This is a genomic window from Variovorax sp. CF313 (assembly GCF_000282635.1).
Taxonomy (GTDB): domain Bacteria; phylum Pseudomonadota; class Gammaproteobacteria; order Burkholderiales; family Burkholderiaceae_C; genus Variovorax.
This window is the reverse complement of the sequence record NZ_AKIW01000007.1, coordinates 56,826-112,823: the sequence shown is the minus strand read 5'-3', so window position 1 is coordinate 112,823 and position 55,998 is coordinate 56,826. Positions and strand designations below refer to the sequence as shown.

The window sequence follows — 55,998 nt, the reverse complement described above, 5'->3', positions numbered from 1 at the left end:
GCTGGTCGAACTGCTGGTGGCGCTGGTCATCGGCCTGGTCGTGGTGCTCGCCGTGACCAGCGTCGTCACGGTCGGCGAGACGCACAAGCGCAGCACCACCTCAACCAACGACATGAACCAGAGCGGCTCCTATGCCACCTACATGATCGACCGCGTACTGCGAAGCGCCGGCTCCGGCTTCGCGCAAACCGGAACGCGCGGGCTGTTCGGTTGCCGGCTGAGCGCAGCGCGCAGCATCGGCGGCACCGCCACCACCATCCTGCCGCGAACCGCGTCCGCGTTTCCCGCGCCGTTCGACACGCTGCTCGGCGGCTCAGGGGCCGCCGCGGCTGGCAATCTGCGGCTGGCGCCGTTCCTGATTTCCAAGGGCGCCAACTCCGGCGACTCGGACACCCTCGTGGTCATGGGCGGCAACGCAGCGGCGGGCGACGTGCCGCGCCGCATCCGCTCCGGTTTCCCGGGCAACAACAACCTGCGACTGGACAACACCATCGGCCTTGCCAACGGCGACATCGGACTGGTGAGCCTCGAAGGCACGACCGACTGCCTGATCGAGCAGGTGAACGTGACGGACGCGACGGCATTCGCCGCGGCGGGCAACGAAGTCCTGCCCATGGGCGGGCGCTACTTCACCTCGACCGGCGCCACCAAGTCGCTTGCCACGCTCGCGGCGGACGGCACAGCGCTCTTCACGCCACTCGGCAATGTGGGCGCCAACAACCTGCAGTTCCAGCTGATCGGCGTGAACGCCAATCGCACGCTCGTCGCCTATGACCTGCTGCGAGCGGCCGGCACCGGCAGCGACGAGGGCACCGACGCCTCGGCCATGCAGGCGCTGGCCGACGGCGTCGTCGCCATGTACGCGGTGTACGGCGTCGACACCGACAGCAATGGCACCGTCGACACATGGATCGATCCTGCCACCGCGGGCTACACCATCGGCACCCTCATGCTCGCGCCCGACACCATGCGCCACATCGTGGCGGCGCGCGTTGCGCTGGTCATGCGAGGCAGCCTGTTCGAGAAGGAACCCGTCACCCCGGCCAGCCTGACCATCTTCGGCGATCTCGCCGCGGCGAGCCAGCGCACCCTGACCATCGCGACCTCCGACCGGAATTTCCGCTACCGCGTCATCGACACCACCATCCCGCTTCGCAACATGCTGTTGCTGCCTTTCCCATGAAAACACTTTCCAAGATGCACGGCCCGGCGCGCGAGCGCGGCGTGGTGCTGCTGTTCTGCCTGATCATCCTCGTGGTGCTGCTCGCCGGTGGCGTGGCCATCATGCGGTCGACGGGCAACTCGCTCTTTGGAGCCGGCAACCTCGCTTTCAAGCGCGATCTGGTCAACCAGGGCGAACTCGCCATCGCGAAGGCGATGACGGAGTTCCAGACCGGCGGTGCGCTCGTCCAAACGACTGCGACCGCCGCCAATCTGCCGACGGCGAACTACAGCGCGGTCCAGCTGCAGGCCAATGAACACGGCATCCCGCAGGTTCTGCTGAAGAAGACCACGCTGACCGGGCCCGACGTGGCCGGCAACACCTTCACGCCGACCGGCAGCGCCATCACGGGCAGCGGCGGCGTCACCGTGCGCTACGTGATCGACCGCATGTGCAACACCACTGGCGCTTTCTCGACCATCGGCAAGAGCGGCTGCGTCTATACCCCGTCGAGCACCGAAACGCTGGGCGGCGACCAGAGCCAGCTGAGCACGCCCGGCCCGTCCATTCCCAGTCCGCCCATCTACCGGATCTCCGTTCGCGCCGACGGTCCGCGCGACACGCAGGTATTCCTGCAAGCCTCCTTCACCAAGCCCGAATAGGGCACAGGCGAATCATGAAAACAAGAATTCATTCGTCCGTTCGCGCATTGCGCCGCGCGGGCGTCGCCACCGGCCTCGGGCTGGTGCTCTGCAGCACCTTGATCGCCTCGGCGGCCAACCTCGCCAACCAGCCGGTGTTCTCGACCTCGGAGGTTCCGGGCAACCTGGCGCTGGCGCTGTCGGTGGAGTGGCCCACGGCATCGCGCACGGCCCACGTCGGCGACTACTCCAGCGACACCAATTACCTGGGCTACTTCGATCCGGGCAAGTGCTACCTTTACCAGGTCGACACCACCGCCAACGGCGTCAGCACCACCGACAAGGGCGACTCCAGCTACTTCTACCCGGCCGGTGCCGCCACCAACCGCACCTGCACCGGCGCCAACGACGACAAGTGGAGCGGCAACTTCCTGAACTGGGCCTCCACCCCCACCATCGACCCCTTCCGCTGGGCCATGACGGGCGGGCGGCGCGTGGTCGACACGGCCACCACCACCATCCTCGAGAAAGCCTGGCACGGCAATCGCGGCCTGTTCCCCGATCGTACGGTTCCAGCCAGTGCCATTGCAGGCGCCACGCCGTTCAACAGCGCCACCGCGCTGACAACGAGCATCACCAACCGCGGCTTCAAGATGAACATGACCGCCACGGGCGGCAACCGCACGATGACGGCGCAGTATTTCAACAACGTCAACCTCAGCAACCCGGTGATTGCCACCGTCACCGCGGACACTGCCGACCACGACTGGGGCACCGGCGCTCCGGTAGCCGGCATCAATGCCGACAACTTCTCGGCGAGATTCACGGGCACGTATACGGCACCCGAGGCCGGAAACTACACGTTCCGCATCATCAGCGACGACGGCGTTCGGCTCTGGGTCAAGACCGGCAACGGCAACTTCGGCAACAACGACCTGCGCATCGACAACTGGACCAATCACGCACCGACCACCAACGACTCGGCGACCATCGCTCTCACCGCGGGCCAGCAATTTCGCGTGCAGATCGAATATTACGAGAATACCGGTGGCGCAGTAATGCAGTTCCAGTGGCGCACCCCCTCGTCGAACAACACCTTCACGCGATTCACCCAGACCGGGCCAGCCGACGGCGATTTCACGATGCGCGTGAAGGTGTGCGACCCTTCGGCCGCAGCCGGTGGACTCGAAGCCAACTGCAAAGCCTACGGCGCCAACTACAAACCCGAAGGCCTGATCCAGAAGTACGCCAACAAGATGCGCTTCAGCGCCTTCGGCTACCTGAACGACAGCAGTGACCAGCGAGACGGCGGCGTGCTGCGTGCCCAGCAGAAATTCGTCGGGCCGAATGCACCGACACCTGGTCAGGCACCCGCGGCCAACGCGAGCAAGGAGTGGAGCGAGGTCGATGGCACCTTCATCCGCAACCCTGACGCCGCCGATGCGGCCGCGACCACGACGGCGACCGGCGTGGCCGTCTCGGACAGCGGCGTGATGAACTACCTGAACAAGTTCGGCCAGATCCTTCCGGGCGACTACAAGAGCTACGATCCGGTCAGCGAGCTTTACTACGCGGTCATGCGGTATTACAGGAACCTCGGCAACGTCGCGGCCTGGAGCTCGATGGGGACTGCCGATGCCCCCACGAAGACCAGCTGGGTCGACGGTTTCCCCGTGATCACCAACTGGGCCGATCCGATCCAGTATTCGTGCCAGCGCAACTTCGTGCTGGGCATCGGCGACATCTACACCCACGTCGACAAGAACGTGGCCGGCAACACCACCTACCGCACCCGCGAGCCCGCCATGCCTGATGAGGTGGCGGCCGACAACACCGTCAACGCGGTCACGGCCACCAACCGCGTCGGCGCGCTGCAGGGCCTGGGCGACCTCGGCAACACCAACGACTACAGCGGCCGCAACAACTCCGCCTACATCGCGGGCCTGGCCTTCGACGCCAACACCAAGGACATCCGTCCCGACGTGGCGGGGCAGGCCAACACCATCGGCAAGCAGACCGTCAGCACCTACTGGGTGGACGTGCTGGAGCAGCCCTTCCAATACAACAACCAGTTCTACCTCGCTGCCAAGTTCGGCGGACTGGACCAGAAGAAGCTGCCGGCCAACTTCGATCCCTACACCTTCGCTGGCACCATTCCGCTGGACTGGTGGTCGACCAGCGGCGAGACGCTGACCGACGCGCGCGCCGCCAACCTGACGCAGCCGCGTCCGGACAATTACTTTGCCGCAGGCCGACCCGACACCATGGTGAGCGGCCTGACGCAAGCCTTCGAGCGTATCGTGAATGCCATCCAGGCGTACACCACTTCGTTCTCGCTCTCGGCCCTGCAGGTTGCGGCCACCGGCTCGGCTTCGTATGCCTCCCAATACGACGCCCAGGACTGGACCGGCGTCGTGAGCGCAAGCAGCATCAGCTTTGCCGCCGACGGCACGCCCTCGCTCACGGCGGCATGGAGCAGTACCGACAAGCTCGCGGCACAGTTCGCCGGCACGGGCTGGGACACCAACCGCCGCATCGTCACATGGAGCGGCACGGCCGGCGTGCCATTCCGCATCGGCAGCCTCACCACCGGCACGGGCAGCCAGGCGGCCGCGCTCGACACGCTCTATGTCTCCGGCGACGACAGCGCCAACTACCTGAACTACCTGCGCGGTGATCGCAGCCAGGAAAAGACGGCGTCCGACGGGACCAAGCCTTACCGGCTTCGCAGCAAGCTACTGGGCGACATCGTCAACTCGAAGGTGAAGCCCGTCGGCCCGCCCGCATCGAGCTACTCCGACGCGGTGAACCCCGGCTACGCAGCCTTCAAGACTGCCAAGGCCGCGCGCCCCACGATGGTCTACGCCGCCGCGAATGACGGCATGCTGCACGCATTCCGCGGCGAACTCACCGGCACCAACGCCGGCCTCGAACAGTTCGCCTATGTGCCGAGCGCCCTCTTCAACGGACCCAGCTCCCCTGCCACGCCTGCCGCAGATGGCCTGGCCCAGCTGGGCAACCCGAACTACCTGCACAAGTACTACGTCGATGCGACGCCCGAGGTGGTCGATGTCGACTTCGCCCGCGCCGGCGGCACCTTCGCGGCCACCGGGTCGAACTGGCATTCGCTGCTGGTGGGCGGCCTCGGCAAGGGCGGCAAGAGCTTCTACGCCATCGACGTGACCGATCCGGCCGCGATGACCGATGAAACCATCGTGGCGGGCAAGGTGCTGTGGGAGTTCACGGATGCGGACATGGGCTTCAGCTACGGCGCGCCCCTGGTCCTGAAGACCAAGCGCTACGGCTGGGTGGTGGTGCTGACCTCGGGCTACCACAACGACAACAGCAGCCACAACGGCTATCTCTACTTCGTGCATCCGCAAACCGGCGCGCTGCTGCAGAAGGTGAGCACCGGCGCGACAGCCAACGGCATGACCCACGCCACGGCCTTCATTTCCGACCTGACCGACGGCACGGCCGACGCAATCTACGTCGGCGACCTCAACGGCCAGCTCTGGCGCTTCGACGTGACCGCCCCCGCAGGCTCGACCGCGGCCTACCCGGCACCGGCCAAGATCGCCCTCTTCACCGATGGCGCCACGACCCCGAACGCCCAGCCCATCACTTCGCGCCCCCTGGTGCAGATCCAGCCCTCGACCCGCAAGCGCTACGTGATGGTGGGCACCGGACAGCTGCTCGATTCGAGCGACATCAACTCCGCCGCGGCGCAGAGCTTCTATGCCGTCATCGACGGAACCGCCACCGCCTTCAAGCCGGCCGACAGCACGATGCCCGTGACGCGCAGTTCGCTCACCGCGGTCACCGATCTCGTGAGCGGCACCGTCGTACCCACCAGTTCGCCCGGGTGGTACCTCGACCTGGGCACGGAAGGCCGCATCGGCCTGCGCCTGGTGGCGAGCCCGACCTCTTTCAACGGCATCGTGGCGTTCTCTTCGCTGCTCACCAGCGGCGATGCGTGCAGCCCCTCAGGCCAGAGCCGGGTCTACGCCATCGACTTCAACACGGGCCGTACAGTGCTGGCGAGCGGCGTCGCGTACGCGCAGTACAGCACCGCGATCACCGATCTCAAGTTCGTGGGCGTCGACGGCAAGGTGCGCCTGATCTCCGGCGACGTGCGCGGCGACCTGCGCAACGTTGGCTTCACGCCGCCGGCCGGTACCACGCTGCGGCTGCTGAACTGGCGGGAAGTGCCGACGGCGGATTGAGTGCTGCAGCCGAGTCGCTTCGGCTGCCGATAGAAGGGAGCGTTGCCAGTCGCGCACAAACAGGGCGCTCGTGATGGGCGCTCGCTGCTTCACCGGCAGTCTTTATGAGACACATCGGTGGTCGAGCAGTGGGAGCAAGTCAAGACCCTCACCCGGGAGACTGGCGGCAAGCCAGAAGATGGCAGCCTGGTGCGCCAACATGCGGAAGGTTTATTGACCGTTTACTTTGGTATCGTCACTCACTTAGAAGCTAGCACCCTCATCAGATTGGAAGCACGTGACAGTAGCCGTTTTAATGTCCACCTACAACGGCGAGCAGTTTTTGGAAGAACAAGTCCGCTCCATTCTTAAGCAGCTTCCCGACGATGGGACCCTACTTATCAGGGATGACGGTTCCACGGATCAAACTGTTGCCAGGGTCGTCGCCTTCAAGGACGACCGGATCAGATTGGTGCAAGGCAAGAACGTAGGATTCGCATCAAGTTTTTTATGTCTGCTGAAGATGATTCCCGCGTCGTCGACTTCCGTTTTTTTTTCCGATCAGGATGATGTCTGGGAGCCGAAGAAGATTGCCACTGGCTGCACGGCGCTAGCTGGCAGAGAAGAAATCCCAAGACTTTACTGTTCGGGTCTCCTCCTTGTTTCTGAACATCTTGAATCCTTGGGGCGCTCTCCCCTCTGGCCACGCAAACCAAGTTTTGACAACGCTCTGGTCGAAAATATTGCGACCGGGTGCACCGTCGCTCTCAATCGAGCCGCGGTCACACTGATTCTGCGAACCAACCGCCCGGAGCAAATTCGCTATCACGATTGGTGGTGCTATCTCGTCGTAGCAGCCTTCGGAGAGGTCTTGTACGACCCCATTCCGCAAATCCGATATCGGCAGCACAGGCAAAATGCGTTGGGCATGTCGTCGGGGGGAGCCAGGTACCTGAGAATCATGCAAGCAATCAGGCGCCAGAGTTGGTTAGGCATCATGCAAGCTCATCTACGCGAGTTTGCTTCCAGCTTTGGAAGTGATATCTCGGCCTCTCAGAAGAGATCCCTTGATCGCATGACAATCAGGGGGGCGCGAGATGCATTTCGCGTAATTTTCTCGATAGAGCGCCGAAGACAGTTCCTGAGAGACGAACTGCTGTTCAGATTGCTCGTGGCTTTCGAACTAGTCGCTCGCCGCGATTTTCCGTTCGCTTCGCGCCGTTAGGTCCTCGCTCAATATCTCGGATGATGAACATAGGGTCCACCGCATAACCTTCGCACGCTCCAAGCATGAAAAGCTTTCGTGGCAAGCACACTGATTCTGACCACCGCAAAGGTTGCAAGGAGCTGGCGGGAAGTGTGGGCGATTGCAGCCAACTGTGTGAGCGTGGCCATATCCAATCGTACGCCCCTACCGCGTAGCGCAAACACAACCCTGTATGCCACATAGTTCGCCGCACTTCTTCGAGCGACACTTCTGTCAATGAATGGCAGTGCCGCAAACAAGGCCTCGCGATAAAGATCCTGCACTTGCCCTCCCTGGAGCCGCTGTATTGAGCCGGGCAAGCCCGCGCGATAACACACCAGAGGCTGAGCGATGAATCCGATCGGCGCCCGGCGCGCAAGCGCGAGCAAGATGCCATAGTCAATGAAAGGCGGGATGAGGCCGCAAACTGTTGAGAGCGCTGCGCGCCGATAGAGTAGCGAGCTGTGGTTGAGAAAGTTTCCTGCCCCAGTCAAGTAATCCAGGTCAACTGCCCGCGACTCGACATTAGTGAATATCCCGCACTCTTCCTCCTGCTTGTTCACGACGCGGGCGTTGGTACACACCGCTTCATTGTCCGGATGCTGATCGAGGAACTTAATCTGTACACGGAGCTTGCTAGGCTCCCAATAGTCATCGCCATCGAGATGCGCGATGTAGTCGCCAGAAGCTTTAGAGAGGATTGAAAGGTAGTTGAAGGCGGGGCCGATATTCGATTCATGGCGAACGATAATCAACGACGTACCGTATCGACATTGCAGGCCTTCGAGTACAGCGCCCGTCGTATCGCTTGAGCAATCGTCACCAACGATCACTTCCACCTTCAGCGAGCCGTCATTCACAGCATCTTGAGCGAATATGCTTTGAATGCAGCGCTCAAGATATTGAGCTTGATTGAACGTCGCCACACAGACCGTGACGATCGGCAATCGTTCATCTTGACTCATGACTTTAGTTCTTGAGTAGTTTTTGAAAAAGCAGGAATGGTTCTGCTGGATTTACGCCGTATCGCGCAGCGTCTATTTCCGGAAGAAGTACCTGATGGGTCTTAACCCGACTGACTAGGCCTTGAGACGTGAATACAGCTTCGATGTCGCGGCCGTACATGCGCACATGGTCTTCCTGCCCATAGGCATGCAGACGCGCGCTCTTGCCCTGGATACCAGAATCCTCGAAAGTTCGAGTAAGCGTCGATGCAAAGGGCGTTTGGAGAATCGCAAAACCACCATTAGCGAGCACTCGATATATCTCCGCTAAGGACTGCTGCGCGTCATCCACATGCTCCATTACATGATTGGCTATCACGAAGTCAAAGCTTTGATCCTCTGCAGCAATCCGGGTGAGGTCCAGCTGGACAATGCCCGCGCGAATTGGAAACTTGTCGGCCTGGATATATAGGGCCGGTCGATGCGCTACGATTAACTCCGCGACATGTTTCTCCGGTGCAAAATGCAAGACTCTCGCACCGGCAATGCGCGCAGTCAGCCCGGCAGCGCGAAGATAGAGTGTCAAGTGTCGATCTCGATCACTCGCCCCACAATGGGGACACTCGAAGTGATCGACGTCGCTTCCGACCACGTTGAGGGTACGAGCAAGAGGCGGCAAGAACATACTTCCTCCGCGATACGGAACAAAGCGCAACACGCCACGCTCGCAAATGCAGCAGTAGCGAGACACCGGAAACGGCAGGAAATTGAGGCCCAGAAAGAACGCTCGCCAGAATTTGAGCAGCATTTTTTTTGAAGATAGTGTCAGGAAGCTGGATCGGTTAGCTTCCGGGTCTGCGAGAGCTGCGTCCAGTACCGATGACAAGCCCAGAGCATACAAAGAGCAATCCCCTGAAGAACAATCCAAACTGTTGCAAGCTCGCCGAAGCGTAAAAGCAGCGAACTGGAGTCTGGAAACAGGCACTTCAGTGCATACGCCGCAATACCGAGCGGCAAAGCGAACAGGGCGACTGTCCGCGCCCAGGGCCACCAGCCTCCTTCGAGGTGCCTGCGATGAACAACCTGCGGCCAGATCAGAAAGAACAGCCCAAAGCTTCCACACCACAAGGCTATAGCACCACTAGCACCCGAGCGCAGCGAACCGATGACGAGTGCTACGGCTATACACGCCGCGAGGGCCAGCGACGCAGCAACGTGTCTTCGCAATTCGCCCGCTGCATTAAGCAGGCCATATGGCATCGACGAGAGTGCAAGAAACGAAGCCCCAGCTGCGTATAGTGGAATCAGAGAAGCTGCGTTAACTCCGACAGCATCCAATCGCCCAGCGAACCATACCATCAGCAGTTCTTCAGAGAAGGCGACACAGACCAGGGCCGTGGGAAAAAGGAGGCAGCACGTAGCAGCAGTCAACGATAGATAGAGGTCTGTTTGCTCGCGCCTGGACTCACGACCATGAAGTCGGACCAAAGCAGGATAAGAAAGTTGTAATAGTGGAATCGCAAGTGTCAACAAACCAGCAGGGATCGCCGCCGCGATTCCCACCGCCCCGTATTCGCGCAACGAAAGTGTTTGCGAAAGCACCAACTTATCCAGTTGCGTGATTGAGATCCAGATCGCCGAGGCTGCAGTAATTTGTGCCGCGATGGGCCACAAGGCATGCAGGACCCTCGCCGACTCGCTGCAGCTATTACCGAACTGCAGATTCAGTTTCCATCGGCACAAGAGTACCAGCGTCAGCATCTCTACGGCCGATAGGACTGCTTGGCAAGTCAACCAGACAAAAACTCCTCCACCAGCCCATTTAAGAACAACTAGTGCGCCGGCCAATCGCGCCGTAGCAGAGAAGACATTCAACACAGCCAATCCTGCGAACTGTTCTGCGCCCCCCAGCGCGGCACGGTAAAGCTCGCTGCCCCAGCGTAAGGAGAGCGCCAGAGTAACGGCCAATATCGAGAGACTCGCAACGCCGGTATTGACGAAAATTCCCTCGCCCCCGCGCCCTGCGATCCACTTACCAACCCCAAGGATTGCAGTACCGAGTAGCACCATCCCAAGCAGCATCGGAAGCTGCAACGACGCTAGCATCGAACCGATCTTGTCGGGCCGATGCTCCCTGCGCGATATGGCAACTTCGCGAGACAAGGCAAGTGGGAAGCCGAAATCTGCGATCTGGATCCAACCCTGCGCAGCAAAGAACATCATCATGAGCGCGAACTGCTCCGCGCCAAGCTGAGTCAGATAGAGCGGCAGCAGCAGGATCAGCAAGCCCGCACCATATAACTGCGAGCCGTGGGCATAGTACTTATCCCTTGGTCTGCTCATTCCTTATCTTGAAGAAACACCCTGTACTGGCGCTCCTTCTCGATTAAGCCTCGCTGTCGATCACGCACAAGACGAGCGGGCACGCCGGCGAATACACCAAACGCTTCGTACTTTCCATTGGCGAGGCTCAATGCTCCTAATGCGGCCCCTTCACCGAAATGCGTGCCAGGCAACACGACACTGCCGCTTCCGAGGACGACGTGCTTGCCAAGGTGGACGGGCGCCGATCGCACGCCAGTGAACTCTTTCGCGACCGTAGGGTTGGTCAAGGCGGCGCCGGAGTAATCGTCGGAGCTCGAATAGATAGAAACTCGTGAGGAAAGACCCGAGAAGTCATCAAGTCGGATTTCCGACTTTCCTGCAAGGAGGCAAAACGCCGCGATGTGCACGTTGGAGCCAATTGTTATGCCTCCATTGCCTGCGGAGAGAATTGCGAAGTCGTCTATCCGAGACCGACTGCCAATCGCGATTTGACTGCAGTTGAAATAGGACGCCTTAGCTGAAAGCATCGCGTCGGATGCCACAAAGGCGAATCCCATTCGTTCTATTTCTTGCTCGGTTAGCCACGTCACCTACCATCCCCCTTTATCGCAGCGATTACTCGATCTTGATCGATACTCGAAAGCTCTGGGTAGAGCGGCAAACAAAGAACCTGATCGGCCTTGCGCGTCGCGATAGGAAGGTTTGAGTTCGCGGCGGAGGGAAGTCCGCGATACATCGGGAACGTCGTAATCAAAGGATAAAAGTACCGCCTGGCAAAGACAGCCGAGCTCTTCAGATGCTCATAGAGCTCGTCTCTTCCACACCAGAAGTCGCTCTCGATCAGGACGGGAAAATACGCATAGTTAGCCGTGATCGCTGGATCATCCTCCAACAATCTAAGACCCGGAATGGTCGAGAGTTCCTCGCGGTACCGCGCAGACACGCGTTGGCGAGACAAAATTGCATTGCCAATCTCGGCGAGTTGAAGGATACCAATCGCCGATTGCAGTTCGTTCATCTTTCCATTGATGCCCGGAGCGACCACCGTGACCTCGTCAACAAATCCGAAATTCTTGAGGTGATCGATGCGCTCCTTGGACTTCCGATCAGGACAGATGATCGCGCCTCCTTCGAAGGTGTTCATTACCTTGGTGGCGTGAAAACTCACTATCGAAAGGTCACCATGCCGCAATAGCGATCCACCCGCGTCGCACACACCGAATGCATGAGCGGCGTCATAGATCAGTTTGAGTCCATAGGTGTCGGCTATTTTTTGAAGAGCTTCTACGTTGCAGGGGCGCCCGTAGCAATGGACAGCGAGAATCGCCGTCGTTTGCGGAGTGATAGCGGCCTCGATCTTTACAGGGTCTATGTTGAGCGACTCTTCATCGATGTCGACGAAGATGGGGCGTATGCCGTTCCATAACAATGAATGCGCGGTAGCGACGAACGAGTAGGGCGTCGTGATGACCTCACCGGTGATGCGCAAGGCTTGAAGTGCTGTCACCAAAGCGATGGTCGCATTGGTAAATAGCGATACATGCTGCACTCCGAGATGCTCAGCAAGGGCCTCTTCAAACCGTTGGTGGTACTTGCCGCCATTAGTCAACACGCGGCTTGACCAGATATCTTCAAGCAGGGGCTGCAGGTCCTTGAGGGACGGCAACTGCGGCCGTGTTACGTAGAGAGGGGTCATCGGCTCCCCTTGGAACGCTGTGCTCTGTCCACCGTCTGAGGGGAATCATCCGAGACATGTCTCACGGCGACGCCCGTATGCATAACCCCTTGCCGCAGGTCGAAAGCGCTTCGGAGTGCTGCAAAGAAAATTGCGGCCAACAATGATTGCGTGCCCATCAGCAGCAGCGCTATGCCAGGAATGACCTGGCGCATCGCGGTTTCGGGATCCAGCGCGCCGAAGCCGGTGCGTCCCCACTGCCACGTTAGGCTCGCGCACATTGCCAGTCCAAACAACGTCGCCAGTGCGCCCCCTATCGACAGCCATCCTCCGCTGGCCGCGCGCAGCGCCCATCGCTCCCGTGGGTGCGGCGTGTTTAGCCGCGCGCAATGGCGCGCAAGTACGGCGCCCATGGCAAACAACATGGTCTGGTAGCCGAGCACCATGCCGGCGCCGGCGAACAATTGGGTATGAATGCCTACTGGCCAGCGCCCCAAGTTGCCCGGGTGGGACTGCGCAAGCAGCAACTGCGCGAGACTCAACAAGGCCAACACCACGCCCGGATACAGAAACAACCACCGCGGCGTAAACAGAAGCAGGAAGCGAAAGTGGCGCCAGCCGTCACGCCAAGTGCGCAAATGTGGAGGACGGTCTCGCCCGTCCGGAGAAAGGACGGTCGGCACTTCCGCAACGCGCAACCCATGCAAAGATGCTTTGACGACCATCTCACTGGCGAACTCCATGCCCTCGCAACACAGCCCCAGTTGGAGGACGGCTTGGCGCTCGAAGCCACGCAAGCCGCAGTGAAAGTCACCAATCTTGGACTTGAAAAAAAGCCGTCCCATAAAGCTCAGCACCGGGTTGCCCAGGTAGCGGTGCAATGGAGGCATTGCGCTGGGCAGGATGCCACCGCGGAAGCGGTTTCCCATCACGAGTTGGCTCCCTTGGCGCAGTTCGGCGACAAAGGGGGCAAGCGCACTGAAGTCGTAACTGTCGTCGGCATCGCCCATGATGACGTATCGGCCTTGTGCCGCCGCGACACCTGCAATTAGCGCTGCACCATAGCCACGCACTGGCACATCGACGACGCGAGCCCCGCAAGCAGCGGCGAGATCGCGCGAACCATCGGCGGAGCCGTTGTCGGCCACTAGTACCTCCCCGCTAATACCCGCTTGCACGAGGAAAGTCTTGGCCTTCGCGATGCAGGCCGGGAGTGTCCGCGCTTCATTGAGGCACGGCATGAGGATAGTTAACTCGATCGCCGAACCCTTCTCCGATACGGGAAGTTGCACCGAACCGACGAAGGAAGCATTTGTCGGATTGAGAACTGCGCTACTCATGATCGAACTCCGAACCTGGCATGTGGCATCCTAAGGAATGGCTTGCGCAAACAGCTGTTGACTTGCGCTGTGCTTCAAGCTTGGTCATCGAGCCTCGCGGCTAGTTTGCACCAGCTCAACATACGCTCTTCCACCTTTACGCCAGCAGTTGAGCTTTAGTGGCGCCGAAAGCCAGTCGTCAATCCGCCCGATCACGACCCGATCGCCGCCGCCGCGGATGAGGTCTTCGAACCGGATCAAACCGCCGTCGCTAACCCAAAGCGCCAAGTCGCCGCTGTAGGCACGACGCCAGATGTTGCCACTGCGAATGCTGCTGCCCCTTCGATGCTGGTCGAACAGCTCAGGACACGCACCTTCTACGTTGTCAAGCACTTGATCAGCAATACGCTTGCTGACGAGTTCCCCGGGGCTCAAGCGACCACCGGGCAACACTCGGCACGCATAGAGCTGGACTTCGTCGCGAGATCCGGCGCGCGGGCCGGCGTGCTCGATCACATCAGGATTGCCCTTGTATTTGATGTACTCGCAGTCTTTGGGATCAACCTCCAAGCCGAAGCGCCTGAGCGGGTAGTCGATGTTGGCCGGACTAAGCAAAGCCGGCTTGCCGTCTGAGTCGACCTCATTTACCAGCTTGAGCATGCGGAGCCGCGACAAATTGGCATCTATGAGCGCGCGCGCGCGACTCCCGACGAACCCGTCAGGCTCGATCCCGCTGCTCACCCCCAAGAATGCTGAGCCTGGCGCTAGCCAGGACAGCAGGAAGGATTGAGACTGCAGATCAAGAGGGAGGTAGAGCTGCGGCTCCCGTTGCAACCGCAGCGGTACGCTCACTTGGAGCCATTGCCCGCCCCAAGCTTGGGGAGCCCAACGAAGGTCTCTCGTCTGCCACAGAAAAACAGCCTGTACGCCAAGCATGACGGTCAGGGCATAGATCAGTATCCGTTGCGGCGCGGGCGCCAGAAATCGATACAGCCCGACAACAAGAAGTACGCCCGCAATGCTCGCCATGGGCAAGAAGTAGCGACTGTTTCCGCTGATGCTCAACCAGGACACCCAACTCGCTGCAAACGAGATGGCCAAGCATACATAGATACGATCTGACTGGCTGCCGGTTGCCGTATAACCGCTCTTCCAACTGCGGCGTACGGCCCAGGCCACGACACTAAGCATTGCCAACACCGTCAAACCAGCGTAGCGCAGATCGGGCGCTGCGGGTTCGGTATGAATGAGGCGTCGCGCGCTAAGCATGTCGAACGGCCGCGCGAGTGCTTCTGTGAACGAGGATGGCAGAAAGCGCAGATCCCGCATTCCGGCGATAAATTGCCCAAGCAATTGCCAAGGCGAACTCGCGGAATGGCTTTTAGGCGCCGTGACATCCGATGCGCGAAACAGACCATCGAGCATCGGAAAGAAGGGATTGCCGAAGGCCCGGTCCAGCTGCATGGCCCAGGGCGCAGTTACGGCCATCATGGCGATGACTGCGCAAAGAGCGAATGTCAGCAGCGCCCGCACGCGTTGGCGCGGCGTTGATACGCATCCCACAACCATGGGAATTGCAGGGAGGAGCGCAAAAGTCGCGTTCGAAAGTTTTAGCGCAGAAGCGACGCCCAGCAGCGCGCCGCCTAACGCGACCAGTTGGAGGCGGCCTCCAAAGAACGCTCTGGCCAGAGCAACGTAGCCGCCTAACGCAAACGCACCGGTAGTGAGGTCATTGAATGATGACCCCAACTCCTGCAAAAAAACCGGGTTGAGCAGTGCCAACGCCACCGCTGCCCACACTACGATGCCTGGACTGCTGCCAGTCTGGCCTCTGCACACAATCCGCGCCAATTCCCAGGTCATCCATAGCATCACGCTTTGCAAAATGGCAAAGGAGACGCCGATCATGATCGATGGCCACCCCGCATGCACCATCAGGTACAGCGGCACGTGAGAGTAGGGGTTCAGATAGGTCAGCGTGCCAGCCGGGAACAAGTCAACCATCAGGCGCTCGTTGAAGACGCTATAGCCCGCATACACGTGGTAATGCAGCGCGTCCCAAGGCACATCTTTGCCGGCGAGCAGAGTCCAAGCGATCGCCATAGCACTGCAGATTGCATAGGCCAGCAAACGCTCTCCCCATACACCGTTGCGGCCCGCCTCGACATAATGGCCGCCTCGGCCGAGCGCGCGTGAACTCTCAGTCATGGTTTTACTGTGGAGCCCCGTCTGCCTTGCGGCACAAGATAAAAAGCCGCCCGAAGGCGGCTCGTGATGAGATGGCGAAGGTCACACGCCAGGACATTCCTTCGGGGCCAGCTTGTTTGCCACGGTCGTTGCGCAGGCCCAGGTTCCGGTCGTGCCGCCAGTGCCAGCGGTGTCTGCAGCGCGGGTCCAGGTGATGGACTGCCCATTCACCTGCGCGTTGCCGATCAGCGTGCAAACAAGTGTGCCGCCCGAATTGGCCGGGGCCGCTGTGCCGGTGAAACCGGTTACCGTGATCGCGCAGCGCTTGGTGGTAGCGGTGAGGCCCAGATCTGCAACCGACGTCGGCGGCGTGCCCGAAGCGATGCGGTCTTCCACGTTCACCTTGCCAGGGGTGATTTCAGCCAAGCCGCCGGCAACTTGGGACTTCGCGACGTAGTCTTGATAAGCCGGCAGAGCCACAGCAGCCAAAATACCAATGATCGCCACAACGATCATCAATTCGATAAGGGTGAAACCCTTTTGCACGTTACGTGCGATGGAACGACGGTTCATTCACTAACTCCAGGTTGGTTGGTTGTTACGCCCGGGAACCTGCCCGGAGCGAGGTACCTTCCGCAGCATCTGTGCCACCCGTTCGCAGGGCCCTCAACTGACCGAACCCGTCACCTTCGCTCACTTCAGCGTTACACCATGTGACACAACTTGCTTCGAGATGCTACCGAGGTGACAAATTTGTCATGCCCCACGCCCTAGCAGTCAGAAAGTCAGCACCCCATCCGCCTTCAACCAGCGAATATCCCGCTGCGCCAACCCCGCCACCTGCTCGACCGCCAGCGCCTCGATCTGGCTCATGATCTCGTCCGTCTCCGCCGGCTTGGTGTGCGTGATGTAGATCGGGTATTGCTTCCCCGGCTCGATGTGCGTCAGCTCATCGGCCAGCACCGCAGGCGACAGATGCAGGCTGCGCTCGGCCAGCGCCTGTTCTCGGCTGCTGAAGGCCGTTTCAATCACCAGCATCGCCACGTCGATCGCATTCACGCGCTCCCAGAACGGCGCGTTGCGCTCTGTGTCGCCGCTGAAGACCCAGTGGGCGCCGCCTTCGGCCCGCCGCACGGCAAAGCCGCAGGCCGGCACCGTATGAACCGCCGGCAGCACCTCGACGAGCTTGGGCTCGCGGCTCCCCAGGTGCAGCATCTGCCCCACCGCGATGTCGTGAAAGCTCACGAAGGGCGCCTCGGCGCTGGGAATGCTCTCGAAATTCGGCCAGATGACGTTGTTGAACACGTGCGTGCGCAGCGCCTCGATGGTGGCGCGCAGCGCATGCACGCGCAGGGGCCGGATGCGGCGGCTGCCGACGGCGTCGAGCATCAGCGGCAGGGCGGCGATGTGGTCGAGGTGGCTGTGCGTGAGCACGACGTCGTCGATGCGGGCCATCTCATCGAGCGTAAGGTCGCCGACACCGGTGCCCGCATCGACGAGCAGGTCCGTGTCGACCAGGAACGAGGTGGTGCGGCAGTCTTTGGCGATGGCGCCCGAGCAACCCAGCACACGAACCTGCATTGTGAGAGACCCCTCGTATGTGTCTGCCGTCATTTGGTTTCGAACCGGGTTGCACCGTCCCAATCAGGGTCCTGCGGGCGCAACGCCATTGAGGCTAAACGCTGGGCGTAGAGCTGGTAAAGGACTTTTTTTGCGTCCGCGGCGAGCAGGGGAGCCAGCAAGTTTCGGCCCACCGCCCAGTCCTGCCGGCGGTAAGCCGCGAGCACTTCGCTCCAGCGGTCGAGCAACTGCTGAGTCTCTTTCGCCGCTTCGGGCGTGTGCGCGGCCAGGGGCGTAAAAACGGCAACGGCCTGTGCCTTGCCTTTGACGAGCACGCTGTCGAGCTCTTGCCAGATGTAGCCGGGCGCCAGCTCGCGGGTGGCGCCGCTGGCGACGATTTCCATTCCGTAGTGCCCACTCAGGCCCTCGAGGCGGGATGCGAGGTTGACCGCATCGCCGACCACGGTATAGCTGCGGCGCGCGGTGGAGCCCATGTCGCCCACGCTCATCACGCCGCTGTTGATGCCGATGCCCACGCTGATCTCGGGGCGGCCGCTGGCGCGGTGGATGCGGTTGATGTCGTGCACGGCATCGGCCATGTCGAGCGCGGCGCGCACGGCGAGGGTGGCGTGGTCGGGCGTGTCGATGGGCGCGCCCCAGAAGGCCATGACGCAGTCGCCCATGTACTTGTCGACGGTGCCGCGGTGGGCGCTGATGACGTTGGTGAGCCGGCTGAAGACGGTGTTGAGAAAGGCCTGCAGCTCGGCCGGGGCCATTTGCTCCGACAGGCGGGTGAAGTCGCGCATGTCGCAGAACATGACGGTCATGGGCTTGCTCTCGGCGCGCATGCTGTAGCGGTCGGGGTGCGCCATCATTTCGTTGACGAGCTGGGGCGGCACGTAGGTGCCGAAAAGCCGTACCAGGCCGCGCCGCGCGCGCGATTCGACGAGGTAGCCCCAGCTCATGTTGAGCGCGAAGGCAAGCGCCGTCATGGCCAGGGCCGACGCCAGCGGCAGCACGAGGCCGTGGCTCGCGTACAGCCAGGTGTTGAGGCCGATCAGCACGGCGATCGCCCCCGCGGCCAGCAACACGGCGCGCGGCGCCGGCAGCAGCGACAGCCCGAAGGCCAGCACGAGCCCCGTCACGGCGACCATCAGCGTCTCGTAGCCCGAGGCGTAGTCGGGCACGCTGAGCAGCCGATGGTCGAGCAGGCCGGAGACGATGTTGGCATGCACTTCCACGCCCGGAAATGCGGCCTCGACCGGCGTGGCGCGCAGGTCTTGCAGGCCTGGGGCGGTGGCGCCCACGAGCACGATCTTGCCCTTCAGTTCGCCCGGCCCGAGCCGGCCCTCGAGCACGTCGGCGGCGGACACATAGCGGAACGACCCGCCGTCGGCACCGCCGGGGCCGCGGAACGGCACCTGCATGCTGCCCGTTGCGTCGACCGGTATGCGCAGGGGACCCACTCGCAGCGATTCGAGCTGCGGCTTGGCGCCGCCGGGCGCAAAGGCGGGCTGCACGGGCGGCAATCCGTTTGCGAGGCGGTAGACCGCGAGCGCGAGCGATTCGTAGTAGCCCGGCTGCGCCTTGTCGCCCTCGTAGCGGGCGATGAGCGGCACGCTGCGAATGACGCCGTCGCCGGTGGCGCCAACCAGCGTATTCAGGAATCCCGCAATGGGCGCGGCCTGCGCCAGCGCCGGCAGGCTGGCTCCGAAGCCATTCCAGTTGGTGGCGTAAATGCCGCGCGGGGGGAACGCCCCCTCCGGCAACGAGGGGGCAGGAGGCAGCTGTCCCTTGGCGCTCGGCGTCTCGGTCCGCGTGAAGTAGTAGCCCAGCGCGACGCGCTGGCCTTCGAGCGCCGCAGCGAGCGTGGCATCGTGATCGAGCGAGGGTGCAAGCCGCTCGACCTCGGCGGCCAGGCCCGGCATGCCGCCCAGCGGCCCGCTGGCGATTTCCCGCAGCCTGTCGAGGCCGGAGCTGCGGTCCGGTTCGAGGAACATGACGTCGAAACCGAGCACGGCCGCCTGCTGGCGGGCCATCAGTTCCGTGGTGAGACGGGCGATCTTGTCGCGCGCCCAGGGCCACTGCCCCTGGCGTGCCAGGCTGGCGTCGTCGACGTCGACGATCACGACGCGCGCATCGAACGTGCCCGGCATGGTGGCACGCAGGCGGATGTCGTAGATCAGCCGATCAAGGCGTTCGAGTGCGCTCAGCTGCCACGCGCCGGTGGCATGCGCCAGCGCCAACAGCACCGGCAGCAACGTGATGGCGATACGCGGCCAGTGCCGTCGAAGCCCTCTCACGGCGCTGCACTCGTATGGGCTTTGCCGCAACAGGCCGGAAGAAAAAGCGGCTCAGATGCGCACGAACTGCATGCGTGTGGCACCGCCGAGCTCGAGCACGTCGTGCTCCTGCAGCGCGACCGCCTCGGCCCCCAGTTGCTGGCCGTTGAGCATGACGCGTCCTTCGACACCCGCGGCCACGTAGCCCGTGCGCCGGCGCGTGACCACCGCCACCGCGACACCGGGCTTGCCGATGGTGGTGACGACCTTCTGCAGCGCGACGTCCTGCCCCTCGTTGGCGCCGGAGAGCACGCGCAGCACCGGAACGCCGAGTTCGACCAGCGCGCCCGATTCCGTGGGTGCCGACGACAGGGGCATGTTCCCCGACAGGAACTCGGCCGATGCGGTGCGGACCGAGCTGGCGCTGACGGCCAGGTTGCTGCGCGCGCGGAAATGGATGCGGCAGCCGCCGACCTCGACGACATCGTTGTCCTTGAGCGCCTGCTTCTGGATGGCGAGCGCATTGACGTAGGTGCCGTTGGTGCTGTTGAGATCTTCAATTTCGACTTCGCCACCGCTCATGTGCAGCACGGCGTGTTCGCCGCTGACCGCCAGATTGTCGATCACGATGTCGTTGTAGGCACGGCGTCCCAGTGTCGTGCGCTCCTTGGCAAGCGCCACTTGCCCGATGACAACGCCATCGACCGAAATGATCATCCTCGGCATTGCCGCCCCCCGGTATCCAAAGCTTGAAAGACGACAAGCGCATCGGCGTGATGCCGCCGGAGCCTGCTACCTGGCCGTGCGAGGCGCCTATGCAACGCTCGCGCTGGCCAGGACAACAGAGATGTTGTCCCGTCCGCCATTCTCGTTGGCAATTTCAACCAAAAGTGATGCTTTTTTCTGAAGCCCGACATCGTGTCCTAGAAGCGTGAAAAGCTGCTCGTCCGAAACCATCTCGCTGAGCCCGTCGGAGCAGAGCATATAGAGATCGCCCGGTCTTGCGCTGTGTTCGTGCATTTCCAGCAAGACCTGGGCCTCCACGCCCACGGCGCGGGTCACCAGGTTGCGCGTGGGCGAATTCAGGGCTTCCTCGGCGGTGATGGCGCCGGCGTCGAGCTGCTGCTGGCGCAGCGAGTGATCACGCGTGAGCAGTTCCAGCTTGTTGTTGCGCACGCGGTAGCACCGCGAGTCGCCGATGTGGCCAACCACCACGCGCTGCGGCCGGAATGCCGCCAGCACCAGGGTCGTTCCCATGCCCTGCAGTTCGGGGTTGGTCGTGCCGGCATGCAGGATCGAGCCGTTGGCCTCGTCCGTGGCTGCCTGCAGCGCCCGCCGGACCACGCGGGCAGGCGCCTGCATCCCGGCCTGGGCGAACCAGCGGCCGAAGCTGGCGTGCATCAGGGAGACGGCCATCGCGCTGGCCACTTCGCCGCCCTTGTAGCCGCCCATGCCGTCGGCCAGCAAGGCCAGCCCGAGGGCGGGGTCCACGTGCACGGCGTCCTCGTTATGGGCGCGCGTTCGCCCGACGTCGGTCAGGGAGGCGAATTCCCAGGTCAGCGCGGGGCGAGTGGAGAACATGGAAACGCCGACACTCGCCATGGTTTGTCAGTACTGACTTCTTGAAAACTCAATGAGCAGCGGCACGTGCGCGCCGTTGCAGCAAGCGGCCGCCAGCCACGACGAACACCGCACCGGCAGCAGCAGCCGCGTAGTGCAACCAGGGATTGGCCGCCAGCGTGTCGCGCAGGATCGCGTCTTGCACGATGGTTTCGCCGCCGACCCAGCCGATCAGCGCAGCACCCAGCATGACGATGATCGGGAAGCGTTCCATGAGCTTGATCATGAGCGTGCTGCCGAAAATCACCAAGGGAATGCTGATCGCCAGGCCGAGGACCAGCAGCACCATGCTGCCCTGCGCGGCGGCCGCGACGGCAATCACGTTGTCCAGGCTCATCACCAGGTCGGCCAGCAGGATGGTGCGCACCGCGGCCATCATGCTGCCGTATTCCTTGGACTCGCCCTCGCCCTCGTCTTCCTCGCTCAGCAGCTGCAGGCCGATCCACAGCAGCAGCAGGCCGCCGATGATCTGCAGGTAAGGCAGGGCGAGCAGCTTGGCTGCCACCACCGTGAGCACGATACGCAGCACCACGGCCGCGCCCGAGCCGAAGAGCACGGCCTTTTTCTGCTGCGCCGGCGGCAACGACCGCGCCGCCATGGCGATCACCACCGCGTTGTCCCCCGACAGGATGATGTTGATCCAGACGATCTTGAGCAGACCCAGCCAGAAATCGGTGCTTTGAAGAATTTCCATGTCTCTGATCCCACTGTGTTTTATTGAAAAAAGCGCCCGCAATCGAGTGCGGGCGCTTTTCTGTTTCTGCGTGGTCCTCTCATGACCCGGCTCTGCGGCCGGTGTCGCGGGGCCGTCTCTTAGAGCTGCGCCTTGAGCAGCTTGGCCAGTTCCGAGAAGTTGCGCGTCACGGTGAAGCCGCATTCTTCCATGATGGCCAGCTTGGCATCGGCCGTGTCGGCACCGCCCGAGATCAGCGCGCCGGCGTGGCCCATGCGCTTGCCGGGAGGGGCGGTGACACCGGCGATGAAGCCCACGACCGGCTTCTTCATGTGCTCCTTGCACCAGCGGGCTGCGTCAGCTTCGTCGGGGCCGCCGATTTCGCCGATCATGATGACCGCGTCGGTGTCCGGATCGTCGTTGAAGGCCTTCATCACGTCGATGTGCTTCAGGCCGTTGATCGGGTCGCCGCCGATGCCGACTGCCGACGATTGGCCCAGGCCGATTTCGGTCAGTTGAGCCACGGCTTCGTACGTCAGCGTGCCCGAACGGGAGACCACGCCGATGCGGCCCTTGCGGTGGATGTGGCCGGGCATGATGCCGATCTTGATTTCGTCGGGCGTGATGAGGCCGGGGCAGTTCGGGCCCAGCAGCAGCGTCTTCTTGCCGCCGGCCGCTTCCTTGGCCTTCATCTTGTTGCGCACTTCGAGCATGTCGCGAACCGGGATGCCTTCGGTGATGCAGATCGCCAGGTCCAGGTCGGCCTCGACGGCTTCCCAGATGGCGGCCGCGGCGCCTGCCGGCGGCACGTAGATCACCGACACGGTGGCGCCGGTCTGCGAAGCAGCTTCCTTCACCGAACCGAAGATCGGAATGTTGAAGATCGACTCGCCGGCCTTCTTCGGGTTCACGCCCGCCACGAAGGCGTTCTTGCCGTTCGCGTATTCCTGGCACTTTTCGGTGTGGAACTGGCCGGTCTTGCCGGTGATGCCTTGCGTGATGACTTTGGTGTCTTTGTTGATGTAGATCGACATGACTTGTTCCTTAGGCCTTCTTGACTGCTGCCACGACCTTCTGGGCCGCTTCCGCCATGGTGTCGGCGCTGATGATCGGCAGGCCTGAATCGGCCAGCAGCTTCTTGCCTTCGACTTCGTTGGTGCCCTTCATGCGAACGACCAGCGGCACTTGCAGGTTCACGGCCTTGCAGGCCGCGATCACGCCGGTGGCGATGGTGTCGCACTTCATGATGCCGCCGAAGATGTTCACGAGGATGGCTTCCACGTTCTTGTTCTTCAGCATGATCTTGAAGGCTTCGGTGACCTTCTCGGGGGTGGCGCCGCCGCCCACGTCCAGGAAGTTGGCCGGCTCGCCGCCGAACAGCTTGATGGTGTCCATGGTGGCCATGGCCAGGCCGGCACCGTTCACCAGGCAGCCGATGTTGCCGTCGAGGCTGATGTAGGCGAGGTCGAACTTCGAGGCTTCCACTTCGGCCGCGTCTTCTTCGTCGAGGTCGCGCAGGGCCACGATTTCGGGGTGGCGGAACAGCGCATTGCTGTCGAAGTTGAACTTGGCGTCCAGCGCCATGACCTTGCCCTTGCTGTCACGGTTGAGCGGGTTGATCTCGACCAGCGAGGCGTCCGTCTCCATGTAGCAGGTGTAGAGCTTCTTGAGGATGTCGACCGTCTGGGCGGTCGAATCGGCGGGCATGCCGATGCCGTCGGCGATCTGCTTGGCCTGTTCGTCGGTCAGGCCCTTTTCGGGGTCTGCGAACACGGTGATGATCTTCTCGGGCGAGGAGTGGGCCACTTCCTCGATGTCCATGCCGCCTTCGCTCGAAGCGATGAAGGCCACCTTCTGGGTGGCGCGGTCGGTCACGGCCGAGACGTAGTATTCCTTGTTGATGTCGGCGCCGTCTTCGATGTAGAGGCGGCGGACCTTCTGGCCTTCGGGGCCGGTCTGGTGCGTCTTGAGCTGCATGCCGAGGATTTCGCCGGCGAGCTTCTTGACGTCTTCGATGGACTTGGCGACTTTGACGCCGCCGCCCTTGCCGCGGCCACCCGCGTGGATCTGGGCCTTGACGACCCAGACCGGGCCTCCAAGTTTCTGGGCGGCTTCGACTGCCTCCTGAACCGTATAGGCCGGGATGCCGCGCGGCACCGGCACGCCGAACTTGGCAAGGATTTCCTTGCCTTGGTACTCGTGAATCTTCATGAGGGATGTCTCTCGGAAGGAGGAGGTTGAGAACAGGAGATCTGGGGTCTGAGGCTTCGTTGGCTCTGTTGCTCGCGGGCGACGGCAGCCTGACGGCTGGGGGCGGCGAACAACCGCGGACTGTATCATGGTGCGCCGCACCAATACCGTACGCGGGTTTGCGGTCAATACGTACTTTCTTCTAGCCACCCGAGCACACTCCATCATGGCCAAGGTTTTCATCGACGGCGAAGCCGGTACCACCGGCCTGCAGATTCGCGAACGGCTCCAGGCGATGTCGCAGATCGAACTCGTGAGCATCGCGCCCGAGCTGCGAAAAGACGCCAATGCCAAGCGCGACCTGATGGCCGGCGTCGACCTGGTGGTGCTGTGCCTGCACGACGACGCGGCGCGCGAATCGGTCGCACTGATCGATCAGCTGCCCGGCAGGAAGCCCAAGATCATCGACGCCTCCACGGCGCACCGCATCGCCCCGGGTTGGGTGTTCGGCTTCCCCGAACTGGTGGAAGGCCACTGGCAGGCCGTGGCCAAGGCCGAGCGCGTCGGCAACCCGGGCTGCTACGCCACCGGCGCCATCGCCATGGTGCGTCCGCTGGTCGACGCGGGCCTGCTGCCCGCCGATTTCCCGATCTCGCTGCCCTCGGTGAGCGGCTACTCGGGCGGCGGCCGGACCATGATCGAGGCCCATGAAAAGGGCGAAGCCCCGCTGTTCGAGACCTACGCGCTGGGCCTGAAGCACAAGCACATCCCCGAAATCATGACCTACACCGGCCTCACCCGCCGGCCGGTCTTCATCCCGTCGGTGGGCAACTTCAAGCAGGGCATGCTGGTGCAACTGCCGCTGCACCTCGACCTGCTCCCGGGCAAGCCGAAGGCCGGCGACCTGCAGGACGCGCTGGCCGCGCATTACGCGCGCAGCAACACGCCCGAAAAATTCGTGAAGGTGCTGCCGCCCACCGAGGACGGCAAGCTCGATGCGTTGGCGCTCAACGACACCAACGAGCTCGAGATCCGCGTGTTCCCGAACGAAGACCACCGCCATGCCGTGGTGATCGCCCGCCTCGACAACCTCGGCAAGGGCGCCAGCGGCGCCGCGGTGCAGAACCTGAAGCTGATGCTGGCGCTCTGAGCGCCGCGCTTCCTCGTCAGTTCACCAGCCAGAGTCCAACGCCCAGCAGCGCCGCGTGCGCGCCCAGCGCGATGTAGAGCGGCTTGCGCGAGGGTGTCGCCATGTCCTGCAGCGTCTCGCGGATGCGGCGCGTGAGCAAGGCACGCAGGGCCGGGTCCTGCGCAGCGCCCTCGCCCACCGGCGGCTCGCCATGCTCGGCGCGGCTTTGCTGCCACTCGGCGAGCATCTCGCTCAGCGGCAGCCGGTCGAGCACGAAGCTCACCACCGAACGCACCGCCCTGCCCTCGCCCAGCACCGGCGCGAGCTGCTTGCTCAAGGCATCGATCGACAGCCATTCGGCTGCGCGCTGCAGGGTGCCGTGGGCACGCGGCATCGCCTCGATGCGCCCGGCAATCGCGCCGCCGAGCCGCTGCGACACCGCCTCGCCACGCGCCGCGACCAGGTGCTGCATTGCACGCGCGCGGCCCTGCTGCACGCCGAGCATCGCGTAGACGGCCACGAACAGCAGCAGCAAAACGGCCACCAGCAGCGGCGGCGAGGTGACGAGCGCGAGGATGGCGCCAGCCCCACCGGCACGCGCCGCCGTGTTGCCCGGCCCGTGCAGTTGGCCCAGATAGAAGAAGAAAACGCCGCCGCCCAGAATCAGGCCGAGGAGACTGCCCTTGATCACGGAGCCGGCGAAGGAAAGGCCGGCCTTGGCGCCGGTGCGAACGAGAGACGGCTGGCCGATGGGCTCAGGTGACACGGAAAAGCTCCTCCAAAAGTGACGGCCGGTCCTTCTTGTGGGCTGCAGTGCGAGCTGCCGGCGCGCGGTGGATCATGCCATTGGCGCTCCACACCATAATCGCGCACCCATCTACACGAGGAGGATTCCATGGCCATCAAATTCCAGAAGCCGACCGCGGCATTCGTCGCCGCTTCCTGGGCCGCGCTGCTCATCGGCGCCATCGTCTACCTGATCGGGCTGTGGAACGCCTCTATGCAGCTCAACGAGAAGGGCTACTACTTCACCATCCTGATGTACGGCCTGTTCTCCGCCGTGTCGCTGCAGAAGACCGTGCGCGACCGCCTCGAAGGCACGACCGTGACCGGCATCTACTACGGCCTGTGCTGGATCTCGCTGCTGCTGTCGGTCGCCCTGCTCGCCGTTGGCCTGTTCAATGCCACGCTGGCTGCCAGCGAGAAGGGCTTCTATGCCATGGCATTCCTGCTGAGCCTGTTCGGTGCGGTCGCGGTGCAGAAGAATGTGCGCGACATCGCCGCGCACAAGAGCGAGACGCCCTCGCTCGACGAAGTGCCCGAAGCGAACTGATCCAGCCTGCCTCGGGACGATTGCGCAGCGTCATTCGCCGGCCTCATCGAAATCGCTCCTGAGCACCTTCGACACGACCGCACCTGAAAAGCCCCGCGCCATCAGGAACCGCATCTGCTTCGCCCGCTCCTTCGCATCGGCGGGCGGGGCGTCGAAGCGGCGCCGCCACAGGGCGGTGGCGCGCTCGACTTCGGTGTCTTGCAACCCGGCCACCGCCTCGGCAATGGCCTCGGGCGCGATGCCCTTGGCCTGCAGTTCCTGCTTGACGCGCAGCGCACCCGAGCGGGCGGCGCGCTGGTTGAGCACCGAGGCCACCACGCGCGGCTCGCTGATGAAGTCCTTTGCGGCCAGCTCGTCGAGCGCCTTCGCCAGCGTGCCGGGCTCTTCTTCATGCCTGGCCAGCTTGCGCTCCAGTTCCGCGCGCGAATGTTCGCGCTGGCTCAGCAGGCGCAGTGCGCGGCCTTTGAGGGACGGGGCGTTGAATGCCATGCGGGGGTCGCTCGCGCGGCCCCCGGGGAGCCGCGCCTGTACTTACTCGCCCTTGTCGGCCTTGTCCGCCTTCGCGGCCTTCTGCGGCTTCTCGGGCGTGGCGCCGGCATCGGCGGCCAGCAGCGGGATGCCCAGCGATTCGCGCACCTTGTTCTCGATCTCGCGCGACAGCTCGGGGTTCTCGCGCAGGAACTCGCGGGCGTTGTCTCGGCCCTGGCCGATCTTCTCGCCGTTGTAGGCGTACCAGGCGCCCGACTTGTCGACGATCTTGGCCGTGACGCCCATGTCGATGATCTCGCCCTCGCGGCTGATGCCCTCGCCGAACAGGATGTCGAACTCGGCCGTCTTGAACGGCGGCGACACCTTGTTCTTCACCACCTTCACCTTGGTTTCGTTGCCGATGGCCTCGTCGCCTTTCTTGATGGTGCCGATGCGGCGGATGTCCAGGCGCACCGAGGCGTAGAACTTCAGCGCATTGCCGCCGGTGGTGGTTTCGGGCGAACCGAACATCACGCCGATCTTCATGCGGATCTGGTTGATGAAGATGACCATGCAGTTGGTCTTCTTGATGGTGGCGGTGAGCTTGCGCAGCGCCTGGCTCATCAGGCGGGCCTGCAGGCCGGGCAGCGAGTCGCCCATCTCGCCTTCGATTTCGGCCTTGGGCGTGAGCGCGGCGACGGAGTCGACCACGATCAGGTCAACAGCGCCCGAGCGCACCAGGGAGTCGACGATTTCGAGCGCCTGCTCGCCGGTGTCGGGCTGGCTGATGAGCAGGTCGGACAGGTTCACGCCGAGCTTCTGGGCGTATTGCACGTCGAGCGCGTGCTCGGCATCGACGAAGGCGCAGGTGCCGGCCTGCTTCTGCATGGCGGCGATGACCTGCAGCGTGAGCGTGGTCTTGCCCGACGACTCAGGGCCGTAGATCTCGATGACGCGGCCGCGCGGCAGGCCGCCGACGCCCAGCGCGATGTCCAGGCCCAGCGAACCGGTGGAGACCACCTGGATGTCTTCGAGCGCCTCGCCTTCGCCGAGCCGCATGATCGTGCCCTTGCCGAACTGCTTTTCGATCTGGGCCAGTGCGGCCTGGAGGGCCTTGGCCTTTTCACTGTTGGCGACCGAGATGCTTGCGCCCTTGACGACTGCGTCCATGTGGAAACTCCTTGAATATCAACGGTTTGTGTTGGGTTTCAATCCATCTGCTTTTAATTACAGGCTGGATGCTTGAACAGTAGTGTAGGGGTTCATTGACTCGAGTAAACCCATTTTTTGGTCAGTTTGCTTTACCATTTGGCGCCATGTCCGAAGCCGCGTTCCCGACCGATCCCGACGCCTGGCGCCAGACCCACCTGGGCCGCCTGCTGGGCCACGCGATGCGCCGCTTCGACGAGCGCGTGCTGGAGCTGATGGCACATGACGTCGGCGTGCCGCTGGCACTGTCGAACCTCGCGGCGCGCGCGCAGGTGAGTGCGGCGCACATCCACATCACGCGCCATCTGGCACGCGAAGGCTCGCGCCTGACCGAACTGGCAGAGCGCGCCGGCATGACCAAGCAGGCCATGGGCGCGCTGGTCGACCAGTGCGAAGCCTGGGGGCTGGTGACGCGCGGGCCCGACCCGCTGGACGCGCGGGCGCGGCGCGTGCTGTTCACGGCCGACGGCCTGGCCTGGCTCGACGCCTTCCGCAGTGCGGTGACGCAGGCCGAAGGCGAGTTCCGCGGCAGCGTGGGAAACGACATTGCCACCGTGGTAACCATCGGACTCGAAGCCTATACGGCGGGCTAGACTCCCAGGCGGAGACCAACGCGCGCCAAGGGGCGCCGACACAGCCGGAGGTGGCGCATATGCGGATTCTGATTGCCGAAGACGACCAGGTGCTGGCCGATGCCCTGCTGCGCAGCCTGCGCACCTCGGGCGCGGCGGTCGACCACGTGGCGAACGGCTCGCAGGCCGACACCGCCCTCATGACGCACGACGAATTCGACCTGCTGATCCTTGATCTCGGGCTGCCCAACCTGCACGGCATCGAGATCCTCAAGCGCCTGCGCGCGCGCGGCTCGCAGCTGCCGGTGCTGGTGCTCACGGCGGCCGACAGCGTGGAGGAACGCGTCAAGGGCCTGGACCACGGCGCCGACGACTACATGGCCAAGCCCTTCAGCCTGCAGGAACTCGAGGCGCGCGTACGCGCCCTCACCCGGCGCGGCATGGGCACCACCAGCAACACGATCCGCCACGGCCCGCTGGTCTACGACCAGGCCGGCCGCGTGGCGACCATCGACGGCAAGATGATCGAGCTGTCGGCACGCGAACTCGGCTTGCTCGAAGTGCTGCTGCAGCGCGCCGGCCGGCTGGTGAGCAAGGACCAGCTGGTCGACCGCTTGTGCGAATGGGGCGAGGAGGTGAGCCTCAACGCCATCGAGGTCTACATCCACCGCCTGCGCAAGAAGATCGAGAAGGGCCCCGTGCGCATCGCGACGGTGCGCGGGCTGGGCTACTGCCTCGAGAAGATCCAGCCCTGATGCTCCTTGCCAAGCGCGAAGCCTTGGGGCAAGCCCAGTGAAGCTTTTCCAGCGCGCGCAGCGCTCCCTGTTCGGCGAGATCCTCGACTGGATGCTCACGCCGCTTCTGCTGCTGGTGCCCGTGAGCATCGGCGTCACGTGGCTGGTGGCGCAGGGCATTGCCAACGCGCCCTTCGACCGCGCGCTCGAGCACAACGTGAAGGCCCTGGCCGAGCTGGTGACGGTGAAGGACGGGCACACGCAGTTCGCGCTGTCGCAGTCGGCGCGCGAGATCCTGCGGGCCGACGACACCGGCCACGTGTACTACCAGCTGTTCGACGGGCACGACACGCTGCTGAGCGGCGAGCGCGACATTCCGCTGCCCGGGCTCGACGAGCCGCTGCCGCCCGGCCAGGTGTTCCTGCACAACAGCGACGTGCACGGCAAGCCGGTGCGCGTGGCCTCCCTGTGGATCGCCAGCGGCGCCGAGGACGTGCCGCCCTCGCTGCTGCAGCTGGCCGAGACGCGCGAGAAGCAGTCGGTGCTCGCGGCCGAGATCATCAAGGGCGTGCTGCTGCCGCAGTTCGCGATCCTGCCGCTGGCGGTGTTGCTGATCTGGCTGGCGCTGGTGCGCGGCATCAAGCCGCTGTCGGTGGTGGAGGCGCGCATCCGCGAGCGGCGCCCGGGCGACCTGAGCCCGCTCGACGAATCGTCGGTGCCGCAGGAAGTGGTGCCGCTGGTGTCCTCGGTCAACGAGCTGCTGGACAAGCTCAACGATTCGATCGGCACGCAGAAGCGATTCCTGGCCGACGCGGCGCATCAGTTGAAAACGCCGCTGGCGGGCCTGCGCATGCAGGCCGACCTGGCGCAGCGCGAAGGCGCCAATGCCGACGAACTGAAGCAGTCGCTCAAGCAGATCGGCCGTGCGAGCAAGCGCGCCACGCACACCGTGAACCAGCTGCTGTCGCTGGCTCGCGCCGAGGGCAACAGCGCCAACGCGCACCACCAGCCCTGCGACCTGGCGCGGCTCACCATCGAGGTGGTGCGCGAGGCCGTGCCGCGCGCGATCGAGAAGCGCATCGACCTGGGCTACGACGGCGCCGAGGCCGGGGCGCCGGGCGTGGTGTTCGACGGCAACGCGACGCTGCTGAAGGAGCTGGTGCGCAACCTCGTCGACAACGCGATCAACTACACGCCCTCGACGCCGCAGCGCCCGGGACTGATCACCGTGCGCGTGCTGGCCGACCCCTTCGGCCACGTGCTGCTGCTGCAGGTGGAAGACAACGGCCCAGGCATCGCCGAGAGCGACCGCGAGCTGGTGTTCGAGCCCTTCTACCGCGTGCTCGGCAACGAGGCCGACGGCTCGGGGCTGGGGCTGCCGATCGTGCTGGAGATCGCGAACCAGCATCGCGCGCAGGTGAAGCTGGAGGATGCGCATCCCGGCAAGCAGCCGCCGGGCGCGCTGTTCACGGTGCGCTTCGAGAGCGAGACGCCCTCCTGACCCGCTGGATCAGGGCGTCGGCGCGCCGGTTCTAGCTTCCTTGCGGATCTGCAGCCATTCAGGATGGATCTGCCGCGCCACGCGCTGCGGCTCGCGTTCGCTGAGCGCGGCGGGCGCCAGGCCGAAGCCGGCGAGATCGCCGCGCGCCCACAGGAAATAGCCGGCGTTGGCAATCAGCAGAACGACGAGCAAAAGGCGCAGCTTCATGCGGATCAGAACCCCATGCCGCGAGGGCGCACGCTGACTTCGTCGCTGGAGACCAGTTGCAGGCCGGCGTCGGTGCGCACCTGCAGCTCGCCGCCCCAGGCCACGCCTTCGCACAGCCCGGCGGTGCCGTCGCTGAGCGCCACTTCGCGGCCGCGCAGCACGTCGCGTGCGGCAAAGCGCTCAGCGAACGGCGCGAAGCCCCTGGCCTCGAAGTCGAGCACGCTGCGCACCAGCGGCTCGGCCAGTTCGTGCAGCACCTCGGGCGCGGTGGCCTCGGGACGCCACTGGCGCAGCCAGGCCGGCGGCGTGCGCATGCCATCGGCTTCGCGCGCGCCGATGTTGATGCCGATGCCGATCACGAGGTAGCGCGACGCATCCGGCCGGCCGGTGGACGGCAGCGCGGTCTCGATGAGGATGCCGGCCAGCTTGCAGTCGCCGACCCACACGTCGTTGGGCCACTTGAGGCCGGTCTTGTGAACGCCCGAGGGGTCGAGGCTTTCGGCCACGGCAACGCCGACGGCCAGCGACAGGCCCGACCAGTCGGCCGGCGCGAGCGGCAGGCCGAGAGAGAAGGTCAGCGACGCGGGCTCTTCGTTCTGCTGCGCGCTCTGCCAGGGCCGCCCAAGGCGGCCGCGCCCCGCAGTCTGGCGCTCGGCCACGAGCAGCACGGGCTCGACACGGCCGCCGCGCGCGCGGCGCATCAGCTCGGTGTTGGTGGAATCGATTTCGGCCACGGCCTCGACGGCGAAGCCGGGCAGCAGCGGCGCAACCGCCGCGGCGATCCGGTCTTCGAACCAGTCGGCCGTTGTGCTGCTGCTCATGGTCAATCCTTGTCGGATTTGTCCTTCTTCGCGGATTTTTTCTCCGATTTCTTGCCGGCTTTTTTCTCGGCCTTCTTTTCAGCCTTCTTCGCTTCTTTTTTCTCGGCCTTTTTCTTTTCGGCCTTCCTGGCTTTCTTCTTCTTTTTCTTCTCGTCGTCCTTGGGCGTCAACAGCGTGCCGCGGCACTGCTCCGAGCCGCACCAGCAGGGAAATTCGGACAGGAGTTTCGGCGTGTACGGCTCGTCGATGATCAGGCCGTAGTCGTAATTGAGTTCTTCGCCCGCAGAGATGTTTCGCAGCGCCTTGATATAAACGCGCCCATCGACTTCGTCTGCTTCGCAATTCGGTTCGCACGAGTGATTGATCCAGCGCGCATCGTTGCCCTTGACGTTGCCGTCGATCACACGCCCGTCGTCGATGTGGAAGTAGAAGGTGTGGTTCGGCTGGGCCGGGTCGTGCGGATGGCGGCGCAGCGCCTCTTTCCAGCTGATGACCTCGCCCTTGTATTCGATCAGCGTCTCGCCTTCGGCCAGGTCCTGCACGGCGAAGACACCGTTGCCGTGGACATCCGAGCGCCGCATCTGGATGCGGCGGCCGGCGGAAAGTGGGGATTTGGAAGGCATCGCCGAAGTCTGTTAGTTTGAATATGCACACATGCGCGTGTGCGCGTGTGCACACGCGGGAAGCCGCAGAGTATAGAGAGCCCTTAGATGACAAAGACTTTGGTAATCGCAGAAAAACCGTCGGTGGCACAGGACATCGTCCGCGCCCTCACGCCGGTGGCAGGGAAATTCGACAAGCACGACGAGCATTTCGAGAACGAAAGCTACGTCGTGACCAGCGCCGTGGGCCACCTGGTCGAGATCCAGGCGCCCGAGGAGTTCGACGTCAAGCGGGGCAAGTGGAGCTTTGCCAATCTCCCCGTGATCCCGCCGCACTTCGACCTGAAGCCGGTCGACAAGACCAAGACGCGCCTGAACGCCGTGGTCAAGCAGGCCAAGCGCAAGGACGTGACGCAGCTCATCAACGCCTGCGACGCGGGCCGCGAGGGCGAGCTGATCTTCCGCCTGATCGAGCAGTACGCCGGCGGCAAGTCGGGCCTGCACAAGCCGGTGAAACGGCTGTGGCTGCAGTCGATGACGCCGCAGGCGATCCGCGACGGCTTCGACGCGCTGCGCACCGAGAAGCAGATGCAGGGCCTGGCCGACGCCGCGCGTTCGCGCTCCGAGGCCGACTGGCTCGTGGGCATCAACGGCACGCGCGCCATGACGGCGTTCAATTCGCGCGACGGCGGCTTCTTCCTCACGACCGTGGGCCGCGTGCAGACGCCCACGCTTTCCGTCGTGGTGGAGCGCGAGGAGCAGATCCGCAAGTTCGTCTCGCGCGAGTACTGGGAAATCCACGGCAGCTTCGCGGCCGAGGCCGGCGAGTACCCGGGCAAGTGGTTCAACCCCGACTGGAAGAAGGCCAACGCGCCGCTGCTGGCCAACGGCGAACCCGATCCCGAGCAGCGCGCCGACCGCGTGTGGAACGAGCACGACGCCCGCGCCATCGCCGACGCCTCGCGCGGCAAGCCCGCCACGGTGACGGAAGAGAGCAAGCCCACCACGCAAGCCTCGCCGATGCTGTTCGACCTGACCTCGCTGCAGCGCGAGGCCAACGGCCGCTTCGGCTTCTCGGCCAAAACCACGCTGGCGCTGGCGCAGAGCCTGTACGAGCGCCACAAGGCGCTGACCTATCCGCGTACCGATTCGCGCGCGCTGCCGGAAGACTATCTGCCCGTCGTCAAGCAGACCATGGGCATGCTCGCCAACAGCGGCATGAAGCACCTGGCGCCGTTCGCCCAGCAGGCGGTCGACGGCAACTACGTGAAGCCCAACAAGCGCATCTTCGACAACGCCAAGGTGTCGGATCACTTTGCGATCATCCCGACGCTGCAGGCGCCCAGCGGCCTGAGCGATGCCGAGCAGAAGCTCTACGACTTCGTGGTGCGCCGCTTCATGTCGGTGTTCTTCCCGAGCGCCGAGTACCAGGTGACCACGCGCATCAGCACGGTGGAGCAGGGCGGCAGGAAGTACCCCTTCCGCACCGACGGCAAGGTGCTGGTGAAGCCGGGCTGGCTGGCCATCTACGGCAAGGAAGCCCAGGACGACGAGAAGGAAGACGACAAGGACGGCAAGCGCCTCGTGCCGGTGAAGCCGGGCGAGATCGTGAAGGCCGAGTCGGTCGACACCAAGGGCCTGAAGACGCGCCCGCCGGCGCGCTACTCCGAAGCCACGCTGCTCGGCGCGATGGAAGGCGCGGGCAAGACCATCGACGACGACGAACTGCGCGAGGCCATGCAGGAGAAGGGCCTGGGCACGCCAGCCACGCGCGCGGCCACCATCGAAGGCCTGATCACCGAGAAGTACATGCTGCGCGAAGGCCGCGAGCTGATCCCCACGGCCAAGGCCTTCCAGCTCATGACGCTGCTGCGCGGCCTGGGTGTGGAAGAACTCTCCAAGGCCGAGCTGACCGGCGAGTGGGAGTACAAGCTCGCGCAGATGGAAAAGGGCGCGCTGAGCCGCGATGCCTTCATGCGCGAGATCGCCGAGATGACGGAGCACATCGTCAAGAAGGCGAAAGAGTACGACCGCGACACCGTGCCGGGCGACTATGCGACCCTGCAGACGCCGTGCCCCAACTGCGGCGGCGTGGTGAAGGAAAACTACCGCCGCTACGGCTGCGTCGGCAAGAGCGGCACGGGCGAGGATGCCTGCGGCTTCTCCTTCGGCAAGTCGCCGGCCGGGCGCACCTTCGAGGTGGCCGAGGCCGAGGCGCTGCTGCACGACAAGCACATCGGCCCGCTGGAAGGCTTCCGCTCCAAGGCCGGCTGGCCCTTCACCTCCGAGATCATTCTCAAGTTCGACGAGGAGGCGAAGAACTGGAAGCTGGAGTTCGACTTCGGCGACGACAAGAACGGCGACACCGGCGAGATCGTCGACTTCAGCGAGCAGGACACCGTGGGCCCGTGCCCGGTGTGCGGCGCGCCGGTGTTCGAGCACGGCAGCAACTACGTCTGCGAGAAGTCGGTGCCGACGAATGCGCAGCCGACGCCCAGCTGCACCTTCAAGACCGGCAAGATCATCCTGCAGCAGCCGGTGGAGCGCGCGCAGATGGAAAAGCTGCTCGCCACCGGCAAGACCGACCTGCTCGACAAGTTCGTGAGCATGCGCACGCGCCGCGCCTTCAAGGCCTTCCTGACCTGGAACGCCGAAGAGGGCAAGGTGACCTTCGAGTTCGCGCCGCGCGAGGGCGGCAGCAAGTTCCCGCCGCGCAAGACCTTCGGCAAGGCCGCGCCCGCGGCCAAGAAGGCGGCGGCGAAGAAGACGCCCGCCGCGAAGAAGGCCCCGGCAGCGAAGAAGGCAGCCGCGCCGCGCAAGCCCGGCGCGGGCTTGAAGCCCAGCGACTCGCTGGCCGCGGTGATCGGCGCCGAACCGGTGGCGCGCACCGAGGTCATCAAGAAGCTGTGGGACTACATCAAGGCCAACGGCCTGCAGGATGCGGCCAACAAGCGCGCGATCAACGCCGACGCCAAGCTCAAGCCGGTGTTCGGCAAGGACCAGGTGACGATGTTCGAGCTCGCGGGCATCGTCGGCAAGCATCTTTCGGCGCCCTGAGCCATGCGGCGCCGACATCTCGCCGCCGGCCTGGCTGCAGCGATGCTGCTGGGCACAGCCTGCCTCGCACAAGCCGCGGCCTGGCCTGACAAGCCCGTCAGGCTGATCGTGCCCTTCCCGCCGGGACAGGCCACCGATATCTTCGCCCGCGCGCTCGCCGAACAGCTCGGCAAACGGCTGGGCCAGCCGGTGATCGTCGACAACAAGGCCGGTGCCGGCAGCAACATCGGCACCGAGTTCGTGGTGCGCTCACAGCCCGACGGCTACACGCTGGTGGTGGCCGGCAGCGCGATGGCGGTGAACCAGACGCTCTATGCCAAGCCGGGCTTCGACCCGCGCAAGGACCTGGTCGGCATCTCGCTGATCGCCAAGGTGCCGCTGGTGTTCCTCGCCACGCCCGAGAGCGGCATCCGAACGCTGGCCGACCTCACGACGCGCGCCAAGGCCGAGCCCGGGCGGCTGAGCTACGCGAGCGCCGGCATCGGCGGCACGCAGCATCTCTCGGGCGAGATGTACAAGTCGGCGGCGCACGTGTTCATCACGCACATTCCGTACCGCGGCAGCGGACCCGCGCAGTCGGACTTCCTGGGCAACCAGATTCCGCTGATGGTCGACTCGGTGACGGCCGCGCTGCCGCACATCAAGTCGGGCAGGGCGGTGGCGCTGGCCGTGACCTCGGCCACACGCTCCTCGCAATTGCCCGACGTGCCCACCGTGCGCGAAAGCGGCGTGGCGGGCACGAAGAACTTCGAGGCCGTGGGCTGGCTCGGCCTGATGGCGCCGCGCGGCACGCCACCCGACATCGTCGAGCGGCTCAACCGCGAAGTCACGGACATCCTGAAGAGCGAGCAGATGGCGCGTTTCATCCGCGAGCGCGGTTCCGAGCCCGCGCCCACGACGCCGGCCGAGTTCGACCGCTTCGTGGCGAGCGAGATCGGCGTCTGGGGCGCGGCGGTGAAGGCCTCTGGCGCGAAGCCGGAGTAGCAACGCAGCAAGGGCCGGGGCTGTTACAAGGCCAGCCGGGGCTGCGGCCTATAGTGGTCTGCAGTCCCACCCTTTCCTGGAGTTTTCCGTGAAGTCATTCATTGCAGCTGTGTTCGCCCTTGCGATGGGGGCCGTCCTGGCGGGCTGCGCCGGAACGGGCTCGGCCGGATCGTCGGGCTCCGCCGGTGCGTCGCCGGGCAGTGGTGTCACGGTGTTCGGCACCATCGATGCCGGCGTCAGCGGCAGCACGAACCGCTCCGACCGGCGCTAGGCCCGGCCGGCGGCCATCCTCCCGATCGCGTCAGCGCCGCAACAGCGCCTGTCGCAACACTCGCGCCGCGCGGTCGCGGATCTTGGCGGGGCCGGACCCCGGCGACGTCTTGGGCGCGACCCTGGCGGTCGCGCAGGCCCACAAGAAGTCATGCAGGATCGGCGTGTCGTCGACCGTCTCGGTGCTGCCGTACTTGTGGAACTCGGGATGCCACTGGGTCGCGGCGATGTAGCTGCGGCCCTTGTCGGACCGGCGGCGGATGGCCTCGGGCACGCGGTCGGGCAGGCTCCAGGCCTCGATCTCGAAGCCCGGTGCGAGCCCCTTGATGCCCTGGTGGTGGATGCTGTTGACGCGCGCCTTCTGCACCTGCGGAAAGAGCTTGGAAAGCCGCGTGCCCTGCACCAGCTCGATCTCGTGGAAGTTCTGGTCGTAGGTGACCGGGTCGCGGTGGCGCAGGCCGCCAGCGTGCTGGGCCTCGATGTCCTGGTAGAGCGTGCCGCCGAAGGCCACGTTGATGAGCTGCAGCCCGCGGCACACGCCGAAGATCGGCTTGCCGGCCTGCTCGAAGGCCTCGACCAGCGCGAGGTCGTAGAGGTCGCGGATCTGGTCGCCGATCCACGCATCCTTGAGCGGCACTTCGCCGTAGCTGCCGGGCCAGACGTCGGCACCGCCGTGCATCACGACACCGTCGAGCCACTCTGCGTAGTGTGAAAGCTTGGTGTCGCCGCGCGCGGTTTCGCCGGTGGGGCAGGGCACCATCACCACCATCGCGCCGGCGGACATGAGCCAATGCGCGATCGATTGCTCGACGTACTGCAGCGTCTTGTTGGTGAAGAGCGAGCGGGCCGGGTCGGCATGCGAGAAGCAGGCGGACAGGCCGATCTTGAGTCGGGCGGAAACAGGTTGTGTCATCGCGGGACTGTCGTCAGTGGGAACCGGACGATGGATGCGAAAAGGAAAGTCCATTTTGGCTCGTTGGCCTCTCGCACGGGGTCGGACGACACGCCAAGTATGCTTTCAACGCCGCCCCAACGAAGAAGGAAGACAAGCCGATGAAAACCATCAAGGGCCCCGCCATTTTTCTGGCCCAGTTCGCGGGAGACACCGCCCCGTTCGATACGCTCGACGGCATCGCCGGCTGGGCCGCCGGGCTGGGCTACAGGGGCGTGCAGATCCCGAGCTGGGACGCGCGCCTGTTCGACCTCCGGCGCGCCGCCGAGAGCAAGATCTACTGCGACGAGGTGAAGGGCACGCTGGCAAAGCACGGTCTGGAGATCACCGAACTCTCGACGCACCTCCAGGGCCAGCTGGTGGCGGTGCATCCGGCCTACGACGCGGGCTTCGACGGCTTCGCGGCGCCCGAGGTGCGCGGCGACCCGGTGCGGCGGCAGCAGTGGGCGGTCGAGCAGCTGCACTTCGCGGCCAAGGCCTCGGCCAACCTGGGCCTCACGGCGCACGCGACCTTCTCGGGCGCGCTGGCCTGGCCGTACCTGTATTCGTGGCCGCCACGCCCGCCGGGCCTCGTCGAGCAAGCCTTCGACGAACTCGCGCGCCGCTGGCGGCCGATCCTCGACGCCTTCGACGCCGTGGGCGTGGACGTGGGCTACGAGATCCACCCCGGCGAAGACCTGCACGACGGCGTGAGCTACGAGATGTTTTTGGAGCGCGTGAACAACCACCCGCGCGCCTGCCTGCTGTACGACCCGAGCCACTTCATGCTGCAGCAGCTCGATTACCTGGCCTACATCGACCACTACCACGAGCGCATCAAGATCTTCCACGTGAAGGACGCCGAGTTCAACCCGACCGGCAAGCAGGGCGTGTACGGCGGTTTCCAGAGCTGGATCAACCGGGCCGGGCGCTTCCGCTCGCTGGGTGATGGGCAGGTGAACTTCAAGGCCATCTTCTCGAAGCTGGCGCAGTACGACTTTCCGGGCTGGGCGGTGCTGGAGTGGGAGTGCTGCATCAAGCACCCGGAAGACGGCGCGCGCGAGGGCGCAACGTTCATCGCCGACCACATCATCCAGGTGGCGGACCGGGCCTTCGACGACTTCGCGGCGGGCGGGGTGGACGTGGCGGCCAACAGGCGGACGCTCGGAATCGCCTGACCTGACCGTCAGAGCAACGCGACCAGCCGACGGATCGCGCCATCGATCTGCTGCTCGGCGATCAGCCCGTAGCCGAAGGCGAGGCCGTTGGACACGCCGGGCGCGTGCGGATCGAGCGCGAAACGCGAGAGCGGCGGCAGCGTGATGCCGGCCGCGGCGGCGCGCTCCACCACCGCATCGGCGCGCGTACCGCCGTGCAGCCGGGCCGACAGGTGCAGGCCGGCGTCCGAAGGAATCACTTCGAGCCGGCCCGCACCGTGGCGTGCCAGGGCCTCGAGCAATGCGGTGCGCCGCGCGCCGTAGAGCCTGCGCATCTTGCGGATGTGGCGCGCCAGGTGCCCTTCGGCGATGAAAGCGGCCAGCGTCTCCTGGCCCAGCACCGGGCCGTGCCAGTCGGCCAGTTCGCGCGCGCGCACCAGCGCCGCGCGGGCCCAGGGCGGCGCCACCACGAAGCCCAGCCGCAGCGCGGGGAACAGGCTCTTGGAAAAGGTGCCGATGTAGAAGACCGACTCGGCGCGGTCGAGCGTCTGCAGCGCATCGAGCGGGCGGCCGGCGAAGCGAAATTCGCCGTCGTAGTCGTCCTCGATGACGACCGCGTTGCGCGCCCGCGCGAAGGCCAACAGGGCGGCACGGCGCGGTGGCGACATCGCCACGCCGGTGGGGAATTGGTGCGAGGGGGTCACGCAGACCACGCGGGCCTCGGGCGGAATGCGGTCCACGCACATGCCTTCGTCATCGGTCGGCACGGTCACCACTTTCGCGCCAGCGGCCAGCATGGCTTCGCGCAGCGAAGGATAGAACAGCTGCTCGACCGCGACCACCGTGCGCCCCGGCACGACGAGGATGCGCGCGAGCAGCCCGAAGGCCTGCTGCGCGCCGGCCGTGACCACGATGTCACCGGCGGTGCAGCCGACGGCGCGGGTGAACGACACGTGCTTCGCGATGGCCTCGCGCAGCGCGCCCTGGCCCTGCGGGTCGGCGTAGTCGGCGGTCTGGCGTGCGACGCGTCGCAGCGCGCGGTCGCTCAGGCGGCGCCAGATGTCGAAGGGAAAGACGCTCACGTCGGGCAGGCCGACGCGGAAGTCGTCGCGCGCTGGCAATGGCTGCAGCGTGGGTGCGAGGTCGGCGCCCGGAAGGGTGAGTGGCACCAGACGGGGGTCGCGCCGGGCTGGCGAGGCCTTGGTGGCGCGGCCACGCCGGGAGGCCGGCAGCGTGTCGGCCACGTAGGTGCCGGCGCCGGGGCGCGCCAGCAGGTAGCCCTCGCTCAGCAGCAGGTCATAGGCCGCGAGCATGGTGTTGCGCGACACGCCCAGGCGCTGCGCCAGCGCGCGCGTGGCGGGCAGGCGCGCGCCGGGCTGCAGCCGACCGTCGAGGATGGCGCCGCGCAGCTGGCGGTGCACCTCGCGCAGCAGTTCGCGCGAGCCGGCGCCCGGCAGGTGGATGGCGAGTTCGAAAAGTGGCTCCATAAACTTCGTTAATTGTGGTTCTTTTGAAGGGCCAATTGCAAACGTACTCTGGAGGCCTCGAACACAGCTTCAACGGAGTCCCTCATGAACGGCACCGATCTCCCGACCTCGCAACCGCCTGAACGCCTGCCCCTGAGCCTGGGTTGGCTCGCACTGGGGGCCTTCGCCATCGGCACCGAAAGCTTCATGGTCGCGGGACTGCTGCCGGTGCTGGCGGCCGACCTGCAGGTCAGTGCCGCACGGGCCGGGCAGTTGGTGCTGCTGTTCGCGCTGAGTTATGCGATCGGCTCGCCGGTGATGGCGGCGCTGCTGGCGCGCTTTGGTCGCCGGCCGCTGCTGATTGCCAGCCTCGCGGCCTTCTCGGCGCTGACGCTGGCGGCATCGATGGCGCACGGCTTTGCGCAGCTGGCATTCGCGAGGGTCGCGCTGGGGCTGGTGGCCGGCGTGTTCCTGCCGACCGCGAGCGCGGTGGCGGCCGCCATGGTGTCGCCCGCGCTGCGCGGCCGGGCGCTGGCCATCGTGACCGGCGGCGGCACAGTGGCAGTGGCGCTGGGCGTGCCGCTGGGTGCGTGGATCTCCGGCTGGGGCGGCTGGCGCACGGCCTACCTGCTGATCGCGGCTGCGGCGGCGCTTGCCACCTTGGGCCTCGCCCTCGGGCTGCCTCGCACGCTGGCGCAGGCCCCGGCGGCTGCAAAGCGCGCGCCGGCCTTTGCCGTGGCCCGCGAGCCGGGCGTGCTGCCGGCCTTGCTGATCAGCATGCTGTGGGCCACGGGCGGCTTCAGCTTCTACACCTACATTGCACTGTTCCTCTCGGAGACGCTGGGCTTCGGCGCCGAAGGCGCGAGCGCGGTGTTCTTCGCCATCGGCGTGGCGGCAGCCATCGGCACCGCGGCCGGCGGCTGGGCCACCGACCGCTTCGGCGCCGATCGCATGGCGCAGGGCTTCGCGCTGATGCTGGTGCTGATCCTTGGTGGGCTCTCGTTCTCGGCGCAGATGCTGCCGCGCGGTTTGGCACTGCCGCTGATCGTGGGGCTGTCGGCGCTGTGGGGCTTCGCGGGCTGGGGGTTCGGCCCGGCGCAGGCGGTGCGGCTGATCCGGCTGGCGCCGGAGCGCGCGCCGATGACGCTGTCGCTCAACGCGTCGGCGATCTACCTCGGCATTGCGGCCGGCTCGGCACTGGGCGGCATGGCGATCGAACTGGCCGGCGTCGGCGCGGTGGGCTGGGTGGGGGCGGCCTGCCAGTTCACAGGGCTGATGCTGCTGTTGCGCGCGCCACGCGCGGCCCGCAGCGCCTCGTCAAACTATGTTTTTGATAGCAAATAGTGCTTGAATAACGGCCCTTCGGGGCCTTTTTCATGAGATCGTTGTTTTAAAGACAAGCAACTGTCATGCCCTGCAAGCTATAATGTCGGGTTCGTTTCGATACCACGACGAAGAATTTCGTCAATACCGCCGGCTGACCTGCACTGTCCCTTGGATTCTTCAGGCCTCTCACTCCCAAGCCGGCTTTTACAGTGTGTTGGAGCGCCAGACCGGGCGCCCATGATTGCCACCACTGCCTTCGTTCCTGTTGAAGCGAATAGCGCGTCCGCCGCGCCATTCCGGCCGGCCCACGCCCGTTTTCAATTATTTTTCAGGCACTTCGCGCTTTGCATCTGCGCGCTGTGCCAAGGCTTCATGGACATCATTCAACACAGTATCGCGGTGGGCAAGTACCTTGTTTCCCCGCTCATCCGACATCAGGACGACGGCAAGTACGCCGCTTCGGTCTCGATCCGCTCCGGCCGCGGCAGCGGCATGCACGACCGCGTGATGCGCTTCACGCCGCGCTTTGCCAGCCACGCCGCCGCCGTCGGCTACGCCATCGACCAGGGCCTCGGCTGGGTGCGCGAACGCGCCCCCCAGGTTTCGAAGACGGCCCCTCTCGCGCTTCCGTGCGCGGGCTGAAACAATTACGCCCAATTCCATCTCCAACAAACATCGAACGAGTCAGAGGTAACCACATATGCCCAAGGAAGAACTGATCGAAATGAACGGCGCAGTGACCGAAGTCCTGCCCGACTCGCGCTACCGCGTCACGCTGGACAACGGCCATCAGCTGATCGCCTACAGCGGCGGCAAGATGCGCAAGCACCACATCCGCATCCTGGCGGGTGACAAGGTGTCGCTCGAACTCTCGCCCTACGACCTGACCAAGGGCCGTATCACCTTCCGTCACCTGGAACGCCGCGGCCCGCCGCCGACCACCGGCGGCAACAACTCCCCCCGCCGCTGATCCGCAACTGACGAAAGGCCTTGCGGTGCCCGCGAAGGGCGCCGGCAAGGCTTTTGTTTTTTGCACTTCCCGGCTGCTGAACGATGACCACACCCAACCCCACAGCCGGCGGCACCCCAGCCGACAACGGCTTTGCCTCACTGGCGCTCTCGCCCCAGATGCTGGCCAATCTCACCCAGCTCGGTTACACGCAGATGACGGCCATCCAGGCCGCCGCGCTGCCGCCGGCGCTGCTCGGCAAGGACCTGATCGCGCAGGCCAAGACCGGCAGCGGCAAGACCGCCGCCTTTGCGCTGGCGCTGCTTTCCAACCTGAACCCGCGCCGCTTCGCCATCCAGGCGATGGTGCTGTGCCCGACGCGCGAGCTGGCCGACCAGGTCACGACCGAAATCCGTCGCCTGGCGCGTGCCGAAGAAAACATCAAGGTCGTCACGCTCTGCGGCGGCGTTGCGCTGCGTGGGCAGATCGCCAGCCTGGAGCACGGCGCGCACATCGTCGTCGGCACGCCCGGCCGCATCATGGACCACCTCGAGCGCGAGAACCTCAACCTCGAGGCGCTCAACACGCTGGTGCTCGACGAGGCCGACCGCATGCTGGACATGGGCTTCTTCGACGACATCGTGACGGTGGCGCGCCAGTGCCCTTCGGCCCGCCAGACGCTGCTGTTCTCGGCCACGTACCCCGAAGGCATCGCCAAGCTCGCGCAGCAGTTCATGAAGAGCCCCGAGCAGATCACGGTGCAGGCGCAGCATGAAGGCAGCAAGATCCGCCAGCGCTGGTACCAGGTGAAGGACAGCGAGCGGCTGCACACCGTGAGCCTGCTGCTCGACCATTTCCGCCCCGTCAGCACGCTGGCCTTCTGCAACACCAAGCAGCAGTGCCGCGACCTCGTCGAGGTGCTGCAGGCCCAGGGCTTCAGCGCGTTGGCGCTGTTCGGCGAGCTGGAGCAGCGCGAGCGCGACCAGGTGCTGGTGCAGTTCGCCAACCGCAGCTGCTCGGTGCTGGTTGCCACCGACGTGGCGGCGCGCGGTCTCGACATTTCGCACCTCGAAGCCGTGATCAACGTCGACGTGACGCCCGATTCCGAAATCCACATTCACCGCGTCGGCCGCACCGGCCGCGTGGGCCAGCAGGGCGGCTCGGAAGGCCTGGCGCTGAACCTGGCCAGCATGAACGAGATGGGCTTCGTCGGAAAGATCGAGCAGCTGCAGGGCCGCGAATCCGAATGGCATGAACTGGCCGAGCTCACGCCGGGCAAGGGCGAGCCGCTGAAGCCGCCGATGGCCACGCTGCAGATCGTGGGCGGGCGCAAGGAAAAGATCCGCGCCGGCGACGTGCTGGGCGCGTTGACCGGCGACTGCGGCTATGCCAAGGACCAGGTCGGCAAGATCAACGTCAACGAGTTCTCGACGTACGTGGCGGTGGACCGCGCCATCGCCGAGGAAGCGGCGCGCAAGCTCTCGAGCGGCCGCGTCAAGGGCAAGTCGGTGAAGGTGCGGCTTATCTAGGACTCGCCCCCCGGCTTCGCGCACTTCGTGTCGCTTCGCCACTCCCCTACCGGGGGCGGGCCGGCCGCTTCGGGCGGCCGTGCGCGGCGGCCCTCACGAAGATGCAGCGCCCTTCGGAACCGATTGCGGCGTGGTCAAGGCAGCGATCTCCGCATGCGGCGAGGTCGGTGCCAGCGGCGCATCGAGCGCCGGGGCCGCGCCTGCAGGCGCCTCCTGCCGCGCCAGCTTCGCGGCCAGCCGGAACGCCACGATCACCGCCAGCAGGCCGAAGATCGACGAGCCCACGGCCTGCCCGATCAGCACGCCTGCCGCACCGTAGCGCGAGCCCCACCACGCGAACGGAATCGTGCCCAGCGTGGCGCGCCCCCAGTTGAATGCGGTCGACAGCAGCGGATGCCCGAGGTTGTTGAAGGAGGCGTTCGCCACGAACAGCCCGCCCGCGAAGAAGAAGCTCGCGGCCGTCCAGCTGCAGAAGAGCGAGATCAGCTCGGCCGCCTGCCCGTCGGCCGAGAACGCGCGGATCAGCACGCCCTGCCCAAGCGCCAGCACCAGCCACGCCACGGCCACCGACGCCATCATGAACAACAGGCTGTCGCGCAGCCCTTCCTGCACGCGACGGAACTGCCCCGCGCCCAGGTTCTGCGCGAGGATCGGCCCGACCGCGCCGCTGAGCGCATAGACCAATCCGAAGGCCACCGGCGTCAGCCGGTCGATGGTGGCCGCGCCCGCCACCGCCGAGGGCCCGAACTGCGCGACCGAATGCGTGACGAAGGCCGCGCCCACCGGCGTGGCGAGGTTGGTCAGCACCGCCGGCGCGGCCACCTTGCCGAGCGCGCGCGCATCGCCGCCCAGTCGCGACGGCTCGAAGCGCCCGAGCATGCGGTGCCTCACCGTCACGCCGTGCAGCCCGATGGCCGCGAGCACGATGCGCGAGACTACCGCGCTGATGGCGGCACCGTCGAGTTCCAGGCCGAAGCCGAAGATCAGGATCGGGTCGAGCACCGCCGTCACGAAGGCGCCGCCGAGCGTCACCGTCATCGAGCGGCGCGCATCGCCGATGGAACGCAGCAGCGCCGAAGTCGCCATGCCGATGCCCAGCAGCGGCAGCGTGTGCACCGTCACCGAGAGGTAGCGATGCGCGAGCCGCGCCGTCTCGCCCTGGGCGCCCAGGGCCTGCAGCGCGGGATGCAGGAAGAACGCCGTGCCGGTGCCCGCTACCACCGACACCGCCGTCATCAGCACCAGGCTCGATGTGGCGATGCGGCGCGCGTCCTCGCCACGGCCGGCCCCCACGGTGCGCGACACCACTGCCGCGATGCCGATGGTCAGCCCGATGCACAGCGACGCATGGAAGAAGCCCATCACGCCCGCGAAACCGACCGCCGCGGCAATCTCCTTCTCCCCAAGCAGCGAGATATAGAACAGGTTGATGAGGTCGACCGCGAACACCGCGATCAGCCCGATGGCCCCCGTGCCCGCCATCACGCAGACATGGCGCATCAACGACCCCGAAACGAAGCGCGCGCGCTCGACACCACCCGCCGTTGCGGTTATTGGCATATGAAATTCCCGATGTGGCCTAATTGCAGGTTCGAACATCACTTTTACCCGAGCTTTTCATGCCCAAGACATTCCGTACCGAAGCCGAACGCGTTGCCACCCCCAAGCCGACGCCGATGCCCGGCTACACCGTGCCTCGCTCCGGTGGCGGCCAGAAGGTCAGCCTCGAACGCGGCACCGCAACGCGCAGCAAGAAGAACCCTGGCAAGCGCGCCAAGAAGGGCGGCTGATCCGGCCCCCGCTGGCTCCCCGGAGCCACGACGAACGCGCCCACGGGCGCGTTTTGTCGTTGGGGCAGCTATAAGGCAGCGATGTCCGACGACAACCAGATCCTCATCCCGCCCTCGTTCTTCGCGGTCTACACCGACGCGCGCCAGCGCCTGAGCGAACCGATCGGCCTGGTGCGCGAGCGCTACGAGATGTGCGAAGACCTCGCCAGCCACCTTGTGGGCCACGCGCAGATCCAGCACCACACCGAGGTGCCGGTCGAAAGCGAGATCCTGCGGCGCATCCACGCCGGGCTCGCCGCGCCCGAATCGGGCGTGTCGGCGGCCGAGGCCACGTGGATCGTGCAGCGCCTGGCCGAGCTGCTGGGCTGGGAAAGCCCCGAGCGGGCCGACGACTGACGCCACGCGCGCCGTCGCACGGTGGCTCCGGGCACTCAATGCCCTGAAAAGCGTTCCTCAAGGAAATCCACGAAGACACGCGTCTTCGCCGGCAGGTGGCGCGAGGGGTAGACGGCATAGACCGGCGTCCTGTCCGCCTCCCAGTCTTCGAGCACGGCCTGCAGGCGGCCGCAGGCCAGCTCGGCCTCGACGTAGATGCGCGGGATCAGGCTCAGGCCGAAGCCCGCGAGCAGCGCGTCACGCACGGCGATGCTGGAGCTGACCTTGTAGCGCCCGTCGATGGCCACGGCCACGCTGCGGCCGGCGCGGTTGAAGGTCCACTTGTTCGCGTGGCCCGAGAGCGTGAACTGCACGCACTCGTGGGCCTTCAGGTCTTCGGGCTGTGCGGGGCGGCCGAAGGCGGCGAAGTAGCCGGGCGCGCCGCACAGCACATGGTCCATGGTCATGAGCCGGCGCGCGACGAGGCTCGAATCCTCCAGCCGGTCGCTGCCGCGGATGGCCAGGTCGTAGCCCTCGCCGATGATGTCCGAGCGGCTGTCCTGCAGGTTCAGCTCGAGCCGCAGGTTCGGGTAGCGCTTCATGAATTCGGGAATGGCCAGCGACAGCGAGGTGAGCGCAAAAGTCAGCGGCGCGCTCACGCGCAGCACACCGCCGGGGCTGCTGCCCATGGGCGCAAGGGCGGCATCGGCCTCGGTGAGTTCGTCGAGGATGCGTGATAAGCGCTCGAAGTACGCAGCGCCCGCTTCTGTCAGGCTCATCTGCCGCGTGGTGCGGTTGATGAGCCGCACCTTCAAATGCGCCTCCAGCTCCGCGATGTTCTTGCTGACGGCCGCCGCCGACAGCCCCATTTGCCGCGCGGCGCCGGCGAAGCTGCCCGTGGCGGCGGTGGTGCGGAAGACCTTGAGAGCCGTGAGATGGTCCATGCTGAATTGACGACTGACGGTAAAGAATCAATTCATTATTCGGGCATTCACAACCCATGGTCAATTCACTAGATTCGACCCATGACAAGCCGCACCACCGACCTCCTGCTCACCGCGACCGCGCCCGCGATCTGGGGCAGCACCTACATCGTCACGACCGAGCTGCTGCCGCCGAACTACCCGCTGACGGTCGCCCTGCTGCGCGCGCTGCCCGCCGGCCTGCTGTTGCTGCTGATCGTGCGCAAGCTGCCCGAGCGCGCGTGGTGGGGGCGCATCTTCATCCTCGGCGCGCTGAACTTCTCGATCCTCTGGGCGATGCTGTTCCTGGCGGCATACCGGCTGCCGGGCGGCGTCGCGGCCACCATCACTTCGGTGCAGCCGCTGCTCGTGGTGTTCCTGGCCAGCGTCTTCCTGGGCTCACCGATGCGCGCGCTGTCGGTCGCGGCGGCGGTGGTCGGCATCGGTGGGGTCGCACTGCTGGTGCTCACGCCGAATGCGGCGCTCGATGCCATCGGCATTGCCGCGGCCGTTGCCGCCGCGGTGTCGATGGCCTTCGGCACGGTGCTGAGCCGGCGCTGGCAGCCACCGGTGTCGGCACTCACCTTCACCGCGTGGCAGCTCACCGCGGGCGGCCTGCTGCTGTTGCCGGTGGCGCTGCTGCTGGAGCCGCCTCTGCCCGCGCTGACGGCGCAGAACTGGATCGGCTTCGGCTGGCTCGGCCTCGTGGGCGCCGCGCTGACCTACATCGTGTGGTTCCGCGGCGTGGCGCGGCTGGAGCCCTCGGCGATCGCGCCGCTGGCTTTCCTGAGCCCCGTGACGGCGGTGATCCTGGGCTGGGCGCTGCTGGAGCAGGCGTTGTCGGCGTGGCAGGTGACGGGGATCGGCATCGTCATTGCGAGCATCTGGCTCAGCCAGCGCGGGGCGCAGCCTGTGGTGCGGGCCGTGCCGGCCGCGCGTCAGGCCGGCTGAGCCGAGGGCGAAGTCGCGCGCTTCAGCAGGCTCAGGTAGCCGGGCTGCACCTCCATGCGCGCGATGGCGCCCTGCCGCTGCAGCAGGCGATGCGCCTTCGGCAAGGCCCAGCAAGGCAGGTTGGTGAACATGTGGTGCTCGCAGTGGTAGTTGACCCAGTAGGGCGCCACCAGGATGCGTTCGAGCCAGCCGGCGTGCGTGGTGCGGGCCTGACGCAGCGGATCGGCCTCGTTCTGCGCGACCAGCGCATGCTCGGCGATGTTGCGCACGCGGCTCACGAGCGGCAGCCACGTCGCCATGGGCAGCAGCCACATCAGCAGCCATGCCCACCAGCAGCCGGCGAGCGCGAAGGCCAGAAATCCGAGGCTGTTGGCAATGAGAAAGCGCCTGTCTTTCGCAAGCTCCCGGCCAAGCACCTCGAGCACTGACTCGCCCGGCCCGCGCTTGCGGATGCCTTCGGCAACATGCCCGAAGCGCTGCTTGTAGAAGGTCTGCCCGCTCAGGTCGCGCACCACCTTGCGCCACATCGACGCGCGCGTGATCGGGAAGGGCGCCGACAGCACGAGGTCCGGATCTTCGGTCTGCTGCACGAAGCGGTGGTGCTGCAGGTGATACGGACGGTAGTCGCGCAGCGTCGACGAACACAGCCAATAGCCAACCCAGTCGTTGACCTTGCGATTGCGGTGCAGCCCCGCGTGCGCCGCGTCATGCATGAGGATGAACAGCCCCAGCTGCCGCGCGCCCACTACCGGCACCACGAGCGGAAGGGTCCATGGCCACACGATGCCCACGAGCATGGCTGCGCCGATCACGGCCCAGCAATGCAGCACCAGCCACAGGCCCTTCCACGACGAACGCGCAGTGAGCGACTGCCATTCTTCGGCGGTGAAGAACTCTTCGGGTTGGGCGCGGGGGGCGGCGGCCATGCGGGCCAGTATGCGCCGCCGGCCCGGGCAAGGCACGCGGAATTCCCCGCAGTGCGGCGGCGAGTGGAGCCGAGGCCCTTCGGCCTACTTGTCGATGATCTTGCGCGCGAAGACTTCGAGGTAGTCCATCAGCCGCTCGGCGCCCGCGATGGCGGCAGCTTCGTCGCCGGTCGCGATGCCCTGCGCCAGCTCGAGGTGCGCGTTGGCGCCCTCGACGATCTCCCCTTCGTGCTGGTAGGCATACCAGAAGCGCCGGCACTGGACGATCGGCGGGATCACCGCCCTCACTGCCGAGTCGTTGTGGCTCGCCTGGTGATTGACGAGGTCGAGTGCATGGTCGGCGCGCATGTAGCCGGTGAGGTCGCCGCGTGCCGCGGCCTCGACCATGGTCCGGGCGCAGCGGACGATGTCGGTGCGCTGCTGCGCGGTGGCCCGGCGCGCCGAGCAGGCGGCGATCAGCCGTTCGAGCACGCGCCGGGTCTGGATCACGTCGAGGTGGTCGGCCAGGTCGATGGCCGACACGAGCAGTCCGCGGCGCGGTTGCTGCACGATGAGTCCGATGGACACCATGCGCATCAGCGCCTCGCGCACCGGCGTACGGCCGAGCCCCGTGCGCTCGGCGAGTTCGGCCTCGACGACCTGGCTGCCGGGCTGCAGCTGCATGGTCGACAGCAGCGTCTCGATGGCGTCGTAGGCCAGGTCGGCGGCGCGGCGCTTGGGCGGTGGGCGGGAGGCGGTCTTCGAGGCGGGCATGGTCTTGTTCTGCGGATGCGGCGGCGTCATTGTCGGGGGTCGCCGTCGTTCGCCAAGCCTGCGAGTGTCGAGATGCGGGCCGGCGACAGCGGCGGGCGCGGCACGGGCGGCGTCCATCCGAAGAGGAAATGCGCCGCGTCGCCGCAGACGCGGCCCTGGCAGGCACCCATGCCGCAGCGGCGATGCAGCTTGGCGTCGGTCCAGCCGGTGCAACCTGCCAGCGCGGAGAATGGAACGTCTTCGCAGCGGCACACGAGCGTGTCGGGCTGCGGCATCGTCTTGATATCCGGCGCCAGCGCGAAGCTGCGGTGCAGCTGCGCAGCGAAGGCGTTCCAGCGGGCGCGTTCGCCTTCGTGCGCCTTGGCTGCGTGTTCGTTGCCGACGGCCGCATGGCCTGCGATCGTGCCCTGCGCCAGTGCACGTTCGCTGCCGCCGAAGCCGGTGCACTCGCCGGCTGCATGGATGCCGGGGACGCTGGTGGCTTGCAGGGCATCGACCCACAGGGCCTGTGCCTTCAGCGCGCAGCCGAGCAGCTGCCCGAGCTGCGTGTTGGGTGTGAGGCCGAAACCGCAGGCGATGCGGTCGCAGGCAATCTCGATTTCGCTGCTGCCTTGGCGAAGTCGCGCTGATTCGACCTGCGTCGCGCCGTGCGCCGAGACGATGCGCGACGAAGTGCGGTACTGCGGATCGGCCAACGTCACCGCCTGCGCGGCCTTGCCGGGCCAGCGAGCGAGGCTGGCGCCGAAGCGTGCGACCGAGGCGAACGACGCCTGCTCCGCGATGCGCAGCACCTTCGCGCCGGCTGCGCGCGCAGTGGCTGCGGCGGCAAGCAGCAGCGGCCCGCTGCCCGCGATGACGATGCGTTCGCCCTCGACCGGCATGCCCGCCTTGACAAGCGCCTGCAGCCCGCCCGCGCCGGTCACGCCGGGCAGCGTCCATCCGGGGAAGGGCAGCAGCAGTTCGCGTGCACCGGTGCAGAGAATGAGCTTCTTCCACCGCATGCGCGTGGCGCCTTCGGCGTCTTCGAGCAGCAGTTCATGCGGCGAGGGCGCGGCGACGACGCGCGTGCCGCTGCGCACGCGGATGTTGGCATGGCGCTCGAGCGCATCGCGCCATTTGCGCGCCGCAGGCGGCAATGCCGCGCCGGGGCCATCGCGCCAGATCTGCCCACCGGGCACGGGGTTGTCGTCGATCACGACGATCGATGCACCGCTGGGCGCAGCCGCCACCGCCGCGGCCATGCCGGCCGGGCCTGCACCGACGACGAGCACCTCGCATTCTTCCTGTGCCATGCGTGTCGTCATTCCGTCGTCTCCACGCGCATGCCTTCGATGCAGACGGTTTGGCAGGCGAGCCTGCGCCGGCCATCGACCAGCACGCGGCATTCCTGGCACACGCCCATGCCGCAGAACGGCGCGCGCGGCTGGCCCGTGATCGAAGTGCGCGCCACGCCCATGCCGCTGGCCACGCGCAGCGCGGCGGCGACCGAGCTGCCCGCCTTCACGCGCACCAGATGGCCGTCGATGTTCAACAGGGTGTGGCTGCTCATGCGAACTCCCGGAGGCTGCGCGGCGCGTAGGGCGCCGCATCGAAGTCGGGGGTCGCGCCGGTCATCAAGGCAGCCAGCAGATGCGCGCTGCCCGGCGCGGTGGTCACGCCGAGCCCTTCATGTCCGACAGCGAGCCAGAGCTTCTCGCGCCACGGGTGCTTGCCCAGCAGCGGAAGCCCGTCGGGCGAGGCCGCGCGCATGCCGGTCCACGAGCGCACCGCGTTGAGGTTCGCAAGCCCCGGCAGGTAGTCCAGCGTGCGCTGGAGCATGCGCGCGAGCATCGGCGCCTCGACCGCCGGGTCCGTTGTGTCGAACTGGCGCGACGAGCCGACCAGCAGCTGCCCCGTGGGCCGTGGCTGCACGTTGAAGGCGACCGAGTCGCCCTCGCTGTGGTGCGCGCTGGTCACGTAGCCGAGCTCGACCAGTTGGTGATGCACCGTGCCCGGATAGCGGTCAGTGACCAGCAGATGGCCCTTCTTCGGGCGGATCGGCAGTTCGGGGCACAGCGTCGTCGCCTGGATGCCGTTGGCCAGTACGACCTGCGGCGCTGTGCGGCGGCTGCCGTCGGCGAGGCGCAACGTGCCGTCGTCTTCGATGGCCTCGACCTTCGCATGCTCGACGCGGATCGATTCCGTGTTCTGGGTGAGCAGCCAGCGTGCGGCGTTCGGCGCATAGAGGATGCCGTCGCCCGGCACTTCGAGAGCGCCCGACAGGCCCTTGCGCAGCGCGGGCTCCGCGCTTGCCAGTTCGCGCGCATCGAGCAGCCGGCTGCCGATGCCATGCGCGCGCAGCCGCTGCTGTTTGCGCTCGGCCTCCGCCATCTCTTCGTCGTTCGCGGCGATCCAGAGCGTGCCGCAGGCGCTGTACGCGCAGTCGTCGCTCATGCGCGGCGCCAGCTCGCGCCACTGCGCGACCGAATGGCGGCTCAGTTCGAGCTCGGCCGCGTTGTCGTCCATCACCACGAGATGGCCCATGCCCGCGCCGGTGGCACCGCCGATGGCCGCATCGAGCACCAGCACCCTTCGCCCCGCCTGTGCGAGCGCCTGTGCGCACGCCGCGCCGACGATGCCGGCGCCGATGACGATGACATCCGCGTCCATGCCGACCGATGTCAGAGCCGGATGCCCCAGCCGAAGGGATCGTCTTCTTCGATCAGGAGCGTGGCTTCGGCGCTGATGTGCGCGCGGCCTCGCAGCGTGGGAATGACCTTGCCATCCGCCATCTCGTAGCTGGCCTCGAAGCGGCTGCCGATCACGCTGGCCTGCGTCCACACTTCGCCCGGCGCGAGCTTGCCGTCCGCCGCGAGGCAGGCGATCTTGGCGCTGGTGCCGGTGCCGCAAGGCGAGCGGTCGTAGGCGTTGCCCGGGCACAGCACGAAGTTGCGGCTGTCCGCGCCTTCATCGTCGTTGGCAAAGAGTTCGATGTGATCGATCTCCGCGCCGTCCGCGCCCGTGATCCCCTGCGCCGCCAGTGCGCGGCGCAAGACAGAAGTGTAGGAGGTCAGCGCCGCGAGGTTGTCGCTCGCCACGCGCTGGCCGTGCTCGCTCACCAGGAAGAACCAGTTGCCGCCCCAGGCCACGTCGCCGCGCACGGTGCCGTGGCCCGGCAGCTCGACCGCCACCTGGTGCAGATGCCGGTAGGCCGGCACGTTGCGCACGCTCACCGAGCCGTCTTCGTGCAGCGTGGTCGTGACCGTACCTACAGGCGTCTCGATGCGGTGCTCGCCCACGCCGATGCGTCCCATGTGCGCAAGGCTCGCGACCAGCCCGATGGTGCCGTGGCCGCACATGCCGATGTAGCCGGCGTTGTTGAAGAAGACCACGCCGGCAGCCGCATCCGGCGACACCGGCTCGCACAGCAGCGCCCCCACCACCACGTCGCTGCCGCGCGGCTCCAGCACGGCCGCCGCGCGCCACTTGTCGTGCCGCTCGGCCAGCAGCGCACGACGCTCGGCCATGCTGCCGCCGCCCAGATCGGGAAACCCGCCAATCACAAGGCGTGTGGGCTCGCCGCCCGTGTGCGAATCGATGACCTGGATGCGTTGCATGTGGCTGGGTCCGATCAATAGCTGGCGAGGGGAACGGGCGCCGCGTTCTTGAAAGTGAAGACGGTGATGGGCGCCTGCTTCATGTTGCCCTTGTCGTCGTATGAATAGGTTGCGGCCACGCCCTTGTAGGTGGTCTTGTAAAGCTCGGCGCCCACCTTGTCGGGGTCGATGGAATTGGCCTTCTTCATCGACTCGCCGATGAGCAGCACCTGGTCGTAGTACGAAGCAGCGTACGCGTCGGGATCGACGTTGAAGCGCTTCTTGAACTTCTCCTTGAAGGCCGGGCCGCTCTGCGCCTTCTCGAGGATGGAGCCGCCTTGCGCGCAGAACACCAGGTCGTTGACCGCATCGCCGCCGAGCTTGCCGGTAGCGGGGCTGCACACGGTGTCGCCGCCCAGCAGCTTGCCGGGCACGGCCAGCTGCTTCATCTGGCGCGCCATGGGCGCGGCCTGCGGTGCATAGCCGCCGAAGAAGATGGCCTCTGGCGCCTTGGCCTTCATGTTGGTCAGGATGGCGGTGAAGTCCACGGCCTTGTCGGTGGTGAACTCCTGGCCGACCACGGTCAGGCCCTGCTTCTTCGCTTCCTTGGTGAACTCCTCGGCCAGGCCCTGGCCGAAGGCGGTGCGGTCGTCGATCACGCCGACCTTCGTCACCTTCAGCACCTTGGCCGCATACACGGCCATGCTGGAGCCGATCTGGTTGTCGCTCGCGATGATGCGGTAGAGGTTCTTATAGCCGCCCTGCGTGACCTTCGGGTTGGTGCCCACGGTCGAGACCATGGTGCCGCCTTCGCTGTAGATGCGCGAAGCCGGGATGGCCACGCCCGAGCAGTACGGGCCCATGACGTACTTGACGCCGTCGTCCACGAACTTCTGCGCGACGCTCACGCCGGTCTTGGCGTCGCACTGGTCGTCTTCCGACACCATTTCGAACTTCAGCGTCTTGCCGCCGACGACAAGCTTCTTCGCGTTGAGTTCCTCGACGGCGAGGCGCACGCCGTTTTCATTGTCCTTGCCCGCGAAGGCATTGGGGCCCGAGAGCGGACCGCTGTGGCCGATCTTGACCACCTGCTCCTGTGCTTGTGCCTGACCTGCGATGGCGATGGCCACGAGGCCGAGAAACGAAACCATGTTTGCTTTTGACTTCATGCTTCTTCCTAGGTTGGGACAATGAAAAGAGGGGCGTATTACATAACCGATTGGTACTGCGCAGGCCGCGTGGCGAGCGCCTTCTTCACGATGGCTTCGATGAATGCGCGCTCCTCGCCGATGAGCGGCAGGCGCGGGCGGCGCATGTGCTCGCTGCCCACGCCCACCAGCACGTCGATGAGCTTGAGGTTCTGCACCAGCTTGGTCGACACGTCGAGATGCAGCATCGGCGTCATCCACTGGTAGAGCTTGAGCGCTTCGGCAAACTTGCCGGCCTTCATCAGGTCGTACAGCGCCACGGTCTCGCGCGGGAAGGCGCAGCCTACGCCGGCCAACAGGCCGTCGCAGCCGAGCGCCAGGCCTTCGTAGGCGAGGTCGTCCACGCCCAGGAACAGCTGGTAGCGGTCGCCCACGGTGTTGCGCAGGTCGGTGATGCGGCGGATGTCGTCGGTGCTTTCCTTGATGGCCGCGATCCATTCGCAGTCGGCCAGCTCGACCATGTGCTCGGGCTTGAGGTCGACGCGGTAGGCCACCGGGTTGTTGTAGACCATGATGGGTTTTTGCGCCGCGTTGGCGATGGTGCGCACATTGAGCATCGCCTCGCGCGCGTCGGCCACGTAGATCACCGAGGGCATCACCATGAAGCCGGCCACGCCGAGCTTGTTGGCGCCGTCCACGTAGCGCAGCGCTTCGCGCGTGCTGGTTTCGGACACGTTGGCCAGCACCGGGATGCGGCCGTCGGCGGCTTCGAGCGCGATCTTCGCGACCTGCAGCTTTTCTTCCAGCGTCAGCGTGCTGGCTTCGCCGAGCGAGCCGCAAGTGACGAGGCCGTGGATGCCGTTGCGGATCTGGAAGTCGATATGACGGGCCGTGCCCTCGGCATCGATGCTCTCGTCGGCGTGGAACTTGGTGGTGACGGCGGGGAAGATGCCTTGCCAGCGGGGATTGCTCACTTGATCGCTCCTTGTGGATGTGCGGTGGTGTGGAAGCGTCGCACTTTAAATATATTAAGGATATATGGTCAAGATATCTTTGGGGCATGCGCTCTTCCGCGCCCGGTTTTTCTGTGATATCCGGGAGCGGGTAGGTCGCGCTACTTGCGGCCGTCCGCGGGGCGCAGCAGGCCCCGCTTGAGCGTCACCGGCTTGCCGATGGGTGGCGCGGTCTTCGTCTCGACGGTGCGCAGCGTGCCGTTGTCCATGCGCACGCCCACCTCGTAGACC

The 55,998-nt window shown here is 65.5% G+C and carries 54 protein-coding genes (2 of these 54 running past the window's edge); 20 read left to right on the top strand and 34 right to left on the bottom strand.

All coding sequences use genetic code 11. From position 1 onward, the window contains the following. The 4 genes from PMI12_RS02500 to PMI12_RS02485 all read left to right on the top strand — a co-directional run. On the top strand, nt 1-1,183 hold the 3' portion of the coding sequence (locus PMI12_RS02500; protein ID WP_007828756.1) for a PilW family protein. Its footprint begins 50 nt before the window's first position; 1,183 of the gene's 1,233 nt are visible here — the last part of the coding sequence; the start codon falls outside the window, past its left edge; it ends in the stop codon at nt 1,181-1,183. Further along, on the top strand, nt 1,180-1,824 hold the full coding sequence (locus PMI12_RS02495) for a pilus assembly PilX family protein (RefSeq protein ID WP_007828748.1): 645 nt from the start codon (nt 1,180-1,182) through the stop codon (nt 1,822-1,824). The genes PMI12_RS02500 and PMI12_RS02495 overlap by 4 nt, the downstream gene beginning before the upstream one ends. A gap of 14 nt (nt 1,825-1,838) precedes the next feature. Continuing rightward, on the top strand, nt 1,839-6,029 hold the full coding sequence (locus PMI12_RS02490; protein ID WP_007828747.1) for a PilC/PilY family type IV pilus protein: 4,191 nt from the start codon (nt 1,839-1,841) through the stop codon (nt 6,027-6,029). A 295-nt stretch (nt 6,030-6,324) separates the two neighbouring features. Beyond that, nucleotides 6,325-7,233, top strand: a complete 909-nt coding sequence (locus PMI12_RS02485; protein ID WP_007828745.1) for a glycosyltransferase family 2 protein — start codon at nt 6,325-6,327, stop codon at nt 7,231-7,233. Nucleotides 7,234-7,241: 8 nt separating this feature from the next. On the opposite strand, the gene PMI12_RS27975 is transcribed toward PMI12_RS02485, so the two are convergent. The 15 genes from PMI12_RS27975 to sucC all read right to left on the bottom strand — a co-directional run bounded on the left by PMI12_RS27975 (nt 7,242) and on the right by sucC (nt 24,050). Further along, the gene (locus tag PMI12_RS27975) at nt 7,242-8,219 is read right to left on the bottom strand and encodes a glycosyltransferase (RefSeq protein ID WP_007828737.1); all 978 of its coding nucleotides are present in this window, start codon (nt 8,217-8,219) and stop codon (nt 7,242-7,244) included. Nucleotides 8,220-8,223: 4 nt separating this feature from the next. Next, a complete protein-coding gene (locus tag PMI12_RS02475) occupies nt 8,224-9,006 on the bottom strand; it encodes a class I SAM-dependent methyltransferase (RefSeq protein ID WP_042672680.1) in 783 nt (260 codons plus the stop codon). 17 nt (nt 9,007-9,023) lie between these two features. Next, complete coding sequence (locus tag PMI12_RS02470; protein WP_042672679.1) at nt 9,024-10,541, bottom strand: lipopolysaccharide biosynthesis protein; 1,518 nt, start codon at nt 10,539-10,541, stop codon at nt 9,024-9,026. Continuing rightward, the gene (locus PMI12_RS02465) at nt 10,538-11,080 is read right to left on the bottom strand and encodes an acyltransferase (protein ID WP_202801670.1); all 543 of its coding nucleotides are present in this window, start codon (nt 11,078-11,080) and stop codon (nt 10,538-10,540) included. Before PMI12_RS02465 ends, PMI12_RS02470 begins: the two co-directional genes overlap by 4 nt. A 29-nt stretch (nt 11,081-11,109) precedes the next feature. Then, nucleotides 11,110-12,219 (bottom strand): DegT/DnrJ/EryC1/StrS family aminotransferase, encoded by a 1,110-nt coding sequence (locus PMI12_RS02460; protein ID WP_007828726.1) that lies wholly within the window; start codon nt 12,217-12,219, stop codon nt 11,110-11,112. After that, the gene (locus PMI12_RS02455; RefSeq protein ID WP_007828724.1) at nt 12,216-13,538 is read right to left on the bottom strand and encodes a glycosyltransferase family 2 protein; all 1,323 of its coding nucleotides are present in this window, start codon (nt 13,536-13,538) and stop codon (nt 12,216-12,218) included. The genes PMI12_RS02460 and PMI12_RS02455 overlap by 4 nt, the downstream gene beginning before the upstream one ends. An 84-nt stretch (nt 13,539-13,622) precedes the next feature. Beyond that, nucleotides 13,623-15,725, bottom strand: coding sequence for a hypothetical protein (locus PMI12_RS02450; protein ID WP_007828723.1), 2,103 nt, complete (start codon nt 15,723-15,725; stop codon nt 13,623-13,625). 81 nt (nt 15,726-15,806) lie between these two features. After that, a complete protein-coding gene (locus PMI12_RS29320) occupies nt 15,807-16,277 on the bottom strand; it encodes a pilin (RefSeq protein ID WP_007828721.1) in 471 nt (156 codons plus the stop codon). 204 nt (nt 16,278-16,481) lie between these two features. Then, nucleotides 16,482-17,285, bottom strand: a complete 804-nt coding sequence (locus PMI12_RS02440) for a 3',5'-cyclic-nucleotide phosphodiesterase (RefSeq protein WP_007828719.1) — start codon at nt 17,283-17,285, stop codon at nt 16,482-16,484. Between the two features lie 29 nt (nt 17,286-17,314). Next, nucleotides 17,315-19,567: a CHASE2 domain-containing protein gene (locus tag PMI12_RS02435; protein ID WP_007828717.1), complete on the bottom strand. Its 2,253-nt coding sequence runs from the start codon at nt 19,565-19,567 to the stop codon at nt 17,315-17,317. Between the two features lie 51 nt (nt 19,568-19,618). Continuing rightward, nucleotides 19,619-20,272, bottom strand: a complete 654-nt coding sequence (locus PMI12_RS02430; RefSeq protein WP_007828715.1) for an FHA domain-containing protein — start codon at nt 20,270-20,272, stop codon at nt 19,619-19,621. 87 nt (nt 20,273-20,359) lie between these two features. Then, nucleotides 20,360-21,148: a Stp1/IreP family PP2C-type Ser/Thr phosphatase gene (locus PMI12_RS02425; RefSeq protein ID WP_042672675.1), complete on the bottom strand. Its 789-nt coding sequence runs from the start codon at nt 21,146-21,148 to the stop codon at nt 20,360-20,362. A 28-nt stretch (nt 21,149-21,176) separates the two neighbouring features. Then, nucleotides 21,177-21,860, bottom strand: coding sequence for a TerC family protein (locus PMI12_RS02420; protein WP_007828712.1), 684 nt, complete (start codon nt 21,858-21,860; stop codon nt 21,177-21,179). 119 nt (nt 21,861-21,979) lie between these two features. Beyond that, nucleotides 21,980-22,873 (bottom strand): succinate--CoA ligase subunit alpha, encoded by an 894-nt coding sequence (gene sucD, locus PMI12_RS02415; protein ID WP_007828710.1) that lies wholly within the window; start codon nt 22,871-22,873, stop codon nt 21,980-21,982. Between the two features lie 10 nt (nt 22,874-22,883). Beyond that, complete coding sequence (gene sucC, locus PMI12_RS02410; protein WP_007828709.1) at nt 22,884-24,050, bottom strand: ADP-forming succinate--CoA ligase subunit beta; 1,167 nt, start codon at nt 24,048-24,050, stop codon at nt 22,884-22,886. 205 nt (nt 24,051-24,255) lie between these two features. Between sucC and argC the strand changes: the two genes are divergently transcribed. After that, nucleotides 24,256-25,179 carry an N-acetyl-gamma-glutamyl-phosphate reductase gene (argC, locus tag PMI12_RS02405; protein WP_007828708.1) on the top strand — a complete coding sequence of 308 codons (924 nt, stop codon included), beginning with the start codon at nt 24,256-24,258 and terminating at the stop codon, nt 25,177-25,179. Nucleotides 25,180-25,195: 16 nt separating this feature from the next. Here argC and PMI12_RS02400 read toward each other — a convergent pair whose 3' ends face one another. After that, nucleotides 25,196-25,924 carry a hypothetical protein gene (locus tag PMI12_RS02400; RefSeq protein ID WP_007828707.1) on the bottom strand — a complete coding sequence of 243 codons (729 nt, stop codon included), beginning with the start codon at nt 25,922-25,924 and terminating at the stop codon, nt 25,196-25,198. Nucleotides 25,925-26,053: 129 nt separating this feature from the next. Between PMI12_RS02400 and yiaA the strand changes: the two genes are divergently transcribed. Beyond that, entirely contained in the window at nt 26,054-26,491 is a 438-nt protein-coding gene (gene yiaA / locus PMI12_RS02395) for an inner membrane protein YiaA (protein ID WP_007828706.1), read from the top strand. Nucleotides 26,492-26,521: 30 nt separating this feature from the next. On the opposite strand, the gene recX is transcribed toward yiaA, so the two are convergent. Together recX and recA are read right to left on the bottom strand one after the other, a co-directional pair. Next, nucleotides 26,522-26,980, bottom strand: coding sequence for a recombination regulator RecX (recX, locus tag PMI12_RS02390; RefSeq protein WP_007828704.1), 459 nt, complete (start codon nt 26,978-26,980; stop codon nt 26,522-26,524). A 42-nt stretch (nt 26,981-27,022) separates the two neighbouring features. Next, on the bottom strand, nt 27,023-28,129 hold the full coding sequence (recA, locus tag PMI12_RS02385; RefSeq protein ID WP_007828702.1) for a recombinase RecA: 1,107 nt from the start codon (nt 28,127-28,129) through the stop codon (nt 27,023-27,025). A 146-nt stretch (nt 28,130-28,275) separates the two neighbouring features. Between recA and PMI12_RS02380 the strand changes: the two genes are divergently transcribed. From PMI12_RS02380 to PMI12_RS02370, 3 genes are read left to right on the top strand one after another with little or no spacing between them, the layout of a single operon-like run. Then, the gene (locus PMI12_RS02380) at nt 28,276-28,761 is read left to right on the top strand and encodes a MarR family winged helix-turn-helix transcriptional regulator (protein ID WP_007828700.1); all 486 of its coding nucleotides are present in this window, start codon (nt 28,276-28,278) and stop codon (nt 28,759-28,761) included. Between the two features lie 59 nt (nt 28,762-28,820). After that, entirely contained in the window at nt 28,821-29,495 is a 675-nt protein-coding gene (locus tag PMI12_RS02375; protein WP_007828698.1) for a response regulator transcription factor, read from the top strand. A 37-nt stretch (nt 29,496-29,532) separates the two neighbouring features. Beyond that, nucleotides 29,533-30,975, top strand: coding sequence for a sensor histidine kinase (locus PMI12_RS02370; RefSeq protein WP_007828696.1), 1,443 nt, complete (start codon nt 29,533-29,535; stop codon nt 30,973-30,975). A gap of 9 nt (nt 30,976-30,984) precedes the next feature. On the opposite strand, the gene PMI12_RS02365 is transcribed toward PMI12_RS02370, so the two are convergent. The 3 genes from PMI12_RS02365 to PMI12_RS02355 are packed head-to-tail and all read right to left on the bottom strand — an operon-like array spanning nt 30,985 to nt 32,626. Next, complete coding sequence (locus PMI12_RS02365; RefSeq protein WP_007828694.1) at nt 30,985-31,182, bottom strand: hypothetical protein; 198 nt, start codon at nt 31,180-31,182, stop codon at nt 30,985-30,987. Between the two features lie 5 nt (nt 31,183-31,187). Then, complete coding sequence (locus PMI12_RS02360; protein WP_007828692.1) at nt 31,188-32,003, bottom strand: biotin--[acetyl-CoA-carboxylase] ligase; 816 nt, start codon at nt 32,001-32,003, stop codon at nt 31,188-31,190. Nucleotides 32,004-32,005: 2 nt separating this feature from the next. Continuing rightward, nucleotides 32,006-32,626 (bottom strand): SET domain-containing protein, encoded by a 621-nt coding sequence (locus PMI12_RS02355; protein WP_007828686.1) that lies wholly within the window; start codon nt 32,624-32,626, stop codon nt 32,006-32,008. An 87-nt stretch (nt 32,627-32,713) separates the two neighbouring features. On the opposite strand from PMI12_RS02355, the gene PMI12_RS02350 reads away from it, so the two are divergent. The 3 genes from PMI12_RS02350 (at nt 32,714) to PMI12_RS02340 (ending at nt 36,917) form a co-directional block, all read left to right on the top strand. After that, entirely contained in the window at nt 32,714-35,662 is a 2,949-nt protein-coding gene (locus PMI12_RS02350; RefSeq protein ID WP_007828684.1) for a DNA topoisomerase III, read from the top strand. Between the two features lie 3 nt (nt 35,663-35,665). Next, on the top strand, nt 35,666-36,646 hold the full coding sequence (locus PMI12_RS02345; protein WP_081502609.1) for a tripartite tricarboxylate transporter substrate binding protein: 981 nt from the start codon (nt 35,666-35,668) through the stop codon (nt 36,644-36,646). A gap of 88 nt (nt 36,647-36,734) precedes the next feature. Then, entirely contained in the window at nt 36,735-36,917 is a 183-nt protein-coding gene (locus tag PMI12_RS02340; RefSeq protein ID WP_007828680.1) for a hypothetical protein, read from the top strand. A gap of 30 nt (nt 36,918-36,947) precedes the next feature. Here the strand turns inward: PMI12_RS02340 and PMI12_RS02335 are convergent, their stop codons facing one another. After that, nucleotides 36,948-37,829: a gamma-glutamyl-gamma-aminobutyrate hydrolase family protein gene (locus tag PMI12_RS02335; RefSeq protein WP_042672665.1), complete on the bottom strand. Its 882-nt coding sequence runs from the start codon at nt 37,827-37,829 to the stop codon at nt 36,948-36,950. Nucleotides 37,830-37,969: 140 nt separating this feature from the next. Here PMI12_RS02335 and PMI12_RS02330 point away from each other — a divergent pair, with 140 nt between their 5' ends. After that, nucleotides 37,970-39,025 carry a sugar phosphate isomerase/epimerase family protein gene (locus tag PMI12_RS02330; protein ID WP_007828672.1) on the top strand — a complete coding sequence of 352 codons (1,056 nt, stop codon included), beginning with the start codon at nt 37,970-37,972 and terminating at the stop codon, nt 39,023-39,025. Between the two features lie 8 nt (nt 39,026-39,033). Here PMI12_RS02330 and pdxR read toward each other — a convergent pair whose 3' ends face one another. Continuing rightward, nucleotides 39,034-40,491 carry a MocR-like pyridoxine biosynthesis transcription factor PdxR gene (gene pdxR / locus PMI12_RS02325; RefSeq protein WP_007828666.1) on the bottom strand — a complete coding sequence of 486 codons (1,458 nt, stop codon included), beginning with the start codon at nt 40,489-40,491 and terminating at the stop codon, nt 39,034-39,036. Between the two features lie 84 nt (nt 40,492-40,575). Here pdxR and PMI12_RS02320 point away from each other — a divergent pair, with 84 nt between their 5' ends. The 4 genes from PMI12_RS02320 (at nt 40,576) to dbpA (ending at nt 44,274) form a co-directional block, all read left to right on the top strand. Continuing rightward, entirely contained in the window at nt 40,576-41,814 is a 1,239-nt protein-coding gene (locus tag PMI12_RS02320) for an MFS transporter (RefSeq protein ID WP_007828665.1), read from the top strand. A gap of 354 nt (nt 41,815-42,168) precedes the next feature. After that, the gene (locus PMI12_RS02315; RefSeq protein WP_007828654.1) at nt 42,169-42,438 is read left to right on the top strand and encodes a hypothetical protein; all 270 of its coding nucleotides are present in this window, start codon (nt 42,169-42,171) and stop codon (nt 42,436-42,438) included. 58 nt (nt 42,439-42,496) lie between these two features. After that, nucleotides 42,497-42,766, top strand: a complete 270-nt coding sequence (gene infA, locus PMI12_RS02310) for a translation initiation factor IF-1 (RefSeq protein ID WP_007828652.1) — start codon at nt 42,497-42,499, stop codon at nt 42,764-42,766. A gap of 83 nt (nt 42,767-42,849) precedes the next feature. Next, complete coding sequence (gene dbpA, locus PMI12_RS02305; RefSeq protein ID WP_007828650.1) at nt 42,850-44,274, top strand: ATP-dependent RNA helicase DbpA; 1,425 nt, start codon at nt 42,850-42,852, stop codon at nt 44,272-44,274. A 93-nt stretch (nt 44,275-44,367) separates the two neighbouring features. Here dbpA and PMI12_RS02300 read toward each other — a convergent pair whose 3' ends face one another. Continuing rightward, nucleotides 44,368-45,834: an MATE family efflux transporter gene (locus tag PMI12_RS02300; protein WP_007828648.1), complete on the bottom strand. Its 1,467-nt coding sequence runs from the start codon at nt 45,832-45,834 to the stop codon at nt 44,368-44,370. Between the two features lie 59 nt (nt 45,835-45,893). Here PMI12_RS02300 and PMI12_RS29160 point away from each other — a divergent pair, with 59 nt between their 5' ends. Then, nucleotides 45,894-46,064 (top strand): hypothetical protein, encoded by a 171-nt coding sequence (locus PMI12_RS29160; RefSeq protein ID WP_007828646.1) that lies wholly within the window; start codon nt 45,894-45,896, stop codon nt 46,062-46,064. Between the two features lie 81 nt (nt 46,065-46,145). Further along, nucleotides 46,146-46,460 carry a hypothetical protein gene (locus PMI12_RS02295; protein ID WP_007828645.1) on the top strand — a complete coding sequence of 105 codons (315 nt, stop codon included), beginning with the start codon at nt 46,146-46,148 and terminating at the stop codon, nt 46,458-46,460. A gap of 35 nt (nt 46,461-46,495) precedes the next feature. Here PMI12_RS02295 and PMI12_RS02290 read toward each other — a convergent pair whose 3' ends face one another. After that, nucleotides 46,496-47,383, bottom strand: a complete 888-nt coding sequence (locus PMI12_RS02290) for a LysR family transcriptional regulator (RefSeq protein ID WP_007828643.1) — start codon at nt 47,381-47,383, stop codon at nt 46,496-46,498. An 81-nt stretch (nt 47,384-47,464) separates the two neighbouring features. On the opposite strand from PMI12_RS02290, the gene PMI12_RS02285 reads away from it, so the two are divergent. Continuing rightward, nucleotides 47,465-48,352, top strand: a complete 888-nt coding sequence (locus PMI12_RS02285; protein ID WP_007828641.1) for an EamA family transporter — start codon at nt 47,465-47,467, stop codon at nt 48,350-48,352. Here the strand turns inward: PMI12_RS02285 and PMI12_RS02280 are convergent. The 9 genes from PMI12_RS02280 to PMI12_RS02240 all read right to left on the bottom strand — a co-directional run. Further along, nucleotides 48,340-49,278 (bottom strand): fatty acid desaturase family protein, encoded by a 939-nt coding sequence (locus PMI12_RS02280; RefSeq protein ID WP_007828639.1) that lies wholly within the window; start codon nt 49,276-49,278, stop codon nt 48,340-48,342. The genes PMI12_RS02285 and PMI12_RS02280 overlap by 13 nt on opposite strands. A gap of 84 nt (nt 49,279-49,362) precedes the next feature. Next, a complete protein-coding gene (locus PMI12_RS02275; protein ID WP_157632108.1) occupies nt 49,363-50,031 on the bottom strand; it encodes a GntR family transcriptional regulator in 669 nt (222 codons plus the stop codon). A 26-nt stretch (nt 50,032-50,057) separates the two neighbouring features. Then, nucleotides 50,058-51,335 (bottom strand): NAD(P)/FAD-dependent oxidoreductase, encoded by a 1,278-nt coding sequence (locus PMI12_RS02270; RefSeq protein ID WP_007828635.1) that lies wholly within the window; start codon nt 51,333-51,335, stop codon nt 50,058-50,060. After that, nucleotides 51,332-51,580, bottom strand: a complete 249-nt coding sequence (locus tag PMI12_RS02265) for a (2Fe-2S)-binding protein (RefSeq protein ID WP_007828634.1) — start codon at nt 51,578-51,580, stop codon at nt 51,332-51,334. The genes PMI12_RS02270 and PMI12_RS02265 overlap by 4 nt, the downstream gene beginning before the upstream one ends. Further along, nucleotides 51,577-52,680 carry an NAD(P)/FAD-dependent oxidoreductase gene (locus PMI12_RS02260; protein ID WP_007828632.1) on the bottom strand — a complete coding sequence of 368 codons (1,104 nt, stop codon included), beginning with the start codon at nt 52,678-52,680 and terminating at the stop codon, nt 51,577-51,579. The genes PMI12_RS02265 and PMI12_RS02260 overlap by 4 nt, the downstream gene beginning before the upstream one ends. Before the next feature lie 11 nt (nt 52,681-52,691). Continuing rightward, complete coding sequence (locus PMI12_RS02255; RefSeq protein ID WP_007828631.1) at nt 52,692-53,627, bottom strand: 4-hydroxyproline epimerase; 936 nt, start codon at nt 53,625-53,627, stop codon at nt 52,692-52,694. Nucleotides 53,628-53,641: 14 nt separating this feature from the next. Next, a complete protein-coding gene (locus tag PMI12_RS02250; RefSeq protein WP_007828629.1) occupies nt 53,642-54,775 on the bottom strand; it encodes a branched-chain amino acid ABC transporter substrate-binding protein in 1,134 nt (377 codons plus the stop codon). Between the two features lie 38 nt (nt 54,776-54,813). Then, nucleotides 54,814-55,728 carry a dihydrodipicolinate synthase family protein gene (locus tag PMI12_RS02245; RefSeq protein WP_007828627.1) on the bottom strand — a complete coding sequence of 305 codons (915 nt, stop codon included), beginning with the start codon at nt 55,726-55,728 and terminating at the stop codon, nt 54,814-54,816. Nucleotides 55,729-55,868: 140 nt separating this feature from the next. Then, nucleotides 55,869-55,998, bottom strand: the 3' portion of a protein-coding gene (locus PMI12_RS02240) for a glycine zipper 2TM domain-containing protein (RefSeq protein ID WP_007828625.1). 602 nt of this gene lie beyond the right edge of the window; 130 of the gene's 732 nt are visible here — the last part of the coding sequence; its start codon lies off the right edge, out of view; its stop codon occupies nt 55,869-55,871.

Bases quoted from the DNA above. Each gene is read 5' to 3' on its own strand.
- PMI12_RS02495 (WP_007828748.1), top strand. From the start codon at position 1,180: ATGAAAACACTTTCCAAGATGCACGGCCCGGCGCGCGAGCGCGGCGTG.
- PMI12_RS02490 (WP_007828747.1), top strand. From the start codon at position 1,839: ATGAAAACAAGAATTCATTCGTCCGTTCGCGCATTGCGCCGCGCGGGC.
- PMI12_RS02485 (WP_007828745.1), top strand. From the start codon at position 6,325: ATGTCCACCTACAACGGCGAGCAGTTTTTGGAAGAACAAGTCCGCTCC.
- PMI12_RS27975 (WP_007828737.1), bottom strand. From the start codon at position 8,219: ATGAGTCAAGATGAACGATTGCCGATCGTCACGGTCTGTGTGGCGACG.
- PMI12_RS02475 (WP_042672680.1), bottom strand. From the start codon at position 9,006: ATGCTGCTCAAATTCTGGCGAGCGTTCTTTCTGGGCCTCAATTTCCTG.
- PMI12_RS02470 (WP_042672679.1), bottom strand. From the start codon at position 10,541: ATGAGCAGACCAAGGGATAAGTACTATGCCCACGGCTCGCAGTTATAT.
- PMI12_RS02465 (WP_202801670.1), bottom strand. From the start codon at position 11,080: ATGGGATTCGCCTTTGTGGCATCCGACGCGATGCTTTCAGCTAAGGCG.
- PMI12_RS02460 (WP_007828726.1), bottom strand. From the start codon at position 12,219: ATGACCCCTCTCTACGTAACACGGCCGCAGTTGCCGTCCCTCAAGGAC.
- PMI12_RS02455 (WP_007828724.1), bottom strand. From the start codon at position 13,538: ATGAGTAGCGCAGTTCTCAATCCGACAAATGCTTCCTTCGTCGGTTCG.
- PMI12_RS02450 (WP_007828723.1), bottom strand. From the start codon at position 15,725: ATGACTGAGAGTTCACGCGCGCTCGGCCGAGGCGGCCATTATGTCGAG.
- PMI12_RS29320 (WP_007828721.1), bottom strand. From the start codon at position 16,277: ATGAACCGTCGTTCCATCGCACGTAACGTGCAAAAGGGTTTCACCCTT.
- PMI12_RS02440 (WP_007828719.1), bottom strand. From the start codon at position 17,285: ATGCAGGTTCGTGTGCTGGGTTGCTCGGGCGCCATCGCCAAAGACTGC.
- PMI12_RS02430 (WP_007828715.1), bottom strand. From the start codon at position 20,272: ATGCCGAGGATGATCATTTCGGTCGATGGCGTTGTCATCGGGCAAGTG.
- PMI12_RS02425 (WP_042672675.1), bottom strand. From the start codon at position 21,148: ATGGCGAGTGTCGGCGTTTCCATGTTCTCCACTCGCCCCGCGCTGACC.
- PMI12_RS02420 (WP_007828712.1), bottom strand. From the start codon at position 21,860: ATGGAAATTCTTCAAAGCACCGATTTCTGGCTGGGTCTGCTCAAGATC.
- sucD (WP_007828710.1), bottom strand. From the start codon at position 22,873: ATGTCGATCTACATCAACAAAGACACCAAAGTCATCACGCAAGGCATC.
- sucC (WP_007828709.1), bottom strand. From the start codon at position 24,050: ATGAAGATTCACGAGTACCAAGGCAAGGAAATCCTTGCCAAGTTCGGC.
- argC (WP_007828708.1), top strand. From the start codon at position 24,256: ATGGCCAAGGTTTTCATCGACGGCGAAGCCGGTACCACCGGCCTGCAG.
- yiaA (WP_007828706.1), top strand. From the start codon at position 26,054: ATGGCCATCAAATTCCAGAAGCCGACCGCGGCATTCGTCGCCGCTTCC.
- recX (WP_007828704.1), bottom strand. From the start codon at position 26,980: ATGGCATTCAACGCCCCGTCCCTCAAAGGCCGCGCACTGCGCCTGCTG.
- recA (WP_007828702.1), bottom strand. From the start codon at position 28,129: ATGGACGCAGTCGTCAAGGGCGCAAGCATCTCGGTCGCCAACAGTGAA.
- PMI12_RS02380 (WP_007828700.1), top strand. From the start codon at position 28,276: ATGTCCGAAGCCGCGTTCCCGACCGATCCCGACGCCTGGCGCCAGACC.
- PMI12_RS02375 (WP_007828698.1), top strand. From the start codon at position 28,821: ATGCGGATTCTGATTGCCGAAGACGACCAGGTGCTGGCCGATGCCCTG.
- PMI12_RS02365 (WP_007828694.1), bottom strand. From the start codon at position 31,182: ATGAAGCTGCGCCTTTTGCTCGTCGTTCTGCTGATTGCCAACGCCGGC.
- PMI12_RS02360 (WP_007828692.1), bottom strand. From the start codon at position 32,003: ATGAGCAGCAGCACAACGGCCGACTGGTTCGAAGACCGGATCGCCGCG.
- PMI12_RS02355 (WP_007828686.1), bottom strand. From the start codon at position 32,626: ATGCCTTCCAAATCCCCACTTTCCGCCGGCCGCCGCATCCAGATGCGG.
- PMI12_RS02350 (WP_007828684.1), top strand. From the start codon at position 32,714: ATGACAAAGACTTTGGTAATCGCAGAAAAACCGTCGGTGGCACAGGAC.
- PMI12_RS02345 (WP_081502609.1), top strand. From the start codon at position 35,666: ATGCGGCGCCGACATCTCGCCGCCGGCCTGGCTGCAGCGATGCTGCTG.
- PMI12_RS02335 (WP_042672665.1), bottom strand. From the start codon at position 37,829: ATGACACAACCTGTTTCCGCCCGACTCAAGATCGGCCTGTCCGCCTGC.
- PMI12_RS02330 (WP_007828672.1), top strand. From the start codon at position 37,970: ATGAAAACCATCAAGGGCCCCGCCATTTTTCTGGCCCAGTTCGCGGGA.
- pdxR (WP_007828666.1), bottom strand. From the start codon at position 40,491: ATGGAGCCACTTTTCGAACTCGCCATCCACCTGCCGGGCGCCGGCTCG.
- PMI12_RS02320 (WP_007828665.1), top strand. From the start codon at position 40,576: ATGAACGGCACCGATCTCCCGACCTCGCAACCGCCTGAACGCCTGCCC.
- PMI12_RS02315 (WP_007828654.1), top strand. From the start codon at position 42,169: ATGGACATCATTCAACACAGTATCGCGGTGGGCAAGTACCTTGTTTCC.
- infA (WP_007828652.1), top strand. From the start codon at position 42,497: ATGCCCAAGGAAGAACTGATCGAAATGAACGGCGCAGTGACCGAAGTC.
- dbpA (WP_007828650.1), top strand. From the start codon at position 42,850: ATGACCACACCCAACCCCACAGCCGGCGGCACCCCAGCCGACAACGGC.
- PMI12_RS02300 (WP_007828648.1), bottom strand. From the start codon at position 45,834: ATGCCAATAACCGCAACGGCGGGTGGTGTCGAGCGCGCGCGCTTCGTT.
- PMI12_RS29160 (WP_007828646.1), top strand. From the start codon at position 45,894: ATGCCCAAGACATTCCGTACCGAAGCCGAACGCGTTGCCACCCCCAAG.
- PMI12_RS02295 (WP_007828645.1), top strand. From the start codon at position 46,146: ATGTCCGACGACAACCAGATCCTCATCCCGCCCTCGTTCTTCGCGGTC.
- PMI12_RS02290 (WP_007828643.1), bottom strand. From the start codon at position 47,383: ATGGACCATCTCACGGCTCTCAAGGTCTTCCGCACCACCGCCGCCACG.
- PMI12_RS02285 (WP_007828641.1), top strand. From the start codon at position 47,465: ATGACAAGCCGCACCACCGACCTCCTGCTCACCGCGACCGCGCCCGCG.
- PMI12_RS02280 (WP_007828639.1), bottom strand. From the start codon at position 49,278: ATGGCCGCCGCCCCCCGCGCCCAACCCGAAGAGTTCTTCACCGCCGAA.
- PMI12_RS02275 (WP_157632108.1), bottom strand. From the start codon at position 50,031: ATGCCCGCCTCGAAGACCGCCTCCCGCCCACCGCCCAAGCGCCGCGCC.
- PMI12_RS02270 (WP_007828635.1), bottom strand. From the start codon at position 51,335: ATGACGACACGCATGGCACAGGAAGAATGCGAGGTGCTCGTCGTCGGT.
- PMI12_RS02265 (WP_007828634.1), bottom strand. From the start codon at position 51,580: ATGAGCAGCCACACCCTGTTGAACATCGACGGCCATCTGGTGCGCGTG.
- PMI12_RS02260 (WP_007828632.1), bottom strand. From the start codon at position 52,680: ATGGACGCGGATGTCATCGTCATCGGCGCCGGCATCGTCGGCGCGGCG.
- PMI12_RS02255 (WP_007828631.1), bottom strand. From the start codon at position 53,627: ATGCAACGCATCCAGGTCATCGATTCGCACACGGGCGGCGAGCCCACA.
- PMI12_RS02250 (WP_007828629.1), bottom strand. From the start codon at position 54,775: ATGAAGTCAAAAGCAAACATGGTTTCGTTTCTCGGCCTCGTGGCCATC.